Source organism: Leptospira ilyithenensis (assembly GCF_004771005.1).
Lineage (GTDB): Bacteria > Spirochaetota > Leptospiria > Leptospirales > Leptospiraceae > Leptospira_A > Leptospira_A ilyithenensis.
In genome coordinates this window covers 1-57,671 of record NZ_RQHV01000049.1, presented here as the reverse complement: position 1 = coordinate 57,671, position 57,671 = coordinate 1, and the positions used below count along the sequence as shown (strand labels likewise).

Here is a 57,671-nt window from a genome sequence, read left to right as displayed (position 1 = left end):
GTAGCATCCATTGCCGGTCTCGGCGCATCTCCTTCTCTCGGTCCTTATTGCGTTGCAAAAGCGGGCGTGGTAGAGCTTTCGACAACCGGGGCTTTGGAAGTAGCAAGGTTTGGAGTAAGGATCAATGCGGTCTGTCCCGGTTGGACGGAAACTGCAATCTTACACGTAGCAGGTGAAAGGGGAATCCTGGCCATGCAGAAAAACATTCCGATGGGAAGACTTGGAAAACCTGCGGAAGTTGCAAATTTAATTGCCTTTCTTGCTTCCGAGGAGTCTAGTTTTATCACTGGCTCCGTTTACCGTGTGGATGGCGGAACCAGAAGTTAAGTTTCTATTTTTTAGAAAAAGGTCTTGGATTTATTTTTTGTCCAGGATCTCGTTCCATTCGTCTAACTTTACTTTCGCGATTTCGAAGACGGATGTAGTATCTCCGTCTATGATAAGAGTTTCTATACGATCTCCCATTTGGATACTATTCACAATCTTTTGATCTTCTTCTCCAACGACTGCACCGAATACAGTATGTTTTCCATCCAACCAATTTGTCGGTACATGTGTGATGAAAAATTGGCTTCCATTTGAATTCGGGCCTGCATTTGCCATGGATAAAATTCCAGGTTTATTGTGTTTTAGTTCGGCAACAAATTCATCTCTGAATTTATAACCTGGTCCGCCAGTTCCTGTTCCCAGAGGGCAGCCGCCTTGAATCATAAAATCCTCTATGACTCTGTGAAATTTGAGCCCGTTATAAAATCCTCTTTTGGCGAGGTTTACAAAATTTGCTACTGTGTTCGGTGTTTTATCTGCGAATAGATTGATTTTGATATCGCCTTTGTTTGTTTTGAAAGTTGCGGTCAATTGTCCCATGTCTTTTAGGAAATTGGAACGGTGTGGAGGGGGCAAGCTTAAAAAAACTATTTATAACCTGCCGCCTGTAAGGAAAACAAATGGGCGTACCTTCCTTTTTTTTCCAATAGCTCTTCATGACTTCCTTGTTCCAGGATTTCCCCTTCTTCGATGACTATGATTTTGTCCGCCATCCGAACTGTGGAAAAACGATGGGAGATCAGAACTACCATTTTGTTTTCCGTTAGGGAGCGGAAATGATTGAATATATTCATCTCCGCCTCGGCATCCATAGCCGCCGTTGGTTCATCTAACACAAGTATGTCTGCTTTCTTCCGCATAAAAGCGCGGGAAAGTGCGATTTTTTGCCATTGGCCTCCGGAAAGTTCCTGTCCGGTCTTAAACCATTTGCCAAGCCTTGTCCCGAACCGATCGGGCAGGTTTTGGATAAACGGTTTTGCCATTCCTTTTTCAGATGCAATTTCCCATTCCGATTGGTCTTCAATCGACTCTATATCTCCTACTCCTATGTTTTCACCGACAGTAAATTGATATTGAACGAAATTTTGAAAGATGACACCGATTCTTTTTCTGAGAACATCCACTTCCCAATCGTTCAGGTCCACACCGTCTAACAGAATCCTTCCGGAAGTGGGAGTGTAAAGTCTTGTAAGGAGTTTGATGAGTGTGGTTTTGCCCGATCCGTTTTTTCCGACGATCGCTAGTTTTTCTCCGTGTTTCAAATGGAGTGAGATATTTTTTAAAACAGGTTCCGTGCTACCGGGATATACAAAGGTGACATTTTCAAAAAGAATTCCTTCCTGATGAATTCCTTTTTGAAAAGAGCCGTTTGGTTTGGGAATAGGTTGTTCTAAAAATTCATAGAGATTGGCAAGATAAAGATTGTCTTCATACATTCCTCCGATGGATGTAAGCGCGGCTGAAAAAGTGGACTGTCCTTGTCGGAAGACAACCAAATACATTGTCATCTCGCCCAAGGTAATCTTTCCCGAAATGGTTTCTATTACGATCCAGGCATAGGCAATATAAAAAGCTGCTGTGCTGAAGAGCCCGAGGATATAGCCCCAAAAACCTTTCTGCAAACTTAAGTTTCTATCTTCTTTATACAATCTAACAAAAATTTCACGATACCTGGAAAGTAACATATCTCCCAATTGGTATAATTGTACTTCTTTCGCATAATCTTCTCGTGCAAGAAGTGTTTCCAGATAGTTCTGTTCCCGGGTTTCGGGAGATCTCCAGCGAAACAATCGGAACGCGTGTGCTGAAAATTTTGTTTCCGCAATGAAGGAAGGGATCGCTGCGATGATCAGAATAAATACAGCCCAACCGGAAAGTTGAAGCAATAGTCCTATGAATGAAAACAATATTAGTCCTGATTGCATGAGTCCGAATGTCCGACTAATTAAAGATAGGGGGCGGCTGGATGCTTCCGAGCGGGCTTGACTCATCTTGTCATAAAATTCGGAATCTTCGAAATGAGTCAGATCCAAGGTAAGCGCTTTTTCCAGGATCATTTCATTCACCCTTTGTCCGAGTTTCACCCGTAAAAGGGATTGGCTGACGACTTGGCCCTTTTGGCATGCTGCAAAGATGATAATGGCACATGCTTCCAAGGCTACGTAACGTAAGGAGAAATAACTTTGTTCCCAGCTATTTCCGATCACAAGTCCGCTCGTGGAAGAAAGAACTACATTATCAACGATGAGTTTGCCCAGATAAGCGATGACAGCAGGAAGAATCCCGCCTAATATAGTAAAGATGGCAATTGAGAAAGTCAGTTTTTTACTTGTGGTCCAAACCAGGTTCAAAGCTTTTCCGCTATAACGGAATACAGACAGAGAAGGCAGTAGAGTATTTTGAGATATGAAGTCTTTGACGGGATTGGTTTTTTTGTGTGGCATGTTTGATTTTATCTAAATCCTATCCTCATAAATCATTTTTTTCTTTGCTTGGGAAGTCCACTGTTTCTTAGATAAGGATTTTTCGGTTTGTTCTTACATTTATTTTTGAAATTTCTTGATTTTTGATTTTAATAAGTCTAATCTAGACCAAAGAAAGATAGTTTATTCTGTTTTTTGGGGGTAGTATGAAATTTTTGATTTTACTCTTTTCTCTACTTTTGGTCATGGATTCCGCATTTGCCGTCGCAAAGAAAAAGCCTGTAAAAAAACAATCCGACACAATTCCCAATCGGCTTATTGATTACAACGGATTTCAAAAAATCGTCGTAGAGTCTTCGGAAGAACGGGAAAACAAACGATTAACAGAGGATAAATTTTTGGAGATGATGGCAGGCGATCAAACCGTACTACTTGATGCCCGCAGCGAAAATCGATACCAACTCCGTCATATCAAAGGTGCTTTCAATTTACCCTTTACCGAGTTTACCGAAGACAGTCTTGCCAAATTGATTCCAAACAAAGACACAAAGATTTTGATTTATTGTAATAATAATTTCGAAGGAAGTCCGGAATCATTTGCAGCCAAAGCTCCTGCGGCCTCGCTGAATTTATCCACTTACACTTCCTTAAAGGCGTACGGTTATAAAAACGTATATGAGCTTGGTCCTCTTTTGGACATTCAAAAAACCAAGATTCCTTTTGAAGGAAAGGAATTGGAGAAATAAGAAAAAACGCTATACGTTTCGTTTCTTTTTTCTTAACTTTTGTTTTCTATGAATATTGTACTTTATCAAAATTTGTTTAAGGTCACAGCAGTGATCAATATCATCGGCGGATTCTCTGCGGTATTCGGTATGCCTCTTTATCTGAAACTTTTTTACGGAGTCAGCGAGGCAAGTCGTTCACTCCAATTCTATCATATCAATTTTTGGATCATTGTCTTTGCTATGGGTATAGGTTATTGGTTTCTAAGCTTGGATCCGATTCGATTCAGACCGATTGCTCTTTTGGGGGCGATTGGAAAACTAAGCGCGAGCGTATCTTGGATCATAATGATATATTTGGGAGAGGGAAGTCTGCTGCTTATCCCGGCGGTGATCTTTGACGGATTTTTCGGAATACTGATGGCTTTATTTTATTTGCGATCGAGAGAGAGAATGGTTTAGGTTTATATCTATTCCTAAGCTTAGAAACTTTTATGTGGCAAAAAATTTTAAAATATTTCGCTTACTTTATTTTAGTATTGAGTTTCCTTATCTTTGCGGCATTTCTCGGACTCAAGCAGATTTTAGATACAAAAGCGGTCAAAGATTCTGTTTCAAATAACGTTCGTAAGTTTGTCAGTTTGGATATAAACTATTCCCAAATCGGATCCTTTGTCTTCCCATTTCCGGGGATACAGATTCAAAATCTTGAGATATCGGATCAGGGTGAGCCACTGGCTTCCGTTGAATCCATTCGTCTCCAATTGGATTTTTTCGCTTTGATACAACAAGAATTCAAAATCGGTGCTGTTTCCGTTGACAAAGGCAAAATCCAACTAACAAGAGATAAGAATGGCAAATTTCCTATTCTAGGAAAACTACAAAACAAGAATAAAGAAAAAAAAGAACCTGCAAAGGACGACCCGGAATCGATTCTGTCTTTGACCCCTTCCCGCATCCAAATCACTGATTTGGAATTTATTTTGAATGATGTTCCTACAGGTAGCAAACAAACAATTCTTATACGGGATCTTTCCGTTGATACGGACGATGGAGACCGTACGGTCGATTTAAGTTTGAAATCGGAAATCAATCAGACCGATTTTGTTTTAGAGTCCAAAACCTATTTGACTGAAAACGAATGGACTTACGAATCATTGCGGACCGATACGGAAATTCATTGGAACGATGCAGAACTTTCCCAGTTCCCGGAGCTGTTATCCGTATTTCCCGACGCCGATTTTTCCGAATCGAAATTGAATCTTGGATTGGAACTGAAAAAAGAAAACTCGGATCAGATTCGTCTGAATCTATCCCGCCTCTCTTTGGAAGGTATCAAAAGAAAAACAACCTTCGTCGGAGATTTGTTTTTAAGCATGGAATCGGATTTTTCGAAAGAAAATAGGAAGATCCGGGTGAGTTCGTTTTTTATGGATTTGGGAAAATTCGCTCATTTAGGAATGGAAGGAAACATTCTTTTGCATGAAAAAGAAAGGAAATTGGATCTTTCCGTAAATTCGGATTTTTTCGATCTAAAGAAGGTTTTATTTTTTAAAGATAGTTTTTCAGGATTCCAACCTAACAAATTCGATGTGATGGGTGAGAAGGAACCTCTGACGGTTTTAAAGAAGGAAGATCCGATTCCTCTTTTTGCTAATGTGAAATTTGATCTTAAAAATTTAAACGTTTCCGGACATTTGATAACAAACCTGATCGGAAACTTGGAGTATAACCCGAGTCAGATGATCTTGCATCCTACGGAAGTTTCCCTTTACGGAGGACAAATCCGAACGGAAGGAAACGTGTCGTTCACTTCTTCCAAGCCCACCCTTCAACTAAAAGGGAAAGTCTCAAGAGTCAGCTTGGAGCCTGCCATCAGCAGAATGACCGATGATAAATATATAAAAGGGAGACTGAATTCGGATTTTACCGTTAAGTGCAAGTTAGGTGATTCTGGGACAATCCGAAATTCCCTGGATGTAAAAACAAAATTTTATATCACTCAAGGCAAGTTACTGGGTTACGCCAATTTTATCAAACCTGTCGCGACGATTGGACAAGTTCTGAATTTTAATCTAACCTCGAAAGAAAGTACTTCTTTCGAATCCATCACGGGAGGATTGGATTTGCACAAACAAAAAGCGACCTTAACGGATTTTTCCATGAAAGGGGAAGGTCTTTCCGCAACAGGAGGAGGAGTTTATCAAACCAACGGAAAGATCGACATGAAGTTTACAGTATCTCTTCCGGGAGCTGTAGGCAAAGCGGTGAAGCTCCCCATTCTTTATCGTGGTATTATGGGAAGAAATGTTGCCTACATTGATCCGGTTTGGATGGCCTCCGTTTATGCGGGCACAGTCCTTCTTGCGGGTCCTGTAGGTACTTTGGTAGGCGGAATGGTCGGATCGGCAGCATCGGATAACGTAGAGAAGGTGGTCGGCAGTGTGAAAGACTCGGTAAATTCCTTTCGTGCTTTTTTTACAGGGAAAGACGAAAAATCCAAAAAATAGAATTCTCTGTTTTTCCCTGGCTTCCTGTTGAATTCTCGGGAAAATTTATCCTATATATCGGAGGCTAATTCTGTTATTTGGGAAAATAATGCAAAATAACCTGATTTTTTGTTTTCCAATCTTACCGATTGAGCATAGCCTTAGTCTAAAAGAAAACATTATAGGTAGGGTATATATGTCAGGTTTAAAATCTATTTTTGCCACGGGGCTCGTTCTTGCTTCGCTTTCAGGCGTTTCTGCGCAAAATTTCAAAGTGGACAACACTCATAGTTCCGTCGGTTTTAAAATCAAACACTTAGGAATAGCAACTGTTACAGGAACGTTCAAGGATTTTGATGCCAAGTTCAATTTTGATGAAAAAACAAGTTCGTTAAGCATCGTTGAAGCTACGATCAAAGTAGAATCAATTAACACAAATGATGCGAAGAGAGATGATCATTTGAAAAGTAAGGATTTTTTCGATGAAGATAAATTCCCTTCCATTACATTCAAAGTTTCCAAACCTGTTTCCGTAAAAAAAGGTGAAGTGACGAAAGTTCCTGGCGAACTAACGATCAAAGGAGTTACTAAACCGGCTATTTTGAATGTGAAGTATGCCGGGATTGCAAAAGACCCATGGGGAAATACGAAACTCGGCTTTGAAGCGGACACAAAAATCAAACGCGCTGACTTTGGAATCACTTGGAACAAAACTTTGGAAACAGGCGGATTACTTGTTGGCGAAGAAGTTGATATCAAGATCGAAGGTGAGGCCGCTGCAAGCGCTCAGTAATTCGTAAGAACTCATTGTCTTTTCTTCTGCGGAGTGAAATTTCTTCACTCTGCAGATTTATATTTCCAATTCGGAAATATAAATTTAAAACAGAAAATCAAAATAAAAATTCTAGCCAGTGAGGGCAGAATTAAAATTCTTTAGCCAATGGCGAAAGTTCTGCTTCTATTTGTTCATCCCAGTTTGGAAAAGTCAAAAGTAAACCGCACGTTAATCGATTTTATACCTACTCATGATGATTTGACTTTTCATGATCTGTATGAAGAATATCCGAATTTTCATATCAATATAAAAAAAGAACAGGATCTGTTGACAGATCATGATATCTTGCTCGTCCAACACCCGCTCTATTGGTACAGTGTGCCTGCTTTATTCAAACAATGGATTGATTCCGTTCTGGAAAAAGGTTGGGCCTACGGAGAAGGAGGAGACAAATTAAAAGGCAAAATCTGGAAACACATCATTTCTACGGGAGGTGGCGAAGATGCATATCAGCTTGGAGGATTTCACAATCATCCCATTGAAAATTTTTTACTTCCTTTTCAGCGGACTGCAGAGCTTTGCAGAATGAATTTCGAATTTCCATTTTTAACCCAAGGCAGCTTTCGCCTTTCGGAAGCGGCAACTTACGAAGCAGGTCTTCGTTATAAAAATCTTTTGATCGAGCTATTGGAAAAATAATATGAATGATGCTGATTTTTTTATACAAGCGTTAGTTTATTTAAGCGCGGCCATCGTCATCGTCCCTATCGCCCAAAGATTAGGATTGGGATCCGTTTTAGGTTATCTTCTTGCAGGCATTGTCATCGGTCCCGCAGTACTCGGTTTTGTCGGTTCCGAAGGCCAGGATATGTTGCATTTCGCAGAATTCGGCGTAGTGATGATGCTTTTCGTTATCGGTTTGGAACTGGAGCTAACTTTGCTTTGGCGGCTGAAGTATTGGCTTTTGGGTTTGGGTGGATTGCAGCTGCTATTAACAACTGTCATCATGACTTCCTTAAGTTGTTTTTTCGATTTGGAATTCAAACAATCATTGGCACTCGGTTTGATTTTATCCTTATCTTCCACCGCCATCGTATTACAGACATTAAAAGAAAAAGGATTGATGAAAACCTTATCTGGGCAGGCTTCTTTTTCCGTTCTATTATTTCAGGATATGGCGGTGATTCCCATATTGGCCATTTTTCCTCTGCTTGCCGATCCAGGACAGGAAGGTGGGGCAGAGCACGGATCAAGTCTGATCCATCACTATCCTGGTTGGATGCAGGCATTGATTGTTATTTCCGTCGTTGTATCTATCATATTGGCAGGAAAGTATCTCCTCAGTCCTCTGTTTCGCATTTTGGCATCCACCGGTCTTCGTGAAGTTTTCACAGGAGCAAGTTTACTGTTGGTGATAGGAATTGCGCTTCTTATGAGTGCAATCGGTTTGTCTCCGGCTCTCGGAACTTTTCTTGCGGGAGTGGTTCTTGCCACAAGCGAGTTTCGACATGAATTGGAGAGTGATTTGGATCCGTTCAAAGGATTGTTACTCGGGCTTTTTTTTCTAAGCGTCGGAGCTTCCATGAATATCGCCGTCGTAGTTCAAAATCCCATCTTTGTTTTTGGTATCGTATTTGCAGTGTTATTTGTAAAAGCACTTGTACTTTTTTCTTTGGGACTTTCTTTTCGTTTGCCATTGGATCAGAACCTTTATTTTTCCATCGCCTTATCTCAAGTAGGTGAGTTTTCCTTCGTATTGTTCGGTTATTCGGAAGAAAACGGAATTCTACCTAAAGAGAAAGTTTCTCTTATGGTTGCTGCGGTTGCTATCAGTATGGCATCCACACCTATTTTTTTACTGATCTATGAAAAATTGTTCAAATCGAAGTTAGAAGACAGGACCTCTCCCAAAAGAGAAGCGGACAAGATTCATGGAGAGGAAAATGCAATCATCGTTGCCGGATATGGCAAATTCGGAAACATGCTTGGTCGGTTCCTTCGAGCCAATAAAGTAGGGATTACGGTTCTTGATGACGACGCTTCACGAGTGGATATGTTGAAGAGTTTCGATTTTAAAGTGTACTTCGGAGATGCGACAAGACACGATCTTTTGTATTCCGCAGGTGCGGAAAGAGCAAAGATTCTGATCGCAAGTATGGACAGCTTGGAAAAACAAGAGGATCTGATCCGAACTGCCCAAAAACATTTTCCTCATTTGGAGATTTTAGCAAGGGCGGGGGATAGGGAAGAGGCATATATCTTAAAAGAGTTGGGCGCCCATCGCATTTACCGGGAGACAAGGGAAACAGCGATACGTTTGGGTGTGGATGCGCTTCGTCTATTGGGTTATCGGGCTTACCAAGCGGAAGTTTCCGCACAAACTTTTATGAAACACGACGAGGATACATTTCACGAATTGTTTGAGCATAGGGCAGATCGCAAAACATATATTAGTTTGGCGAAACAGAGAAATGCCGAATTGGAAAGACTCATGAAAGTTGACGAGGAAGAAGATGAAGTTTTCGAAGAAGATTGGGGCGAGATAGAGAGGTCTTAGGACGATAGCGGTAACAAAATCCTAAATACGGTTCTGCCAGGTTTTGTTTCCAATTCCAAAATTCCTTCGTGTTTTCCTGTAATTTTTTGAACAATGTCGAGTCCAAGCCCCGTTCCTTCGCCTAAGGGTTTGGTTGTAAAAAATGGTTCGAAGATTTTATCCCGAATCGAATCGGGGATTCCCGGGCCTGTATCTTCTATTTCAACACCTAAATATTGTTTTGTGCTCCTTGATTCCTCTTTTAGAGCCAATATCAGTTTACCCCGATAATTCATCGCTTGCAAGGCATTCTGAATCAGGTTTGTCCAAAGTTGGAGCAGATCATCGTAGTATCCGTCGATCTCAGGATCATAGGAAAAATTACGGACAATTTCAATTCCTCTTTTCCAAAGATTTTGATAAAGAGTGATCACCGTTTCCAACGAGTCGGAAACTTTGATAGGTGTCTTTGCCGCATTCGGATTGCTATGAATAAAGTTGCGGAGAGAATAGATGATTTTTGAAGTACGAACTACGGCAAACTCGATTAGTTTTGCCCCGCTGTATACGGAAAGACATCTAAGTGTAAAGTCGACTGCAGGTTTGAATTTTGGCTCTTGTAATAAATAATAACATTGTTCCGGGATCTCATAAATCCCAACAGCAATCATATCTTCTGCAATATCGAAAGGATTTTTGATCCCAAGTTTTTGTAATTCGTTGCTTAAGTGTTGTCTTCGGATTCTAAAATCATTTCCTACCAGATTTTGAAGATCTGTTGGAATCTGACTGATTAGGATATGTAGATTTTGAATGTCCTCCGGAGTGAGTTGTCTGAAAGAATCAATCGCATTTAGTATGACGTTCGGAAACGATTTCAAACTTTCGGAATTGATATGATTGGTCGCTTGAATGGCAGCAATCGGATTATTGATTTCATGAGCGATCCCGGATACCAAATTTCCCAGACTTGCCATTTTCTCCGACAAGATCAATTGGTTTTGCGCTTTTTTCAAATTGTTTATCGCTTCTTCCAGTTCGTCCTTCTGCTTTCGTATAATCTCTGTTCGTTGAAATGCCAGTTTGCTTTCTGTAATGTCTTTTAGGATAATGGTATGATAGATGCTTTTTTGTTTGAACACATCTTGGGTGGAAACGATAAAGGTTCTATTTTCACCTTTAAAATCCTTTGTCCATTCTCCTTCCTTCCAATTATTGATTTTCATTGTATATAACAAATTATGCAAATCGGGAGAGATCGAAGAAACGGAGCTTGCTATGATACTTCCAAAACCGTTTTCAAATAAGGAAAAAGCGGACCGATTTGCATCCAGGACGTTCCACTTATCATCTGTTACAAGCAATGTATCTTTTAGATTTTCAAATATGGCATCCCTTGCAAGAGGAATCAAATCAAAGAAACGGATATGATAAAATCCCAAAGCCCAAATGATATTTGCTATGGAAAAAGAAAGAGGGGACAGATCCAGTTGCGGATTGATATAAGGTACGAGCCCGAAAGAAGTCATTACTCCCGTGGAAAAAGGCAACCACAGTCCTATCATTACGATCAAAATCTGTCTTTTGAAAAAACCTCTCGTGGAAAATCCGAAATAAAGGAGGATGACGGAAGACAGAAGCAATACGAATAATGCAAATCCCGCATTGATATTCATCCATATTTCCCATTTGTATTGGAAAAATATTCCTAATTCGTTATGGATTAATTTAAAATTGCTCCGGACCAAGTCCGGGAAAAACCAAACAATATATTGGTTTATTAGAATAAATGCAATTAATGGTATTAATATCGGCTTTGTGTAATTGTTCCATTTTCCTACCAAAGCTAGGATAAGAAGAGGCGGAAATAAGATTAAGAGATCGGTGCCTATGAATTGGATATTGTCCCAGAAGAGCGCCTGTTCGACGGTTTCGCAGTTGAGCTCTATCAGATATCCGAAAGAATAAATGATAATTCCAGTGATGATTCCCAAAAACGGAAGTGATCCGGGAATGTTTCTGTTTCTCCAGGCGACCATTCCATTGAAGCCTCCGATTAAGAAGGCAAAAAACGGAATGATACTGATCCAGGACATTCTTTGTTGTTGATTAAAGTCTAAAAAAGAAACTTAACGATTTTGAAAAACCGCTTCTACCACTCCGCGTTTGGAACCTATGATATTCAAGGTTTTGGTCGCAAGGAATTTGAAGCTGGAGTCTTTTTTATACATCAACTCTTCCGCAAACATGGTTTCTTTTCCCGGATAGGTGAGTTCCCATTCAGAGCCACTTGCATCTGTTTTGCGGTCATTGATCTGTTTTACGGAAGTGTATTCCATCAGATCGTTTTTGAAACCAATGGCAGTTTCCAAATCCAATCCTTTAAACTTGAGGATGATTGTATTTTGTTCGGTAAGTTTGAACCACTCGTCTTTGATTTGTTTTGCGGATTTGTCGGAAACCACTTTTGACCAATCTTTGACTGCTTGTTCCCTGGAAACTTCCTGAGTAATGTCCGCACCTCTTCCTTCATGAGATCCTGAACCGAAAATTTTCCCATCTCCCCAAAGTTGAATGATCCGGTAAGGTCCGGTTGCCGCCGAACTTAAAAAATCTGTTTTTTTCCCGCCGGGCAGTACGATTGGTTTTTGGTCCGTGGTATTTACCTGTCCGATGATAAGCACTTCCGCACCTGCATCTTGCGCTAAAGAAAGAAGAGGACTGCCTTCTTCCACGGAAGTCAGATCCAGTTTTGCCAGAGCGGGGTTCTTTCGAAGTAGTGCTGTTAGTTGAGAGCTGTCTACGACTTTGTTTCCTTTGTTTCTCAGTTTTTCGATTAACTCCGCTTCGGCGATATTGGTAGCGGAACCGATAGGAAAAGATTTTCCATTGATAGTAGTTTGGATGAGTACTGCGATTCTGGGATTGCCCACATCATCCAATAATTGGTCCACAGCAGTGGAAAGTTTGGTGGCTTCCACTTCGCAACGAACGTTCAACCGGATCATGTCTTGGGTATCCAATTTCCAGTTTTCTTCGCTGATGATATCGTATTTTTTTACGAACGCGTCCGTTTTCCCGTAGAGTTTGGTTCCTAGGGACTGACCGTCGGCAACTCCCGATTTTTCCGTGATCTGCTCTCCGATGAGTTTGCGGATTGCATTGAGTTTTGCATCTTTCAAAGCCTTGTTACGGGCAAGGGCCAGATCCCCCTGGTAAATGGGAGCCTCTCCCATTGCAGTTACCACGTTTTCGGGTAATTTTTCTGATTTTTGAGCAGAGGCACCGCTCGTACAACCGAGCAAAAGAACCAAAAAGACAGATATCGGGAAATTCAGTTTAGGTCGTTTCGACATAAGGAAGCAATTCTCCTTGAAGATTTGCCATATAGTATAATCTTCTACTTACATGACCAAATACTTTTTTAGGTTTTCCGCTCTCTTTATTTTGGCCGCTTGTCAAGGAAACACTGTTCCTCAGTTCCGGGTTCACCCCCAGGATTCGAAGTTAATTCCGTCTAGTGAAATTTTTTACTCATCGATCCTTCCCACTCTCTCGGGAAAGAAGGTGATGCTTGTGACGAACCCCTCTGGTATTGGAAACAACCCCGGGAAAATCATCCGCGAATTTGAAAAGAACCAAGTTATTTTGGAACATCTGATCGGTTTGGAACACGGATTTCTAGGATTAGAAGAAGAATTTAGCCAAACTCCTGTTACTATGGACTCTACCTTCAACAGGCCATTGTATCATATCTATCGTATCAAAGATTCCGATCTTCGTGTACTTTTGAACGAAGTGGACGTGGTTCTGTTCGATGTGCAGGATGTGGGAATGAGATGTTATACGTACGTAAGTGTTCTCAAACGTCTTCTTGACGGTATTGGAAAATCCAAAACGAAATTTATTGTTTTGGATCATATCCATACTGCCATGCATCTTCCTCCAAAAGGAGAAAAGATGAGTCCGAAACATTTGAACTTTGCGGGTGAATTTCCATCTCTTTTGATTTCAGGAATGACATTGGGCGAATCCGCCTTGTTTTATAATAAGGAATTTCTTTCCGATTCCGTGAATTTGCAGGTAGTTCCCGTATCCGGTTATCAAAGAAATCAGTACTTTGAAGACACAGGTCTTCCTTGGGTGACACCTTCACCTAATCTACCTATGGTGGAATCCGCCAGAAATTATATGGCACTAGTAATGCTGGAAGGTGTGAATGTTTCCGTCGGGCGGGGAACTCAAGCTCCTTTTGTCTATTTCGGTGCCCCCTGGATGATTGATCCCGAGATTCTTTCCAAAAAATTGGGAGAAATATCCAAGTCCTATTATTTTACTCCGGTGTTTTTCAAGCCCACCTTCGGGCCTCATAAGGGAAAGATCACTAGCGGCTTACGTATGAATTTAGTGAGAGCGGATTATGATCCGATCGAGCTTGCATACGAGTTGATACGGCTTATGAAAGAAACTTATCCGAAAGATTTCAAATGGAATAAGGGAAGTGCGAATTACTGGGTGGACCAGCTTTGGGGCAATGAACATTTTCGAACGGCAATAGGCGAAGGTAAAACTTATTCCGAGTTTCACTCTTCATTTATAAAATCGGAAGCCGATGAGAAAAAAAGAATCGAACCTTATCTTCTTTATTAACCGGGAAGGAACTTATGATTTTTAAAAAAAAGATTTTATTTTCACTCATTCTGGGGATTTGGATCAGTCCGAATTTCGCAACACCGAACGAAGTTGCCAAATTCAACCCGATTCCTAAAAAACAGTTTTCATCCAAATTGAAAAAAATTGCTTTTGCAACCATTCGCTCCACGATCACCAGGGATTACCCGTTCACCGAATCAAGAGAAGTGAAATATGTTCCTTGCAACGGTGAGTTTCCCGAATTGCCCGGAGATTTTCCTTGCAGTTTGCTCAGTTGGGACGAGGATTTGATCGTCATCGACGATAAGAAAAAAATTGAAGATGCAGAATCCGTAGATCCTGAAGTTATCGAAGAGCATGAATTAGGTGGAAGGGTGATGGTATTGCTTTCCAAAACAAAATCCCCCAATCAAAACGGCAAGGTGGTTTTGTTCGGAGAAGGGGAGGAAACTCTCAAACTTTTCTATCAACCGAGCGGATTTATATCCCATTATCATTTTAAAGAGGAAGTGATCGTATTCAAATGGGAAACGAATTCAGGTAAACTCACTCTCATGGGGATTGTCATACTGAAATTGGATTCAGACTCCTTTCCCATCGGTGGAAAAGAACTCAGTTTTTTAAAAAAATGAAACAAATGATCGGTTATCTGAGAATGATGGAACACGAAGGACTTGCGCCAGTCCAGTATAAGTGGTGTTATGCTACCTATGCCGACGAAGCTGAATCCAGAAGACCTGAAAAATCGGAAGCCATAGAAAACTTATCCGATTTTACAATCAATTCCTGGATCGGAAAAAAACTCCATCTTTCCACCAATGGGAAAATCCGTTGTGTGGACTGCGGCAAACTCACTAGCAAATCATTCAACCAAGGCAGTTGTTTTAACTGTTTTTCCACAAAGGCTTGCAATGATCTTTGTATTATGCGTCCCGAAACCTGTCATCATCATAAAGGAACCTGTCGGGAACCGGAATGGGGCGATACTAATTGTTTTAAAAAACACACTGTTTACTTTGCAAACTCAAGCGGATTGAAAGTAGGAATCACAAAAGAAAATCCGGTTAGCAACCGTTGGGTGGACCAAGGGGCTCGGTTTGCAGTTCCACTTATGGAAGTGGAATCCCGTAGAGAAGCTGGGATCATCGAAAACTATCTATCCGGTTTTTTGCCGGACAAAACCACTTGGCAAAAGATGGTGGCAGGCGATCCGCCCGATATGGATTTAAAAAAAGAAAAGGAAAAGTTTTTGCGCCATTTGGAGAAACAAAGTTTTGAAATGGATATGAAGGTCGGCAAAAATAAAGAGATCGTTTGGAAATCCGATCTTTCCCTGGAGATTGTCGAAATCCAATATCCGATTCTTTCTTATCCTAAAAAAATCAAATCCTACAAACTGGAAGAATCCAAACCGATAGAAGATGTTTTAGTGGGAATCAAAGGACAATACCTTTTGTTTGAAAACGGTGTCATTAATATTCGCAGTTACGGCGGATACCGGACTGACTTCCATGCGTTATAACGTAGAACTCGGGTTTGGTTTTCAAACGGAAGTTCTTTGGGAAGACGATCAACTTCTCGTCGCAGACAAACCTTCCGGAATTCCGGTGCATGAAACCAAAGATACAAATCGTCCGGATTTTACCAGATTGTTGCAAAAGGCCTTGGGCTTAAAACAATTGAGAACGGTCAATCGTTTGGACTTCGGAACAAGCGGGATCGTAATTCTCGGAAAAGAAAATTCGGATAATGTATACTTGGATGAACTGTTAAAAACTTCAGATAAGGAATATATTTTTATATCTCACGGGATTCCCGATTGGAAGGAAAAAAGGACGGAATCTTTTTTAAAGGAAGGAAAGATGCGGATGATGACCGTGAGAAGTGGCGGGAAAAAAGCGATCACTGAATTTAAAGTTCTAGGTATTTTGCAAAAAGAAAAACTATTTCTGGGATCAGCCAAACTAATTACTGGTAGGCGGCATCAGATTCGGATTCATATTTCCGAGGAAGGGTTTCCCATTTTGGGAGACGAAGTTTACGGAGATGCAAAGAAGGGAAACCCGAAACGAATGTTTTTGCATTCCTGGAAATTCCAATTTGAAGATGCGCCGGATCATAAAATCCAAGTTCGATCTTCGGTTCCGAAAGAATTTTTGCATTATTTTTCAGAATCATACTTAGAGGAAAGAGCAGATTGAATAGTAAGATGGCAACTTCAACTGATGATTTGACATTTGAAAGTTATTTGAAAGAAAGAAGATTTGAGAAAAAAATTTCAAAGATAAGACAGTACATCTACTTCGGGTATCTTGGCCTTTTCCTATATTTGTTGTTTTCTTCGAAATACACTGCAAGTCCCTTGATTGTACTTATCAATTATCTTGCGATGTACACTTCCTTTTCAGGGATCATTCATTTCAAATTTTTTGAAATCCCTAAAATTTTGACGGAACTGATTCGTCCGGAAAAAACCGAAGTGTTTGATTCTCTTTCCCCGGACAAACGTGCAATCATTTTGGAAAATACATTTCATGATATGGGAATCTATCCCATCCCTGAAAATCTATCGGAGATGAATGTTCCCGAAATCATCACCAGGATGAAATTGGAAGATAGGTATCCTTGGAAACGGATCGGTTGGATTTATCTCTTCAAATACATTGCTATATTGGGTTTGGGTTCTATTTACTTGGTTTATACCTATTTTCAAACCGGTTTTTTACTCAATTAACCGGGAAACATTTTTCCTTGTCCGCTTGCTCTCTCTGAAAAATCTATCCGTATGGGATTGAATTGTGGAATCGTTGGTTTGCCCAACGTTGGAAAATCGACTATTTTTAATGCATTGACCAAAGCCGGCGCGCAAATGGCCAATTATCCGTTTTGCACCATTGAACCAAACACAGGTATTGTGGAAGTTCCCGACAGGCGTTTGGAACGACTTGCTTTGATTTATAAACCGAAACGTACAATAGCCACCACGATCGAATTTGTCGACATTGCCGGTCTTGTAAAAGGGGCAAGCCAGGGAGAGGGGCTCGGCAATCAGTTTTTATCGCATATCCGGGAAGTGGAAGCCATCTGCCATGTGGTTCGCGCTTTCGAAGATGAGAACATAACACATGTTCACGGGAAAGTGGATCCTATCGAGGATATCACCGTTATCAATTACGAATTGATTTTGGCAGATTTGGACAGTTTGGAAAAACAATTCCAAAAAATAGCGAAATCCGCGAAAGCGGGAAACAAAGAAGCGATAGAGATCGGATCCGTAATGGAAAAGATTTTGGAAGGCTTGAAAAAAGGGCTGCGTGCAGCGGCGGTTTCATTGACGGATGATGAACTCAAAATCGCTAAAAAATTCAATCTTATCACAATTAAACCCGTATTATACGTTGCAAACATTCTAGATTCGGATGTAAAAAATACGGACAATCTTCATGTAAAAACCATCAAAGACTATGCAGCCAGAGAAGGTGCCGAAGTAGTCGTGTTATGTGGTCGCTTTGAGGAAGAAATTTCGGGCTTGGAAAAAGACGACCAACTCGCATTTTTGGAAGAGATAGGAGAAACCGAATCGGGCCTTTCCCGTATGATCCAGGCTTCCTATAAACTTCTAGGTTTGATTACATTTTTTACCGCAGGAGTGGAAGAGGTGAGAGCCTGGACCACTGCAAAAGCCAGCACCGGACCGATTGCAGCTTCCGTGATTCACTCCGATTTTGAAAAAGGATACATCCGGGCGGAAGTTATGCGTTATGAAGATTTGGACCGAACCGGAGATGCGACGAAAGTCAAAGAAGAAGGAAAACTTCGCATCGAAGGGAAAGAATACATTGTCCAAGATGGAGATGTAATTTACTTTCGAGTGAATAGTTAATTCCTATCGAGGGGGTGGCAAAAACCCCTTTTTGGTAAATAATCTCGGTTGACGGAAGTTTCGTTTGTTTTAAAATTGTGATTGATCAATCAATAAAAGATGATGCAAACGAAACCGAACAGTCATCTCTATGAAGAAAGAAGGGCAGCCATTTTGGAAGCAGCCATCGAAGTATTTGCCAAACTAGGCTACCATAAGGTTACAACAGCGGATATTTCTGCGAAAGCGGGCATTTCTCAGCCTTATGTTTACCGTTTCTTTGAGAGCAAGGAAGCTTTGTTTTTGGAAGTGGTAGAATTGATCTATGACAGGATCGCAGTCGAATTTTCGAAAGCGGAATACAAAAATGACACTCTGCTCACCGATCTGATCACCTCTTATGAGGAATTGATGAGGCGCTATCCGAATGAAATTCTATTGCAGATCCAGACTTGGGGGATTGCGGAAGAAAACGTGCAGCAGCTCGTAAAAAAGTCTTTGGAAAACCTAAAGGAATTGGTTCAGCAAAAATTTGATGCAGCTGGACTTGGCGACACGGAAAACCTGGCGAAAGATTTTTTGGCACGGGGTATTCTTTGCAATCTTGCTTTTGCACTTGGTTCTTCGGAACTGAGTTTGAGTAACGGTGGCAGGGTTTGAGATTTTTTTTGATTCTATTTGTGATTGATCAATCAATAAAAGGAAGGACGATATGAAGAAAGCATTGGTACTCGGAGGAACAGGGGGGAGTGGAAAGGCGATCGCAGAGGAATTGCTAGGAAGGAAAATTCCGACGGTGATTCTGGGAAGGGATCTGACAAGTCTTGAAAAATTGGCAAAGGAATGGGGAAATCCGAAAGAATTGGAATTCGTGGTCGGGGATGTATTCTCGCCTGAGTCCTTGATTCCTTATTTTGAAGACGCGGACGTTGTATTTCAGGCGGCAAATGTTTCCTACCAGGAAATGGAAAGCAAACTATTGTTACTTGGCAAGAGCGTAATGAAGGCAGCGGAGGAAACCGGCAAAAAAATAGTTTTTGTCGATGGAGTTTATGTGTATGGGAAAAATCCCGGTTATCCGGTAGAAGAGGATTATCCCTATCTTGCTCATACGAAAAAGGGAAAAATCAAAGTGGAATTTGCAAAGATGATACTGTCCGATCTTTGGAAGAAAGCGAAACCGTTGATCGTTCGTCTTCCCGATTACTACGGACCCACGAGTAAACTCGCCTATCTCAATCCTACTTTGGACGGACTTGCTACGAGAAAATTTGGTATTTTTTTCGGAAGCTTGCAGCCCAAAAGGGAGTATGTTTATCTTCCTGACGCAGCGAAGATGATAGTAGCGATCGCCTTACAAGAAAATTCGTTCGGCAGTAATTGGAATATCCCCGGTGGAATGATTTCAGGAAATGAAATCGTTCGAATCGCAGAAACTCATTTGGGTAGAAAGTCCAAAGTGATTTCACTCGGAAGATTTACTGTGAAGCTCTCGGGAATCTTCGATTCTTTTTTAAGGGAAGTCGTGGAGATCATGTATCTTATGGAAGATCCTTTGCAATTGAGTGGCCGCAAATATTTGGAAAAAATCGGACCGATTCCCAGAACTTCATTTGAAGACGGAATTGCGGAAACTTTGGATTACATTCGAAAGAGGAGTTCTGCAAAATAAAAAAGAATCATAAATTAAGGAACCTATTCTATCCGAATGATCTGATAAGTAACATTTATAAAATATGTTCTTTCGTTCTTTGCCTTCATTTCGAATGTTTCTTTGAAAAAAATACGATTGTGTTCGGGTAATGTGTAAGTCCAAAGATCGGAATTGATGTGGGAAGGGTCTGTGTCATTATAAGATTCTTTAGTTTCTAAAATCAAAACTAAAAATTTGTATAATTTGTCGGGATCTTTTATCAGATTTTCCCAAACATCTTTCATGAAAAACAAATCGGGATAAAAAGAAGTTATATGTGCAATTTCTATAAAGGTTTGTTTTTGAGGGATCAAAGAGTCGGAAAGTTTATGATCCTCGTAATCGGATGAAATCAGAAAAGATATTTGCTCAAACTTTACATTTTTATTTTTTCCGCGTTCGGTTTGGAATAGTTTCAGTAAAACGGCCGCGTTTTCATTTTCAGAAATCAGCAAATCCGGTAAGTCGAATTTTTCGTTAAGATGATTCAGCAATAAACAATACCATCTGGCAAAAGATTTTAATTCGCGGATATTTTTGTTTCTCCGTTCGATCGTTTGCATCTGGTTGATTTGAGATTGGATATTCTCTTTTTCCCATTTGTCTTTGTGTACGGAACCGATGTTTCTTCCTCTGGGGGAGTAGTTCGGATTTGATGTTTTTAATTCAAAATAAACTAAAAATGTGTTAATGGTAACAAGAATCAGTGCGATTACGATTGAATTAGCAAGTAGGATTACTAGCTTGTCGGGGGTAACATATTTTAAAATTTTTTTTTTCAGAAAGCCCATCTCGTTTTTTTGTTTAGTAATTGGTCCGCCATACAACCAAATCCCCGCCCTGAATTGGGTGGGGTGTTAACCACAAAGCCACCCAATGATTTTTCTCTAACATATCTTTGATGATACTTCAAACCAATCTATTCCAAATGGAAATTTTTTGCAAATAAGTTCACCCTTTTGCCATAAAAGGAAACAACTAAGATTTCTTTTTAAATTCGACTCATATTAAAACGGAAGCGACAGAAGTCGGGTATATTTAGACTAAGAATGAATTAAGTCTATGTCGACGGATCTATCTGCTTTCCATTTATATACATTCCGAAACTGGAGGCTCAAATACATTGAGCTGCTAGGTAGAGGGATTAAGGAAGTGAAGAGCATTCATAATGTGGATGTTGTTCTTATTTTCGATTTTGAAGGATGATCTTAATGTTTAAGCTCTTTTTTCCCAATTTAATGAGTACCTTGATTTCTTTTTTTATAAAGAACCGCGTGGTCGTACTTTCGGATGACTTGCCGATGGTTTACATAGTGTGGGAATCGTCTTTCGTTCCTATCGAATGGAACCGGGAAGCAGAGAGGATTTTCGGTTGGACTAGGCAAGAAGTTATCGGAAAGTCGATGCTTGAAAAAATGTTATCGGAGGATATAAGACAACTGTTAGTTGAGCAGGATGAACTTTTATTTCATTCGGACAAGTCGAGAATTATCACAATACCTGCATTGACGAAAGACGGAAGAAGAATCATCTTCGAGTGGAATATTACCCTCATTTCCGCCAAGTTTTGGCGCAAAAAACGTTTTATCACCGTAGGCCGGGATATAGGTGAAAGTCTCGAATTGCAGGAGCAGCTTTTATTATGCCGTAACTTGGTGGAATACACGAAGGATCCGATCATATTTGCGACTTTGCCGGCAGAAGGTCACAGGTTTTGCTTCATTAGCGACGAAGGTTGCAGTCATTTCGGAAAAAACCGTGAAGCGATACTGAACTCAAAAATTTCTGACTTCGACAATAGCCTGAATCCCGATACCCTCTCCGAAATCTGGGAAGAATGTAAGAGAAATAAATCAGTCAGTTTTGAGAGCGAATATCTGTCTGTGAGCGGTGAACCAATCAGTGTCGAAAATACTTTCAATTATTTTAAAATTGGAACCATTGAATACTGTGCCGGGTACATTAGGGATATGCGGGACAGAAAAAAACAAGCGGATCAATTACGGGAGTTCGAGGTCCAAAAAGCAAAGCAGAAAAACGAGTTACAATACCAGGAGATCTTCGAAAAGATTTCCGATTTGTTTTTTCTGTTTGAAGTAACGGAGAATCATCGCTTTCGTCTTTTAAAATTCAATCCGGCAGCGGCAAAGATCACAGGGTTCCAAGAGGAACAAATCGGCAAATACCTGGAGGAAATTTCGCCTCAGGAAAGTAATATACACTCCTGGTTTCAGAGTTGTTTGAAGTCCGGCAATACTGTTTTTTACGACGATAATATCGGTTTAACGACAGGGAGTCGTCATTTCCAAACTTCCGTTACTCCCATTCGGGATGAATCCGGAAAAATCTATAGGATCATTGCAGTCGCCAGGGATCTGACCGAAAATCGGAATCTTGAAAATTCTTTACGCAAGAGCGAAGAGGAATTCCGGACTCTCGCCGAAAACACTCCTGATGTGATCGTGAGGTATGATCGCAACTGCAGGCGTGTTTACTCGAATCCTGCGCATAAGAAAGTCATGGGGTTTACGACAGACGGAGCTCTTGGAACGACACCTTCCGAACTTTGGACGCTCACAAATTCTATGCGTCCTGAAGAATACCAAGCAACTTTGATGAAAGTTATGGAAACTGCCACACCGACTGTCATTCATTGGGACTGGAATAAGGGAAACGGTGAGAGCATTCACTTTGCGGTACACTGTGTTCCGGAATTCCACGAAAACGAATTGATTGGCGCCTTAGCCATCGGTCGGGATATTTCCGATATCAGAAGAGCGGAATCCAGTCTTAGGAAGAAGGAAGAGGAGTTTCGTTCGCTTGTAGAAAATATGCCGGACAATGTTTCCCGTCATGACAGCGAGGGTTATTTGATCTATGTCAATCCTCAGTTATCAAAAAATATAGGTATGGATCTTGAACCGTTGTTAGGAATGGCAATCTCCGCATCCGTGCCCGGCGATAGCGGCGATGTGTTCCAAAAGTATAAGAAAAAAGTAATGAAAGTTTTGGAAACGGGGCAACCGGACGAGATGGAGATGGAATTGGCATTATCCAAGGTCGTTCATCATATCAGATTCGTAGCGGAAAGAGATTCGGAAAACCGAATAGTTGGTGTTTTGGCGATCGGTCGGGACATAACAGAACGAAAGTCAATGGAAGCCATAATCGGAAACAGAGAGCAGCAATTTCGGAGTCTTACGGAAAATATTCCCCTTGGGATTTCCAGGTACGACTCTGATTTCCGTTGCATTTACATCAACCCCGCAGAAGAAAAGCTCTGCCGAAAAAAATCCGAAGAAGTTCTAGGTCAACACATAACAGATGTATTCGATATATCAAGGGAGAATGCATTTCGATACGCTTGCCAGGTAAAGGAAGTTTTCAAGAACGGACTTCCGTCAAAAATAGAATTGGAGTGGGCTAACTCGGATGGTAGTCCGGGCAGCTACATGAGTGAAATCATTCCGGAATTCGATTCACATGGTGTGAGCAGTGTTTTATCCATTACTCATGATATAACTTTGCATAGGTTGCAGAGTCGGGAAATGGAACTTCGTTCTCTCATTTTCGAAGCTATCGCAAAGGACAAGGCGCTTTCTGAAGTGCTTACTATGATTGCTACCTATCTCGGAGAAATCAATGCAGCCTCCTACTGTGGAATTTTTCTAGTAGATAAATCCGGTCTGAATCTGATTCCTGTTTCGATCTCCAATCTTCCGCATACTTTTCAACCAGCAGTGGCCCATTTGAAAGTCGCGGAAGGAATGGGGGCTTCAGGTACCGCCGCATATCGTTCTGAATCTTTTTTTGTAGAGGATATTCAAACGCATCCATATTGGTCGAACGGTAGATTTATCGCAGAACAAAATCGGATCCGCGCTGCTTGGTCAAAGCCAATACTGAATTCTTCGGGTAAAATTCTAGGAGTCGTTTCGCTCTATAGGACAAAAACAGGACTTCCCGGTGTCCAAGAAAAAAACATAATGAAACAAATGGCGAATTTTGCCGCCATTGCTATCGAATACAAAAGGAAAAATAAACTTTTGAAATTACGGGCAAACTTTGATTCTCTTACGAGTTTGGCGAATCGCTACCAGTTCGGAGAAAAAATCAAATCCTCTATGGCTCGATCCCAAAAAAAGGGACTTCTTCTTGGAATCGTTCTGATTGATATAGACAATTTCAAAGATATCAACGATTCGTTAGGGCATTCTTTCGGAGATGATGTCCTTAAATTTGTTTCCGGCAAATTAAAAAATCTAGTGGGTGAAAACGATACTGTCGCCCGTATGGGAGGGGACGAATTCGCTTTGCTCATTAACGACGTTCTTTCCATTGAAGCCATACAACCCTTGATGGAAAAAATCGTTCGTTCCGTCTCGGAACCTATCCCGATTCAAAATAGGGAATTCAATATTACTTGCAGTGCCGGTGTATCCTTTTTCCCTTCCGATGCGGAAGAAGAACATACTCTTTTGCGGTTTGCAGATAGCGCGATGTACAAAGCAAAGGAAACAGGTAAAAACCAATATCGATTCTTCACATCGGACTTGAATTCTAGCATCCAAAGACGTATGAATATAGGAGACAGATTGCGTCGTTCTCTTTGGAAATCGGAGTTCGAAGTTTATTACCAACCTCGTGTGAGTATGGACGGGGCAATTCATACAGCCGAAGCTTTATTACGGTGGGACACTCATTCGGGCGATCCGATATCTCCTTCGGAATTCATACCGGTCGCGGAAGAAAACGGAACTATTTTAGAGATAGGGGAGTGGGTGATTCGAAATGTATGTGAGCAGATTAAAAAATGGGAATATTCTTATGGTAGCAAAATCGTTGTTTCTATTAACGTATCCGGTCGGCAATTTCAAAGAAAAGATATTGTTCAGAATATAGAAAGAATTTTAAACGAAACAGGTGTTTCTCCGAAGCAAATAGAAATAGAGTTAACCGAGAGCACGCTTATGCACGATGTGGAATCCATCGTGAAAAAACTTGAGTCGCTTAAAAATCTAGGAATCGGAATTGCTGTGGATGATTTTGGAACCGGATATTCTTCGCTTAACTATCTCAAAAATTTTCCAATTGATTATCTAAAGATCGACAAGTCTTTTATTTCCGAAATACCGCAGGAGACCCGTGCGAAAGCGGTAGTGGAAACAATTCTGAACTTGGCCAGTAATTTGGGTTTGAAAACGATCGCAGAAGGTGTGGAAACAATCGAACAAGTGCGATTTTTAAGGGAGAGAAATTGTCATGAAATACAAGGATATTACTTTAGTAAACCGTTACCATCGAAGGAACTGGAAACGTTATTGAGTATGAAAAAAATTTATACGCAGTAACAACCTGATAAAGGTCAAAAAACGGTAAAGAAGATTTAGTTGATATTAGGTGGATGATGTTAAGGCCAGGAACGGTATTGGATGGTGCCGCTTCCTCCTGTTCCTATGATTCGGTTTTTGGAAGGCAGATAGGAAATTCCTAGAAACCCTGAATCACTCCATCGCAATTCTTCCGTCCAGGTTAAGCCTCCGTTTTCGGTTTTCCAAGTTCCGGAAGAACCGGAAATCAAACCTCGGTTCTGGTCGGAAAAACCTATTGCAACATTTTGAGTGGTTGGGCCGGTTTTTTGAAATATCGTAGTCCAAGTCAAACCTCCGTCTTGCGATTTATAACCGGTTTCCTGATTCGTGGCGATCGCTCCGCTGGATGCATAAATCAAACTTTCGTTTACGATACTCAGATCATAAAGACTGAGCCCTGCCGTAGAAGGAATTTGGGTCCAGTTGATTCCTGAGTCACTGGAAAGATAAACTCCGAAAGAAGAAGCTGTTCCGCCCACCCCTGAAGTTGCGATCGCCAAAGATTCGTTAATGAATCGGACATTTGTCACCCAAGCAGTTGTATTCAAAACAATAGTCCACGTGCTTCCGTTATCCGTACTTCTGGCAATCATTCCTGAGGTCCCTGTTGGTCGACCAGCGAGGAGACCAATCCCTTGTTTATTGAAGGAAACACCGCGGAATTCCGTAGTAGTTGTAATGGCACCGAAGCTGGAAGGCAGGCTCCATGTCTCTCCTCCGTCATTACTGTATACGATGTCTCTGTTGGCTCCTACTGAGCACACAAAACCGTTGTTATTTGCAAATATGTCTCTGAATAATCCGTTCGCTCCGGTATATATCTTGGACCAAGTGGTTCCACCGTCCTTTGTACGAAAAACCGATCTCGGAAAAGATGAGAATCCGCCGGATGTATAGCCTAACGTGTCAGATACTATCGCAACTCTACCGAATTGAATGTTGTCTCCGGTGCTTCTCACTTTCCAATTGGATCCTCCGTCCTCTGAATATAGAAAACTCGCCTCGACTGCCGAACTGAAGAAGACAAAATATTCATTTTGATTCTTGCGAGTCATATTTCCTAAAACACCGATGATTCCGTTGGATTGCTGAGGATCGCTGTAGGCAAGATTCCAGGTATTCCCCCCGTCTTGGGTTTTATATACGGATGAGAAATTAATACTTGCTATCTTATTATAACCTAATAAGAATCCATTGTTCGAATCCCATAAATAAACACTTACGGTTGAACCCTCGGATAAGCCGGATACTGTTTGGCTTGAATAGGTGTTTCCTCCGTCGGTAGTTTTGCGGATTTCCGGTACGCCACTTACGACAATCGAAACGATTCCAAAATTTGGATTTGTAAAAGAAGCCGATATATCGCTTGCCGTTGAACCGGTATTAATTGATAGATCCTGCCAGGTTTGACCGAAATTTGTTGTCTTCCGAATCAAAGACATGGTGACAGCGGTGTCGGTTCCCCAATGATAGCCAACTCCGTTATCAAACATTTTAAAACCGGAAATATATCCTGAAACATCCGATTGGAGTGACCAATTGGCCCCTCTGTCTCTTGTGATATAGAACTTACTTGCGGTTTGAGTTTTTAAAACAAGAAAGCCCAAATTTTCATTCGTAAAATGGAGAGAAGTAATAATGCCTGTTCCGTCGATAAGTATGTTTTTCCAGGTCCTTCCTGAATTTGAGGAAGATTGAAAGTATACGGAAGTATAATCGGACTTTCCTCCAGCGATAAAGATTTCCTTTGAGGAAGGATTTATATCAATGGCCAGGATGTTTTTTTGTCTGTCTCCGGCAACTAACCGGTTCCATGTGGAACCGCTGTCGGAAGATCGCATTACAAGACCGCCCGACCCGATCATAAATCCGATCTGGTCGGAGACGAATGCGCCGCCTTCTATTAAATTGGCTGTAGGCAAACGATAAACCTCTCTCCATCTCAGGGAGGCAAAAGGATCATCACACAAGCCAAGCAGACATCTCAAAAGCTGGGTCTTTCTGTAAGCATCGGAATGAGGATCTCCTGTATTGTTCAGAAAAAGTTTACAATGGAAGAGGGAAGCTAATATAAGAAGATAAATAATTCTTGGTTTCATATTAGGTGCCGATTGGCTTAAAGTATTGGGATTTATAAGTAGAAAATCAATTAAAAAATTGTTTACTTCGTATGCGATGAGATTTCATTTCTGCCGACTCATTTTGAAATGACAGAGAAATAAAAATAAGACTCTCCCGAAAAAATCATCTTTTTCTTTTAGATGACCGGTAAACCAGCGTTAATGACTATAATAGTTGTTAATTGGGAAAAAACAAAGTTTCCAATTTATCGAATTGTTGTTCCCAACCCAGCTTTGCCATTAGTTTCATAAGGAACGGGATACCGACTTCTTCCACTGTGACTTCCGTTTTCCCATTTGATTCTTTGAATTCTACTGTTACCGAAATTTCATCCGGCCATACACCCGGAACTTTTACTTCGGAGCCTGGAACCGGTTTTCCGTTCTCATCTGAAAAAGCCATCATTGATACGATCTTCTTGCCCGGAATGATTTCCTTGTATGTCCCGCTATTCCAAAACATCTCTCCACCAGGGGATTTCATGGAAAGTAGGAAGGTTCCTCCTGCCCGAAAATCATTCTTTATTACCGGCGCTGTGTAATCCTTCGGACCCCACCATTTTTTCATGGACTCAACATCGTTCCAGACTTTCCATACTTTATCAGCGGGTGCGTTGAATGTACGACTAACGTTTACCGTTGAGCTTGTTTTTCGTGCCACAAAGACAAATAAAAACAATGCGATTAAAACACCGATTATAATTTTAACAGTCATTTTCATGGGAACATCCTAAAAAACAGGCTTTGCGCATATTCAAGGACTTTAATTGATGTTTGTAAACACAAAAAGCATTTATTATTTTTATAAATCCAATCTTGAATTTTCTTAATTTTAAAGGGACCTGGGTTAACTTTATAAGCGAGGTTAGGAAGATGTTTCCATTTGTTTTCTTCTCTATTCGCATGAGGGAAACTACGATCCTTGTATCGCACCTGCAAAAAGCCGAAAAATTGAATTAAGTGTCCAAAAGTAACTGAAATCTTCCAATTTCGCTTTGGATTCGTCGGAAAATCGGGATTGGAGAAAGGTTTTTCGCTTCTATTTCGATAAAAGAAAAACTCTCTCGATTCTCATCGGGCAGTGAAGATTGATTCAATTGATTCGGGTTTCCGTCTTTACTTGGTTTTGTGAGAATTCGGATTTTTATGAAAACTAAAAGCTTTTGAATTTTAAGATCAATTCTTCCGAAGCTTCCGATAAAAAGTCGATTTCATCCTGGGTCGTATGAATTCCGGTAGAGATACGAATGCAACGAAGGGCTTCTTCTTTTGAATATCCCATAGCGATGAGTGAAGAGGACGCTTCTCTCGCTCTGGATTTGCATGAGCTGCCGGTAGAGATGATTGTATTTTTCTCTTCCATTCCCAGTAGGAAAAAATCTATGTCTTCCAAAGGAAGCATCACAAAACTGGTGTTTGGAAGCCTGGGAGAATCTTTGGCGATGATTTTGCAACCGAGCGTTTCCAATCTTGTCTCTATCTGAATTTGAAATTTTTTAAGCCTTTCTTCTTTTTCGGAAAGATGTTTCATTTGGAATTCGGTAGATTTTTGAAAAGAGAGAAGTGCTTGTATGTTTTCCGTTCCTGCTCTATGCCCATTCTCCTGATTTCCTCCGCCAAATACATGATAGTCGATTTTTGTATTGGGAACAAAACTCAGTGCCGAACCGAGTCCTCCTCCGATTTTATGAGAGGAAAAACTAAAACCGTCGAAAAGGGAAAAGTCCACATGGATTTTTCCGAATGCCTGCATAAGATCACTGAAAAAAGACACTCCGAATTCTTTGGCGAGGCTTGCGATTCTTTCCACCGGCTGAAGAACTCCTGTTTCATTTCCTGCATACAAACAAAGTATGGGAACCGGATTTTCCAAGAGTAGGGAACGTAATGATTTCAGATCTATGACCCCGGAAAAATCCGTTTGGATGAGTCTGGGTGAAAATCCAAGATCTCTGATGGCAGAATACATACTTGAATGTTCAAACGGACTTACAATCAGTTCTTTCAAATCGGGATTGCTTTCTCTCAAGTATCTGAGTAACAGATAATTGGCTTCGGTGCCAGTTGATGAAAATACGAATCCTCTTTCGTTTTTTCCAGTTAGCCCTGCAAAATATTTTCGAACGGACTCGATCTTTCCTTGGTTGCGCAGGGAAAATCTGGTCGCTCCGGAAGGATTGTAATACTCTCCGGCGTATTCGTTTAAAGACTCGGTTAGAAAATTTAAGAAAGGGGGATGAGTCGCATTATAATCAAAGTAAAAAAACTTACTCTGTGAGGGGGATTTCATCTGCTTCCTCGAATCGACTCAGTTTGCGAAGAACTGTCCTTTTTATTTCTCTGTAACTTTGTACGATTTCCCTTTTGATTCCGCCTACGCTTCGTTCATCGACATTTCTCAACTTGGGAGCGAGTGAATCCAGTATCTGGAGAGATTTTTTGTTCTCACCCAGCTTTTGGTAACACTCCGCTTGTTTTAGAACCGCTTCGAATTGATGGACAAGTAGTAACGGAAGATTAGCTTCTTCATCTTCCAAAGCCAATTTGATGTTGGATGATTCGTTGAATTCAATAATTGCCTTTTTATAATATTCGGGATCTTCCAATCCCAATTGATAGAACAGTTCTGCCCGTCGGAATCGAAATTTCAAATATTCCCTTTCGCTATTTCCCACGAAATAAAGAATCCTTTCAAATACGGAGTCCATTTCACGGGGTGAGAACGATTTCATTCCCGTAAGTAAAATCTGCCTGAGTAAAGATTCCAGATAATCATTCGGATTTACTTCCGGAAAAATCCCCTTTTTGATAATTGATAATGCGATACTTCTTTTTTGAACGTCCGTTAGGTTGGAAGGAAGTTTGTCTTCCTTGGCGAGACTTGTAATCACATAATTTTCCGTTTCCATCATATGTGTTTTATAGGCCAAAAGAATTTCCGCAGGACGACAAACCGCCCAAGCGACGGATTCTATTTTTTTCGGAACGATAAAGTCCGGACCTGAAAATCGGAGAGCACGTTTGTAATAATCCAAAGCCTCCAAAACATTTTCAATATGGGAATTCCAATACTCTTTGGGATTCGGGCCGAGTACGATTTCCCCGGGAGTAGTGACCTTTGTGAATAAAGGAGAGCCCCATTCCATCGCCTTTTCCCGCCAAGTGAGTTCCAGAAAGGTTTCTTCCACATGGTTTTTTGACTGATAATACAAACAGGATTTTTCCATGAGATGCAAGTCTAAAGGAAGAGCTGAAGATTTTTGGTTTTCTTCGGATTGGAAAAAAGAGGTGAGTTTTAAAAAGAAGTTGGAACTACCTTCCTTTCTTCCTTCCAGGATGGCATCTCCCTTTGCCACTAACTCGCGGGTAATGCCAGGGTTCGGATAACCGAAGAGCGCGTTGTAACGGAGGGTGAGATCGGCAAGTATGGTGTCCTTGTTTTGTAAAACGAACGGGAAAGTGATTGCCCACACAAGTAGAACAGCCAGAATGTATTTTAAATTTTCTCGGAAGATCTGGTTCAAGGAAGTCCCTGTTCCCGAACTTTGCCGGAATACACGGATGTTTCAAGCAATTAACGATATACGACCTTATTTCATTCGATTTTTATCCATTCTTTTGCTGGTTTCCGGAACTTTGTACGGAGCTCCTCCGACAGAGGAAGCAAAAGAGACGAAAACTTGCAGTCTTTTGGAAAAAGGTGTTCCGGAAGATTATCTCTTGTCCCGCGGCTTTCAGGAACAAGTAGATGCCTTTCAATCCGCTGCAAGAAGGAAACCGGAAGAGGCTAAAAAGCAACATGAGGCTGCTGTCGGCTTTTTTGAAAAATTTCACAATTGCAGAAAAGAAGAAAATCTGGAACCGACTTACTTGAGTGCGTATTCCATAGCCGCCAGTTATTTGGAGTTAGGTGATCTAAGCCTTGCGATGAATTGGAGCGAGACGGCTTACAAAAAATTTCAAACGCCGAACCCTCCTTCCCGGGAAAGTATACTTCTCAAAACAAGGGTGGAGATTCGAAAAGGGGAATTGGAAATCGCATCGGATACTTTGGAAAAAGATCTGAAGGATTATCCTTATGATTCCGATTTTTTATATCTTTTGGGAAATCTGAATTTCGAACTGAAAAGATGGACCAAATCCGCACTCTATTACACTTCTCTTTGGGATCTCATTCAAAAAAGAGATACGAATTCAAAATACAAATCTACGGTGCTCAAATCTTTGGGAGAGCTGAATTATAAATTAGACAATCCTAAAAGGGCCCTCTTTTATTATCTGGCATATTTGGATTTGGCGCGTAACGACACTGAGGTGATCTTTCGGGTTGCCCAGATCAATTATCTATTGGGTGATTTTTCCAATACCAAAAAATATTTGAACTGGATCCGGGAATCAAACCCCAGAGAAATAGACGCCTCACATATGCTTGGTGAGATTTATCTTTTGGATTCGCGTGTCATGGCACCCGGATATTTCGTGGCTCTTGCCAAAGAGAAAAAAATTCCTAAAGAAGGATTGATTTCCCTTTTGGACCGTTTCCTAAAAGGAGAAAAACAAGGACTTGCAACCGAGCTTTCTTCCTTTATCGAAAAAAATCCGGGAAGGCTTGCCGCAAGGGTCGCTTATCAGGAATCCGTTCCTTCGTCGGAAAAAGAAAGACTGTATAAAGCAATGTTGTCTACTGCGGCTTTGGCGTTTCAGTACAGACAATACGTGGTTTCCGAAAATGCATTTAATTCTGCCATCCGTTTTGCGGAAAAAGAAGAGGGTCTGGAAGGAGATCTCCCTGGGTTGTTCGAAAGAGTGTCTCATTGCGAAGAAGCGATGGGATACCCCAATAGTGCGATTCTTTCCGTTAAAAAAGCGATCCTAATCACCAAGAGCGAAGAAGAAAAAAACAATTTGAAATACCGTCTCGCCTATCTTTTGTTAAATCCTGGAATAAAAAAATACGATGCCTCTCTTGCGATCGGCAAATCCCTACTCGAAAAAGAACCGAAAAATCCCGCTTATCATTACTTGCAAGGGCTTGTCTATTTTCAGAAAGAGGATTACAAACAAAGCCTTGCGAATTTCTCCAAAGCGGTAGAACTTGAACCGCAAAACAACAATTATCTTTTTTACAGAGCTACCGTTTTCGACAAATTGAAAAACTTTCCCAAAACCGAAGCGGATTTGCTCGCATCAATTCAAACGAATCCGGAAAATCCGAATGCATATAATTATTTGGGATATCTCTATGCGGAACGAGGAATCAAAAAAGAAGAAGCTCTTTCCTATCTGAAAAAGGCAGTGGATCTGGAGCCGGACAATGCGGCATACCAGGACAGTTTGGGATGGATTTATTTTAAAACAAACCAGTGGAAAGAAGCGTTATTGCATCTGCATTTTGCCGAACAGATCTCGGTGGATCGCGACGCGGAAGATCCCGTGATCTTTGATCATTTGGGAGATGTGTATCTTGCCAAAAAAGATTTAGTCAAGGCAGGGTTTTATTGGCAAAGGGCACTTCCTCTTACAAAAGACGATACGGAGTCTTCTAAAATCAAAACCAAACTAACAACCGTTCAAAAGGAACTTGCCGAATGACCTCTCTGTCCAAAATTTTAAATCTTTTTTTATCTTTATCCGTCGCAGTCTTTTTTTCTTTTTGTTCCGCAGGAGAAGTGGAAGACGTGGATTTTATCGGAAAGAACAAGGATCGTTATGTATCGACTAGCGATGCGAATGCGAAAATATTGCTCGCCGAAATCAAATCCAAAGAAACAAATTATTCCTCTTTTAAGGGCGAGTTCTCCATGAACATCCAGGTATTCGTCCCCAAAAAAGACAATTTTGCAGTGGATGGAAAGATCTTTTATTCCAAAGAATCGGGACTTGTAAAGATCCAATTGATGGATACATTTTTCGGGCTTGTTTTTTCCGAACTGATCGCTAGTCCGACGGAAATTCAAATCAAACCAACTAGCACAAACAAGGTGACGACCCAGCCGATGGGTGATCTTTTATTGCAGGATCCGAATACCAAAAAATCCATCCAACTTCCTTTCCCTGTGATTTATCAATACCTCACCGGATCCTTTCAGCCTGAGATTACTTCTTCAAAAGCCAGGTTTCTGACAAAAGAAAACCGAATTCTATTGGAAAAGTCGGACGGGGCCTATGAGTATTTTTTTGAAGAAGGGGAGCTGGGCCGGATCGAACTAGTCAGTCCTCTTCGCAAGCTCAAGGCAGTGTCTCTTGTCAAAGAAAAAGATCTTAAATTAAAACACCCGCCCAAATCAATCTTAACCAAAGTGATTCCTTTGGGAGAGGAAAAAGAAAACGTTCTGATTCTTATCAAAATGAAAAAGGTTTCTAAAACGGAAGTCCCCGAGTCTGTATTCCGTTTTTAGTTTTTTAAGGTTTTGTTTGCGAAAGTGAAATTCGGATTAAAATGAAAATTTATTTCCTTTTGTTTTTGTATCTATTCTGTATTTTCACTTCCGCTCTGTCTTCGGAGGAAGGACCGGAACAAACGGAATCGGCAGAGCCTGGGGTCACCGCACCAATCCAAGACTATTACCGTTTCAAAACGGAAACCGGGCAAGGATTCCGTTTTACGGACTCCACGAAACTTTGGTTTGGTGGAGATGTGATGTTCAATTGGGGTGTGAGAGATTCCATCCGCACGGCAGATCCGACTTTTGCATTCCGAAGTTTTGTCGGTTTACTCGCGTCCATGGATTACCGCGTTTTGAATTTGGAAACACCCATACTCAGGAAACAACCCGGCGCGGATAAATTGAAGTCCTACGTATTTTACGGAACGGGAGAAGATCTTTCCATTCTAAAGGAATTGCAAATCGACGGAGTGACTCTTGGCAACAATCATACTATGGATTTCGGAGAGCCGGGTCTAAAAGATACTTTGTCCCTACTTGCGGAAAATAAAATCGCTTCCGCCGGTGCCGGGAATGACGAGTCTTTGGCGATGGTTCCTTTGCTTTATAAATCCATAGACAGTGAGTTTCGTATTTTTTCTTTTTCAGATACGGGAGAGACCAGATTATTTGCGAATGCTAGAAATCCCGGCGCCGCCTATTTCCGAGTAGGTGTTGCGGAAAGACTCGCTCGTAAAACCAAACCGAACCAAGTCAATATTTTAGCAGTTCACTGGGGAGTGGAATACAACCCGGAACCTACGGAAACCCAACGCAAAGCCGCAAAGTATCTGATCGGTGCGGGTTATCAGGCAATCATCGGTCATCATCCTCATATACCGCAAGGGATCGAAGTGTTTCCCAAAGGTGCTGTGATTTATTCACTCGGAAATTTTTTCTTCGGATCCAAAAATCAATACTTAAAACACAATATATCGGCAGTTTTGCATTTCCAAAAAGGAATTCTCACCGTAGTGGAAGTGATCCCTATTTTCGGTCGCCACCAATCCATGTCAGGCGATCATTTTTTCAGTCCCCTCGGCCCGAGGGAAGCGGAAGAGTTTTTGAAAGAATATGCTTTTTTATGTAAAAATTTAGGAACCGAACTTGTGATAAGCGGGGGACGCGGTTATGTTTTTTTGGACAAGGAGCTGAAAGCCAAACTGAATCCGTAGTGAAACCAAGTGAGTGCCATTCCCAAAGCGAAGAAAGGAAAACATAACTCAAGTAAGCTTGTTTTGAAAATGGAAAACAGGCCCAGAAAAAAAGCTGTTACAAAAAGAACGGAAGTGATTCTGAGCAGCACCCCTTTTTCGTATAACCAGAAATAAATGCCGATAGTTGCCGAGTAGGCAAACAAACAAAACCATTTCAATTGGGCCGTAGGTTTCAAATATTCCAAAGAGGAGACCATCTCTTCCGCATTTTTTGCATCCAATAGATTTAAGATCAGAATGTTTTCCACAATGTCCGCAAATCCGCCAAGTACAAGAACCGCAATCATCCCCAAAAATATTTTTAGAAAAACATGTCTTACCCTTCTTCCTGCATAATGTCCTGTGTAAGCCAAAAACGCCATATAACAGAAGATAAATCCAAAATCGAAATAATGTAAAATCCTGTATTGGGAGGTGAGGGCGGGAAATTCTTCGTTTTCGTAGACTCCGATCAGATCCTGAACCTGTTTGGGGGTTTCTGCAACTTCCAACGCAAGGACAGGGGAATGGAAACCGGAATGGGTTTCGGAAAACGGTTCACTCGGGGAAACGTGGTTTAAAAAACCTGCGTAGAGTGATAAAAACAGACCGAGACCTAGGCCCCAAATCTCCGGAAAATTGATTTTTTCGCTCATAGCCCTGGGTATTTGCCATGGAAATTCGGTAAATGGATAGAACCAAGAAGAAATTCCATTGACCCCCATCTGGTAACGAAAATCCTAACCAGGAATACTAAAATTATTCTTCTACCCCCGCCCGTTTCGGTCATGGGGGTATACCCATAGGAGAAACATGAGAAACTACGAGATCACGAACATCATTCGTGAAGGGGCAGTCGAGGAAACAAAGTCCGCAGTAAAGGACATCCTTGCGAAACACTCCATCACGATCCAAAACGAAGAAGACTGGGGTTCCAAAAGACTTTGGCATCCGGTCGGACAAGACGAACAAGGTCATTTTACATTGATTAAATGCCAAAGTGCAGCGTCCGAAATCGTTAAAATCGAACACGAATTCAAACTGAATACGAACATTTTAAAAACACTAGTCGTCCGTTCCAATGGCTAACGATCTAAACAAGATCCTTCTAATAGGCCGCCTGACACGCGACCCCGAATTTAAATCGATTAACGGCAGTTCTGTGGTCAATTTCTCAGTCGCCAATAACCGCATTTATGTTTCGGGTGGGGAGAAGAAAGAGGAAACTCATTACTTCGATTGTGTTGCATGGGGTAAGTTAGCTGACATACTGAAACAGTATGCCGGAAAAGGAAAACAAGTTGCGATTGAAGGAAGACTTCAACAGCAATCCTGGGAAACTCCCGAAGGAAAAAAAGCATCCAAAATCCGTATCTTTGTTGAGTCTGCTCAACTGTTAGGCGGACAAGGCGGCGGTTCTTCTTCCGGCGGTGACCGAGGCAGTGAATTCCCACCATCCCAAGATTCCGGTATGGGCGGTGGTGATTATGAATATGCCGGAGACGATGACATTCCATTTTAATAGGTAATTTATGAGTGATTTAAAAGAAGATTCAAGAGATTCGCGCGACAATATGGACGCGATGGATGACGACGAAAAAGGCGGTTTTCGCGGTAAAGACGGCGAAGGCAAATTCGGACGTAAAAACGCAAAATACAAAAAGAAAGTTTGTAAATTCTGTGCTGACAAAGCGTTGCTCGCAGGTCTTGATTACAAGAGAGTTGATATTTTAGAAAGATTTGTAACCAACAGAGGGAAAATCATTCCTCGCCGTATTACAGGTTCTTGCGCGAAACACCAAAGAGTTCTTGCACGCGAAATTCGCAAGTCAAGATCAATCGGTTTACTACCATTTAAGGTTCTTTAGGAGATAAACATGAAAGTGATTCTACAAAAAGACGTTTTAAACTTAGGTGATGCGGGAGATATCAAAGAGGTAGCGGACGGTTATGCACGTAACTTTCTTCTCCCTCGCAGACTTGCTGTGCGTGCTAACGACGGTAATACGAAAGTGATCGTTCACCAGAAAAGATTGGCTGATTTGAAGCGCGATAAAAGAACAAAGGTGATGAAAGACCTGGGTGCTTCTATTGACGGTAAGGTTTTTGAGATCAAAGTAAAGGTCGGTGAAAACGATCGTTTGTTCGGTTCCGTAACTGCCGGAGATATCGCTCTTGCTATCAAAAAAACCGGTATTGAAATCGATAAAAGAAAACTGGATTTAGGCGAACCTTTGAAAGCTCTGGGCGAATACAAACTGAAAGTTCGTTTGGCAGAAGGTGTAACTCCTAACATCCAAGTAAAAGTGATCGGAGAAGCTTAATTCTTCTCCAGACCTTCTATGAATTCTAACCCCCTCCAGGAGATAGAATCCGAGAAGAACCTAATTGGCTACCTGCTCATGCGTGGTGTCGCGGGGCAGGAAGACATGGGGCTTGCCCCCGACGACTTCTACTTCGAATCCCACAGACGAATTTTCGATGCCATCGTGGATCTGATCCAGGAAGGCGTATCTTTAGATATAGTTACCGTAACAAATCATATGCGGGAAAAACATCTCTTCAAAGACGAGATGCGCGATTTGGAATACATCACTTCCTTGTACAAAGATACCGTACCTTCTCAGACCCTCGACTATTACATCAAACGCGTAAAAAGGGTCTCCGATCGCCGCAAATACGTTGAATCTCTAACAACTGCTATTGATAAGGTAAAGTCCGAACCGGGAGAAAATGATACTGTTTTCAGCTTTATCGAACAATCCCTTATGGATATCTCAAGACAAGAGAGATCCAAAGGACTCAGACGGGTTCGGGACGATGCCAACACACTGATCGACTATATCAAAACCGTTGTTGCCAACAGTCAAAGCGGCGGAGGTATTAGCGGTCTTAAAACCCATTACGAAGGTTTTGATCAAAAGACAACCGGACTCAAAACCCACGAACTTATGATTCTTGCCGCAAGACCGGGAAACGGCAAAACCACATTTGCATTGAATATTGCGGCAAACGTAGCTTTGAAAGAACGCAAAACTGTTGCTATATTCTCTCTGGAGATGAGCCGATTGGAGCTACTTTTGAAACTACTCAGTGCGGAAGCAAGGATCGATTCCTATTCGATCAAGTCGGGAACTTTGACGCAGGCACAGATGAGCCAATTGAAAGATGCTGTGGCGACGATTACCACTTCCAGTATCTATATCGATGATTCGGGTTATTTGACCATTCAGGAATTTTCGGCAAGGGTTCGTCAACTTCGGACTACGGAAGACATCGGACTTATCATTGTGGATTATTTGCAGCTGATGAGTGATCCTAGAGCTGCGCAAGGTGGCAGGCAACAAGAGGTTGCGAATATCTCTCGGGGACTGAAACAGATGGCAAGAGAAGTGGGTTGCCCGGTAATTGCACTTTCCCAGATGAACCGTTCCATTGAATCCAGATCCAAAGACCAAAGACCGCAGCTTTCCGACTTACGGGAGTCAGGTGCTATCGAGCAGGATGCGGATATTGTTTGTTTTATTTACAGGGAGGAAATGGTGAAACCTCCCGAAGAACTAGAGCCTAGTAAAAAAGGTATGGCGGAAATCATCATCGCCAAAAACAGAGCAGGGGCAACCGGCGATTTCCCTCTGATGTTCAACCCAAAAATCAGCCGTTTCGATAACGTCCCAATTTAAAAGGAAAAGAACTTTGAAAACCTGGATACAAGAAGAGTATAAAAATAGAATTTCTGCGGAATCGGTAAATGATTCTCAAGTCGGCAAACAGTTGTTTTTCGCCGGTTGGGCGTTCCGTTTCAGAGACCAAGGTGGAGTCATATTTATTGATTTGAGAGATAGATCAGGTATCATTCAAATTGTTGCCCGCAAGGAACTTCTGGGTGAGGCATTTTCCGCCGCAGAAAAGGTGCGTTCCGAATATGTGATCGCAGTTTCAGGTAAACTCTCTCTTCGGGATGCGGACTCGGTCAATCCTAAGATGAAAACCGGAAAGTATGAAGTCATCGTAGAAAAATTGGAAATTTTAAATGCATCCAAAACTCCTCCGTTTGCCCTCGATGAATTCGATCCGAGCGGGGAAGAAGTCCGATTGAAATACCGTTATCTGGATATGAGAAGAGAGGAACTGAAAGATCGCCTCATTCTTCGTCACAAACTAACTTTTGCTTTGCGAGAATATCTGGACAGCAAATCCTTTTTGGAAATCGAAACTCCCATTTTGAACAAATCCACTCCGGAAGGTGCGAGAGATTTTTTGGTTCCTTCCCGACTCAACCAAGGACAATTTTATGCTCTTCCTCAATCCCCTCAGTTATTCAAACAAATCCTTATGGTTGGAGGAATGGAAAGATACTTCCAGATCGTAAAATGTTTCAGAGATGAAGACTTACGTGCGGATAGACAACCCGAATTCACCCAACTGGATATGGAATTTGCATTTGTTTCCGAGGATGACATTCGCCGCGAGATAGAAGAGATGTGGAAGTTCTCTTTGAAAAAAGTGTTCGGACTCGAAATTCCGACTCCATTCGCAACCATGCCTTATCATGTAGCGATGGAAGAATACGGAAGCGACAAACCGGACATTCGTTTCGGAATGAAACTTGTCAATGTATCTGAAATTGTAAAAACTTGCGACTTTCAGGTGTTTAGCGGTGCCATTGCCACAGGTGGAGTTGTGAAAGCGATTTGTGTTCCAGGAGGATCTGTTATTTCCCGGAAAGAAATCGAAGATTTGACTGCCTGGCTTTCCAGAGACTTTCGTGCCAAGGGCCTTGCATATATGAAACATGGTTCGGCAGGTTTGGAATCCACGATTACCAAACGGTTTACACCGGAGGCGTTGGAAGCAATTTCCAAAGCGGTAGGTTCCAAAGAAGGAGATATGGTTTTCTTTGGTGCGGATTCTACAAAAATAGTAAATGCATCTCTAGGTGCTCTCCGATTGAAACTTTCGGACAAGTACGATCCTCCCAAGTCGGAATACAGTTTTCATTGGGTGGTTGACTTTCCTATGTTCGAAGTGGATGAAACTACCAAGTCCTGGACTTTTTTGCATCACCCTTTTACTTCACCGAAAGAGGAAGATTGGGATCTTTTGCGAGACTGGAAAGCCGGGAAAAGCGTTGACCTTTCTAAAATTTCCGCCAAAGCTTATGACTTAGTACTGAATGGAGCCGAAATCGGTGGGGGAAGTATCCGTATTCACAACGCTGAAATTCAATCATTGGTCCTGGAAGCCATCGGAATCGACAAAGAATCCGCAAATGAAAAATTCGGATTCCTTCTCGAAGCACTTTCTTTCGGCGCGCCTCCTCATGGTGGAATTGCATTCGGAGTAGATCGTATTATGATGATTCTCACCAAAAGCCAGTCTATCCGTGACGTGATTGCTTTTCCGAAAACGCAAAAAGGAACATGTATGATGAGTGAAGCTCCGGGTTTTGTAGAAGCAAAACAATTGGAAGAGTTGAAACTCAGAGTGGTCACTATTTAATATTCATATGGATACAAGTTTCACATTCGGGGAGGAATCTCTTTACCAGGTCATCTGCGGTATCGGTGACTCGCAGCTTCCCCTTTGGGAATCCAGACTCAAAGTCAAACTCATTCCTCGCGGCAAATCCCTGATCATTCAGGGAGAGTCCGACTTTGTTCAGTTAGCTGTTGAGACATTTCAAAGGGTGGAAGAAAATTTTAAAAAGCGCCCTGACAAAAATGATTTTTCCCTTTTTGACATCGATTATCTTATGGGGCAGGCAAAGGATGCTAACAAAGGTTGGCCGACTCCCGGCAGTCCCGAATTTGTAAAAAACGAATCGGACGGAGATTGGACTCCTAAGGACAAAGTGTTAGTTACCTTTAAGGGTAAACCCATTTTTCCCAGAACCAAAAACCAGGAATCCTTTGTAGAAAGTTTAAAGAAAAATTATATAACAATTGCTATGGGACCTGCAGGAACAGGCAAAACATTCCTGTCCATTGCCACCGCCTGCAGAATGATGCAGTCGGGTGAAGTGGATAGGCTAGTTCTCACCCGCCCGGCAGTGGAAGCGGGCGAAAACCTCGGCTTTCTTCCGGGGGATTTGACTCAAAAAATAAACCCTTATCTCCGTCCCATCTATGACGCGTTACACGAATGTATCGGTTTTGAAAAAACCACGGAATACATCCAAGTGAATAAAATTGAAATTGCACCCATTGCTTTTATGAGAGGACGCACCCTTTCCAATTCCTTTATCATTTTGGATGAAGCGCAAAACTGTACTTTGCCTCAGTTAAAGATGTTTCTTACCAGGTTCGGTAAAAATTCCAAAATGGCGATTTCTGGCGACGCCACTCAAATTGATTTGGCGCATGGCAGATCAGGGCTCGAAAAAACAGTCTATACTTTACGCGGACTAAACGGTGTGGAAGCGATCACATTCGGAAGAGAAGATATCACGCGCCATCATATTGTGGAAGCGATCGTTCGCAGATTTGAAGAGAATGAGGGGCTTTTTACCAAAAGATCATGAACCAGCTGTTTGAAAATACTATGGCGAAGTTGACTGATATTCTAACGAAAGTTAGACCTGTATCCTTTGTGCGGAACATTCAGATCATTCTTGTTTTTGTAACTCTTATATTCGTTACATACAACCTTGCCATTCCTTTTTTCGGACAACAGAGAATCAATATTGAACAGGACGGACCCTTTTCCGAGGGGAAAATTGCGCCAGAAACGATTCAGTCAGTAAAAGAGTTTTTCTATGACGATCCTGAAAAAACAAATCAGGAGAAGGGAAAAGCTTCTGGAAATATTCCTATTTCCTTTGATAAGGATTTTAATGTTCTAACCAACGGGATTGATGTAAATCTTTCGGAAGACATGGAGATGTTAAAGCAGATTGTCTCCGAAGGAAGGGGAACTCCCCCCGTAGTAAAAGAAAAAATTCCCAGATGGCGGAATCGAACTAACGAAGAGATACAGGCCATTTTGGATTACGGAAGAAAGGACAAAGTAAAATCCTTTATTCAACAGTACATCAATTTGATTTTTTCCAGATATTGTATCGTAAAAGAAGAATTGGATTTTCAAAAGGACTTGGACAAATCCGGGGCAAAGGTTCGTAATCTAGGAACTCAGGAACCTGCTGCGGTGATTGACGGGAATTTGGTGATTCCCAGATCTCAAATTTACAAAGAAGGTCCGATCCTTTCCACATTGCAAAAGTTAGCTGAAGATAAATTGCAAAACGTATCTCCCGATTTATTAAAAGCAATTTCCCGGATTGGGCTTTATTATGTTTATTCCTATCCTGCCTGCACTTACAATTTCGAAGAAACGGAAGCGGCAAGGCAAAAAGCGGCAGACTCCATCGCAATACAGAAAAGCCGCATTCAGGTAAACGAAATCATAGTCCGTGCGGGAGAAGTGGTAACTCCTACGGTTCGTTTGAAATTGGAGATGATGAACCGTTATGCGACGCGTGCCAATCTTGCCTCCATTACATCCATTTTTATTTCTCAATGCGTTCTGATTGCGATCATCGGTTTTTATCTGATCCGTTACCGTCCGAACCGACTGAACGACTTGTCCAGCAATCTTATCATCTTTATCACTCTTTGGATTGTGGTAGTGGCGATCTATTTCGTATCCAAAACATTTTATATCAATGATGTGGATTGGGAAGGTTCTTATTATTTCGCACTCTTTGTTCCTATCGGAATGATTTGTCTCTTGCTCGGATTTGTCTATGACGAGCAATTGGCGATTGCACTCGGCTTTTTCCTGTCTTTTACAGTGTTCTTCGCTTCAAGATACAATCCCACTTCGTTTATGTTGGCGTTTACCGTTGCGGTAGTGAGCGCGGTTTACGGCAGAAAACTAAAGAAACGGATCGATTTTTTGAAAGCGGGATTTCTCATCAGTTTTGTTCAGATTCTGATTTCGACTGCGGGTTACTTGTTTGACGGAAGAGAATTTTGGGTGACTAGCAGCAGCGGAAGTTTTTATTTTGACCTGACTCATTCGAATATCTTTCGTTTGGTGATGTTATGTTTCATCAATGGATTTGCAAGTACGACTACGGTTCAGTTTTTGCTTCCCATCTATGAATATATCTTCAATATTCCTACCCGTTTCAAATTGATCGAGCTTGCGGATACGGGCCATCCTCTCTTGCAGGAACTACTTACCAAAGCTCCATCCACTTATACCCATACCTTTATGGTTGCAGCCATGTCCGAACGTGCCGCGCAGAATTTGAATTTGGATTGGCTCCTCGTTCGGGTCGGTGTTTATTTTCATGATATAGGTAAAATTCCGAATGCGGGATTTTTTATTGAAAACCAGCATTTGATTCCCAAACCGGAACATATTGATAAGAACAATCCTGCCCTCGCCGCAAAGACTGTCATTGATCATGTGTTAGATGGGATTGAAATGGCAAAAAAAGCGAGACTCCCTCGTGAGATCATCGACTTCATACCGGAACATCACGGAACCTCTACGATGGCTTTTTTCTATCACAAGGCTTTGCAGACACTTTCTTTGCAGGCAAGAAAGAAAATTCGCAAATCCGATTTCCAATACCCCGGTCCTAAGCCCCGATCAAAGGAAACGGGGATCGTTATGATTGCTGATTCTCTGGAAGCTGCATCCCGATCTTTGGATGAAGTATCTCCTGAAAGTCTGGATGATCTGATTCGTAAGATCATCAACTCTAAGTTAGCTGAAAATCAATTGGATGAGAGCGGTTTGACACTTGGAGATTTGGAAGTTATCAAATCCAGTTTTAAAGAAGTCCTTCTTTCCAGCCTTCACCAAAGACCGAAGTACCCTAAACCGGAAGATACAAAAGCTTTGGAAGAAACTACCAAAACCAAAAAAGTTTCGAAATAATGAATCCTCCCTTTCTTTCGATCCGTTGGAATGAGAATGTAGAGGGATCCTTTTTGGATGAAGATCTTGTTAAAAAAAATCTGGAACTCATCCTTCTTGAAATCAAACCGAAGTTTTTAAAATCAATAGAGTTGGATATTCTGATTGTTACCGATTCCGAAATGACGAATATCAATCGGGAACGAAGAAATATCAATCGGACTACCGACGTACTTTCCTTTCCTTTGTTTCAGGAATTTCCTCCTCTTCCCCATCAGATGATAGGAGAAATCGTAATTTCTTTCGATACTTGCAAACGACAGGCGATCGAAATAGGCCATACGGATGTGGATGAATTTTACCGACTGCTTGTTCATGGAGTATTGCATCTGTTTGGTTATGATCACGAGACTTCTCTTGAAGACGAGGTCGTGATGAAAAATAAGGAAGATGAGTGTTTGGCATTGATCTTTGGTGAAGACGATGGCACTTAAAAAAGAAAAAGGCATCGTAATAGAGAGCAGAGATATAGGAGACAGTGATCGTTTGATCAGTCTTGCCGGTGAAAATCTGGTTCGAATGAAATTTTTATCGAAAGGAATCCGCAAGTCCAAAAGAAGAGCGATCGCCGGAACGGAGTTGGGTTCCCTTGTAGAAATTGATTTTTATGATCAGGCTGAAAAGGAATGGAAGTCCACGAAAGAGATCAATTTGATCAACCGGTATGATGCGTTGAAATCGGATTATTTAGGTACACTCTTTCTTATGTATTTATGCGAGCTGTCTATGCATTTATTTCCGGAAGGAGAAGAACATCCGTTCATTTATCAGCTGTTATCAGGATGTTTTGAGTATTGTTCAGAACACGGATTTAAGTATGAGATTTTACCTTTCTTTAAGTTAAGAGCCCTTGTCAATTTGGGGCATTTTCCCAGGGACTTTTATTGCGTTTCTTGCGGAGAGGATATACTTTCCAAATCCAAAGCTTTCTTTTCCTGGGAGAATCGGGAGTTTCATTGCGGTGATTGTCATAGTATCCCCAAAGACCATATGAGTATATTACGGTTGTTTGATATGATTCTCAGGTTGAAGTTCGGAAATTTGATTTTGCAAAAACCAAATCAGGACCAAATTCGGGAGGCAGATTTTGTTTTGAATCAATATTTGCGTTCCATTACCGGCAAAGAAATGAAATCTTACTTTGAATTTTATAAAACCCTGGGAAACTGAGTAATCGTGAGCCAGTTCCCAAAAACGATCTTATTTATCATGGTGTTTACTCTTTTTACGGCACTTTTTCAGTTACTTCTAAGAGCCGAGACAAAACTGACAAACCGAGCAAATCCGAAAAAGACAGAAAACTATAAACCAATACTTAGAAGTGAAGGGGAACCGATCCACGAATTTGTAAAACGTTACAGGAAAAATGCATTTGAAACCTGGGGGAAAGGATTTCCCAATCATTGAGACTATGAAAAAAGAAAATTTATTAAAATATAAAGTACTAAACGTCCTAACCAATTCCATTAAAAAATATTTAGAGTCGGAAAACCAAATCGAATTATTTCCCGATTTAAAAATTCGAATCGAATATTCCAGAGATGAAAAGTTCGGAGATTATTCTTCTTCTTTTGCTTTGGAAAATAAAAACGCTCTCGGCAAACCACCTCAAGTCATTGCGGAAAAGATTATCACTCTGATAACAAAAGATTCCTCCATCGAGTCAGTGACTTTTTCCCAGCCGGGATTTATCAATTTTAGAATTTCTCCTCTTTCCTTGGCGCGGTATGCAATGGACTTTCGTTCGAGCGGTGATCCGTTTGCCAAAGAGGAAAAAACAAAAAAAATATTACTGGAATTCGTTTCCGCCAATCCTACGGGACCTATGAATATCGTATCGGCAAGATCGGCGGCTTATGGAGACGCACTTGCAAATTTGATTTCCACACTCGGACATACCGTCAAACGGGAGTTTTACGTAAATGATTACGGAAATCAAGTGTATCTTTTGGGTGTGGCGGTACTACTTCGTTACAAGGAATTGAACGGAGAAACCATCAGTTTCCAGGAAGAAGAAAGCGATACTCCTGTTTTTGAATTGATAGAGTCCAATATGCTGCCGAAAGAAAGTTATCGCGGCGAATATATCAAAGATATTGCGGGACAATATTCACAAGATAGTTCTAAAAAATCGTCTCTTGATTTGAGAATCAAAAATAAAGATTGGGATTCCATTATCCGGGAATTATCCCTATTCGCTATCAATTACAATCTGGAAGGTCAAAAGAAAGATCTTGATCTCTTCGGAGTTAAGTTTGATGAGTTTTTCAGCGAACGTTCATTACATGATGCGGGAGAAGTTGAAAAAGTTCCCGAGAGATTGAAAGAAAGTGATAAAAAAACGGAAGAAGGGAAATTATTCTTTTTGTCCACAAATTACGGAGATGATAAGGATAGGGTGATACTCAGAGAGGACGGTCGGCCGACTTATCTGATGGCGGACATTGCTTATCATAAAAACAAATACGATCGCGGATTTGAAGAAATCATTGATATCTGGGGACCCGATCACTACGGATACATTGCCAGGCTGAAGGGAGCCATCCAGTCCTTGGGCTTTGGTGCAGATAGTTTTCGTGTTCTGATAGCCCAGCAAGTCAACCTGATCGAAAACAAAGAGAAGGTAAAGATGAGCAAACGTTTGGGAGTATTTCAAACGATGACAGACCTTCTTTCTTATCTGGGAAAAAGTGCGCGTGATGTAGGGCGTTATTTTTTCCTAATGCGTACTTCGGATGCACCTCTTGATTTTGATTTGGATTTGGCCAAAGACGAATCGGAAAAAAATCCGGTGTTTTACATTCAATACGCTTATGCAAGAATCTGTTCCATTTTCAGAGAGTTAGGTGAAGCTTCCGGAGATTTATCTTTTTCCGATACTGATTTCGAATTTTTGAAATCGGATGAAAGGGCGAGATTGTTGTTTTGGACTGCAAGATTTCCGGAAGAAGTAAATGATGCGGCACTTTCCTTTGAACCTCACAGGCTTACCAATTACTTGCAATCGTTAAGCCGCTCGTTTACGAAATTTTATTCCGGCAAAGACAATCGAATCAAAGAAAAATCGGGGAGAGAAAGGGAAATTCTTTTGCAAATTTGTAAATCGGTTCAGTTCGATTTGAGAGAAGGGTTGCGACTGTTAGGAATTTCCGCACCGGAAAAAATGAGCAAGGAAGAATCAAATTAGATTTATGAGCCAGGCAAATAATAAATAAACTAAAATGAAACAACCTCAAATCACAATCATTGCCACAGGTTCCGAAATCACGGCCGGAAGAAGTATCGATACCAATTCAGGTTGGATCGCCAATCGTTTGTTTGAGGAAGGCTGGAAAGTAAGAAACTTTATCGCTCTCCCTGACAATCCGAAAACCATTTTGGAAGAATTGTTGTTATTGAAAAGAAAGGCGGAAAATGATCCTGACAACCCTATCCTTGCCATCATGACCGGCGGACTAGGTTCAACGGAAGACGATTATACTTTGCAGACTGTTTTGGATTTGCAAAACAAAGAAAGGGAAGTTGTTGAAAAAGCAAGGATCAAATTACAGAAACTTATCGAATCCAGAGGGAGATCCTATACGGAAATTCTTCCTGCGATGCTCAGGCAGGTGTACGTTCCGTCCGGATCCTATACCTTGGACAATTCTGCGGGAATTGCAGTCGGATTTGCAGAAGAGATAGCACCTTCTTCTTTTCTTGTATGTATGCCTGGGGTTCCGGCAGAGATGAAGGAGATGTTCAATCGCAGATTGTTGCCCTTCCTTAAAAGAAATTACGGTATTGAAAATTTAAAACAAACCACCCGTTGGATCTGGTCGATCGGAGAGTCTCTGTTCCAGGAAGAGTTTATGAAAAACCAGAAAGATTTGCTCTCTTCGGGAATGGATTGGGGTGTGACCGCACAAAAAGGGTTTATCAAAACGATTTTTAATGCGAAAGACGAATCTTTGTTAAACGAAGTTGTTTCAAGGATTCAAAATTTTTATAAAGAACTTTGCACGGAAGACGTATTTACGGAAGTGCATGAGTCTTTGAGCCTATCGCGGAAAAGTCTCGCTGTCGCTGAAAGTTGTACAGGCGGACTCCTTGGTGCCAAGATTACGGATATAAAAGGTTCCAGTGCTTATTTTTTGGGGGGAGTCATTACCTATTCCAATGACCAAAAGGTCGGCTTACTTGGTGTAGGTGGAGATACGATTGCAAAATTCGGAGCAGTCAGTAGAGAGACTTGTTCGGAAATGGCGGATGGTCTTTCCGATAAAACAAATGCGGACTATTCGTTGTCTATTACCGGAATTGCCGGTCCTGACGGCGGAACGGAAGAAAAACCGGTCGGACTCGTTTGGATAGGAAGAAAGAAAAAAGGGAAACCTACGGAAACATTCCGTTATTTATTTCCGGGAAATAGAGAAACTATCCGGGAAAATGCGGCTAACACCGCTTTGTATTTATTACATCAAATTCTACCTGAGAGAGAAATAAAATAATGTTTCAATTTTTTCTATCCGTTCTAGTGTTCTTTACACTTTTCTTTTTTCTTTGGGATACTCATTTGCCTATGTTGTCATCTGTCAAAGAGAGTTGGGTTTGGAACAAAGAAGGAGGTTTCGGAACTTCCGCCCCAAAAGACGGAGAGAACCCGTTAAAAACCTTAAACGGATATAGGATAGAAAATAGGTATTTTTCTTTTGTAACAAACAAATTCACCGGTTATGAAGAACCCAATCGGGTAGATTTCGCATTACTTGCACCGGGACATATCGAATATCAAAAGATAGGCGATGAAGTTAATTTTTTCGATGATTCAGGAGAACTATTTTGGAAAAAATCGATCAATTCCTATCCCCGATCGGGTTATTTTTCTTCCCCCGTATTGTACTTATCAGGTGACAATAACACCGTTTTTCTTTTGGACAGTAGCGGCAATCGGGTAGGGCTTGGGGAGTTGAACGGAAGGTTTTTGACCGATTTTGATTTTGACCATACTGGCAAAGGTGCCGTTGTATTATTTTCCGGCGGTGAAATTTATAGAATAGATGAAAAAGGAAATTCCCTGTATTCATTGGATTTGTCTATTGATAGAAAAGAGTCCTTTTTCAAGTCTGTGTCCATTTCGCCAAATGGAAGTTTTGTGGCAGTCCATTTCTCCACAGGCAAGAAAGATTCGTTTCTAATCTTGGATGAGAAAGGCGAAGTAACCGATGAGTGGGAGACGGAACATTATTTTCCTCATAAGGTTTATCTATCCATTGCGGATAATGGAAACACTTTGCTGAATTTGCCAAATAGCCTGGAATTTTACGAAGACGGAAAGATTGTTTGGGCCGTAAAAAAAGACAAAACAGGATCAGTTTACCAAGCCGTGTTTGCAACTGGAAACGGATTTGTATACGGACTGGACAAAGAGATTGTATTTCTCAATGCGGATGGAAAAAAAATCAGAACCAAAACTTTACCATCTACGGAATCTCCGATTCGATTTTTTCCGGGAAAAGACAAAAATACATTTTATCTGGAAACGAAAAGAGATCTTTATCAACTGCGGATTTTTTAAACTTCGTAAATGGAAAGGGATTTGAATCCCGTTCTTCCTTCCCGATTGATCATTGCGATTGTTTCCGTACATTTGCCCGGTGTGATATTGAATATCAACTGGTCTGAAATTTCGCGGCAAATATAAAGCCCTCGCCCATGGGAATCTTCCAAACCTTTTGGAAATCCGGTATTTTCGTCCAGGCTGATATGGCGATCCAACCTGTGCAGGATTTCTTCTTTTTTTAGAGAACCAAACTGATCTTTGACGACAATAAATAAAGTAGTGTTTGTCGATCCGTATCCGATTTGAAAATAATCTTCCGGGGAAAGTTCTATATTGTCCACGGGAACCACCATATCATGAGAAGGAATTTCAAACTGATATTTATAATCTCCTGTGTTTGTTCTGGGGGCACGAATCATTGCGTTTGAGGTAAGCTCTTCCAATACCTGCTGAATTGCTTTCGGCGCTCCCAATTGAATCAGATATTTTGAGATTTTTCCGCATAGAATGGAGCGGTCCTGGTCGGAACGGATTTGTTTATAGATAACTCCGTTTTTCGGGGCTTCTTCAAATCCGCCTAGCAATGATTTATCGTGAATGGCAAAATCCTTTCCGAAATATTTTTCGACTCCGAATATATCATTGGAAAGAAGTTTTTCTACCATAACCTCGATTAAATGAATATCGAGAAAAGAATATTTTGGAATGATATTCCAGATATGGTATTCTTTCGCATAACGGATATAATCATTGATATTGTACGCAGTCATTAGTGCATACAATACGTCGGGGTATTCCTTTTGGATGAACTTGACTACATCAATTCCTGACTTGCCAGGAAGGCGAATGTCAGTGATTGTCAAATCAATCTGTTGGTTTTGAAGATGCCAAGCCGCCTCTTCGAAATGTTCGGCTCCAAATACTTCGTATTTTATGGACAAGAGGTCCAAGATTGCTTCTCGAATGGAATGGATGTCTTCTACAATCAGAATGGATTTTTTTTTCATAACGGGTCTTCCGTATTTTCTCCCGAAGCGGGAAAAGAAATAGTAAATCTGGTTTTTCCTTCCGTGGATTTGACAGAGATGGTTCCATCATGTTCTTGAACTATGGAGTAACAAATGGAAAGACCGAGTCCTGTTCCTGTTCCGGATTTGTTGTTTGTAAAGAAAGGATCGAATATTTTTTGAATGATCGCTTCGGGAATTCCGCCTGCATTATCTTCTACAATGATGTGAATCCAGTTTTTGGTTTTTCTTACGTCGATTGTGATCTCTCCCGGTCTATAATCAAATGCCTGGAGTGAGTTTCTGAATATATTCATAAACAACCGTTCCATCTTCTGAGGATGAAAAGGGAATTGGTATTCGTGATCGAATAGGATTTTCCAATTTATGTTTTTGCTTAAATGAGGGTAGAGTCTGACAACCGTATCTTTGGCGCGATTGATCGTATCTATGATATCTCCCAGAGTTACCTTGACCCGGTCCGATTTGGCAAATGAAATGATGTCGGATACGATGATCGCTGCGCGGGAGATATCGTTTTTGATCATCTCAAGTCTTTTTTCTATTTGTTCGGGACTTGCATTCTGCCAATTTGCCTTTAGGTTTTGTAATGTTAGGCTGATACCTGTTAATGGGTTGTTTAGCTCGTGAGCAATGCCCGAAACGAGAATCCCCAATGAAGCAAGGTTACGCATTCGAAAGGATTCTTCTTCTTTTTCCTTTTGTTTGGTGACATCGGATATTTTTTCAACAATCCAATGTTCGCCTTCGTTTTTAGGATAAGGATAAAATTCCAACTGAAGAGTTTGTTTCTTTTCACCCACTTTGAAAAATATCTCTCTGGACTTCGGAGTTAAAAAATGCTGAAACCCATTGTCTTTTTTGTCAGTGGTTTGCGCAGCAGGACAGTAAGGACATATGTCCGTTCTTTGATACAATACTTCGTAACAAGGTTTGTTCAAAACGCTTTCGAAATCATGGTTTTTCGCAAATTGAATCGTTGCCAGATTGGCTCTTTGTACCTTAAAATCCGCATCAATAAGCACTAAGGGGTCCTGAACCACATCGTATATGGCTTCCAATTCCCTTGCTTTTTCCGTGATCTTTTCAATGGATTCGGGGATATCCGGACGTTTGCGAATTACTGGCTCGATCATAAAATCAATACTTCAAAGATCCGTTCAGTTGTTTTAACATATTTTTCTGGCCTTTGAGTCCCTGGTTTTTTTGAGATGCGATGATGGAAGAAATCTGAGAATGAAAGTCCAATAAGAACTTGATATAAAAATCTTTTTTAAAATTATTCCGTTCCGGTTTTACGTCATCATTCTGAAAATCGGCAAGTGTGAATTTTGAAAGACCATCTAACCCAGAAAAACGAATCTCCATATCATTCAAATTATCATCCAAGGGGGAAGTATCTACTATCAGTGTTTTTGATTTTTGTTCTATCTGTACGTCTTCCGAAATGACTGATACTTCCACACGGGAAAGAGTTGAACCGTTGAATTCTAGTAAGATTGATTTTTCTTCGGAGGATTTAACCCTACCTTTGGGCCCTGAATCAGCATCGATATTGAACTTTCTTATCTTTACACCGGTTCGATTGGGGTAAGTCCCGACAAAACTCACAGTGGTATTGCCCGGAACTGTTTGGATTTTATCGTAGGAGAGAAGCTCTCTTGCGCGGGAAAGATCTTTGTAGAGAGAGAGGATTTCTTGGTCTAATTGTTTTTCCCGAACTTTATGCGCGGTCTCAGCAGTTAGAGAGACAACGCATAAAGGGATAAGGCTACTTAGCTGGGCTAGAAGGAGTAACCGGTGTAGCTTCATTTGTATTTGTTGCATCCACTGGGGCTTCGAGTGTTGGCTCTACTTCAGGAAGCAATACATCGTCTTTCTTTGCAAAAAGAAAAGACAGTGTCAACGAGAGTAGAATGAAGAGGATTGCAGACACTCTTGTTGTTTTGGTCATAACATCTGCGGTAGATGCACCGAAGACGGATTGACTTGCTGTAGATCCGCCAAGCATCCCGGCAGATCCCCCTTTACCTGTTTGAATCATCACAAGAAGAATCAAAAACAGTGAAAGAAGTACGAATAGAGTAACGATTGTTCCGATTAAAAATCCCATAGTTTTTCCTTTAAATAATCAGTGATAAAAATGAATCCAGCTTTTGGCTTGCGCCGCCCACAAGACCACCGTCTATATTCGGTTTGGTGAGTAGGGAAGCGATATTGTCCGCTTTTACGGAACCGCCGTAAAGTATTTGGATGGCTTCTGCTAGCGTTGAAGCACCCACAAATAATCCGGCTATTTCTTTACGAATGAAAGAGTGAGCTTCTTCGGCTTGTTCCGGTGTCGCCACCTTTCCCGTTCCGATCGCCCAAACAGGTTCATACGCAATGATGAGTCTTTCGAATAGGGAACTTTCGATCCCTTTCAGTCCTTGTTTGATTTGGGTATTTAAAACATTGAAAGTATTTCCTGTTTCTCTTTCCGCAAGGGTTTCTCCGATGCAATAAATGACTCGGAACCCTTGGCCGAGTAAAAACTTTACTTTTTCGTTTAGGATCTCGTTCGTTTCTCCCAGAAATTGTCTTCTTTCCGAATGACCTACAAGAGATGTGTTGATTCCCAATTCTTTCAATTGAACGGGGGAAATCTCTCCCGTCATAGCAGTGAGTCCCGACTGATAAGCGTTTTGCGAACCTACAACAACATTTGTGTTTTGCAGGATTTCACTTACGCTAGGTAAGTGGATAGAGCTGGGAAAGACCATCACTTCCGGCCTGGTTTGTCCGAGTTTTCCGGCAAGACCGGTGGCAATTGATTTTGCTTCGGCTAGTGTAAGGTTCATTTTCCAGTTTCCAGCGATGATCTTTCTTCTCATATCAGTCTTCCTTTTTCACCAAACAGGCAACACCTGGTAGTGTTTTTCCTTCTAAAAATTCAAGTGAGGCACCGCCCCCGGTGGAGATGTGAGTGATCTTGTCGGCAACACCGGCTTTGTTCACCGCTGCAATCGAATCTCCTCCGCCCACAATCGTTTTTGCCTTGGATTTACTGACTGCTTTCGCAATTTCAATGGTTCCTTTGGCAAATTTATCCATTTCAAAAACACCCATAGGGCCGTTCCAAAGAATTGTTTTTGCGTCTTTGATAACTTTTATATAATTGTCGATGGTCTTTGAACCGATGTCCATCGCCATCCAACCGTCCAAAATCCCCATCTTATCCACATTTTTTGTTTTGGCATTGGCATCGAATTTGTCCGCGATCACATGATCGACTGGGATCTGTAAGTCGATCCCGTTGACTCCTGCACGGTCAATCAATTGGAAGGCTTGGGATTCGAATTCTTTTTCAAAAAGAGAATTTCCGATCGGGACCGCTCTCGACTTTAAAAAAGTATAGGACATTCCTCCTCCGATGAGAAGGTGATCCACTTTGTCGCTTAGGTTTTTGAGAATTGCGAATTTGGAAGAAACTTTGGAGCCACCTACGATGGCAACAAACGGGCGTTCGGGGCGAGCAAGGAGTCCACTCAACATCTCGATTTCTTTGCGCATAAGAAGCCCTGCAAATGCAGGAAGTAAATGTGCCACACCTTCCGTAGATGCGTGAGCTCTATGAGCGGCACCGAAGGCGTCGTTAATATAAACGTCAGCCAGTTCGGCTAATTTTTTGCAGAAACCTTTTTCGTTTTCTTCTTCTTCTTTATGATAACGAAGGTTTTCCAAAAGAAGGATTTCTCCGTCTTTCAATTCTTTGGAAAGTGCAACCGCTTTAGGTCCGATTACATTTTCTGAAAATAATACTTTTGCTTTTGTCAGTTTCGAAAACGACTCAAAAACGGGACGCATCGTAAATTCCGGATCAGGTTTGCCTTTGGGACGTCCCAAGTGGCTTCCTATGATCACACGAGCCCCTTTTTGTAAAAGGAGCTCGATTGTAGGAAGAGTTTTTTCGATCCGGGTTGTGTCCGTTGTTTTGCCGTTTTCTACGGGAACATTGAAATCAACTCGTAAAAAGACTCTTTTGCCTTTAAAATTTTCGCTTTCGATCTTGGGAAGATTCATCTTAACCTTTTTTGGCCATGTAACGAATGAGATCAAGAACCCGGTTGGAGTATCCCATCTCGTTGTCATACCAAGACACTAGTTTGAAAAAGTTTGAATTCAGCTCGATACACGCATCCGAATCATAGATGGAAGAAAGTTTTGATCCCAGAAAATCATTGGATACTACCATCTCATCCGTATAACCCAAGATTCCTTTCATGGAACCTTCGGAAGCTTCTTTCATCTTTTTGGAAATTTCAGCAAGGCTTGTTGCTTTTTCCGTACGAACTGTCAAATCCACAACGGATACGTCAGGAGTGGGAACTCGGAAACTCATGCCTGTTAGTTTTCCGTTCACTTCAGGAATACAAAGTCCCACAGCTTTCGCAGCACCTGTGGAAGCAGGAATGATGTTCTGAGGAGCGCCACGACCACCACGGAAATCCTTCTTGGAAGGTCCGTCTACTGTCGGCTGAGTTGCAGTCATTGCGTGGATCGTAGTCATCAGTCCTTCCACGATTCCAAAATTGTCTAACACTACTTTGGTGATAGGAGCAAGACAGTTGGTAGTGCAGGATGCATTGGAAACTACATTGTCTACCGCGGGATTGTATTTTTCATTATTTACACCCATTACGAAAGTAGGGATGTCTTTGTCTTTGGCGGGAGCCGAGATCACTACTTTTTTTGCGCCCGCTTTGATGTGTTTTTCGGCACCCACACGGTCAGTGAAAAGTCCTGTAGATTCGATTACAAAATCCACACCCAATTCTTTCCAAGGGAGTTTTTCAGGATCGCGCTCGGAGACAGTTTTAACTTTTTTTCCATCGATGATGATTTCATTTTCAGTGTGAGAAACTTCTCCGTCATAACGGCCATGAGTGGAATCGTATTTGAATAGATAAGACAAATTGTCCGGTGTTACAAGGTCATTGATTGCCACAAATTCGAGATTTGGGTCTTTGATTCCGGAACGAAGCACGAGACGACCGATACGTCCGAAGCCGTTGATTGCGATTTTTACCATGAAATTCTCCTAGAGATGGTCTATTTTTATTAAATTACAGGGATTTAATTAACAAAATTACGGATTAGGGCACTCTGTCACTCATTTTATGGGCGCCATCTCCGGCTATCGGTCGACGGGGCGCTCCCTCTATCCGGGGCGCGGGGCTTTATTTAGATTTTGCATTAGCTCGCTCGCACCATTTTTCTTTTCCAATTTCTTTCCTTTACGCGGCTCTCCCTATAAGGCGCGGTCGCTCGCTTCGCTTTCGATTTGGTGGTCCGGGGGTTGATTTTTAAACTTTCATATTTCACTATTTTTTAAAGTAATCTTTATTTAAAAAGTTCCGATCTATCATCACAAAGTGACCGCAAAACGACATAAATACGACACCGATTTCAAATACAGAGTCTCTGGGACTCCTTGATAAGGAGGAACTATCCCGATACCCGAAATCAACCGTCTGGTATCATAAAAACTTATATCAGAATCAAACACTGTATTTTAAAAATAAAAGAGATACCCCGAAGACCGAGATTAACACACGAAGTCAGATAAAAATCATAACAACAATCAAAAGAACCAAAGATCATCTCGGACTGAAAAGAGCTTTGAGGATGTTCAGGATTTCTAAATCCACATACCACAGATGGTCTTTACAAATCCGTTCCGTATGTGGTCTATCAAATATAGAACTTTGTTTTCGCAAATTCCCCAAACAAATTGTAAATACAGAAGTTCGTAAAATCAAAGAACTATGCGAAGAAAAACTTCCACTGGGATGGCCACTATCCTCCGTTTGGGGGTATGGTCGGAAAAATCACATTTTACATCTTTCCCTTACTTCCTTTATCAATTATGTAAAAATCCTGAAACTCGATTCTTTACGAAGAAACCAGCTACCTTCATTTGATGACAGACGGAGGATCTGAGAACAAAGGAGAATTGGACGGATGGATCAATCGGAGTGGCGTTGCAATCAACAAGATCATTGCACAGAAAGATGTTACATTCTCCAATAGTCAGATCGAAGCGTTGAACAAAATCATAAAATATCAATTCCTTTATCACTAGGACATAGACAACTTACAAGAGTTAGATATAAAAATCGAATTATGGATTTCTGTTTATAATTCAGAAAGGCCGAACAAAGCCGGAAACTACTTACTAACCCCTGAAGAAATTTATAATGGCCATAACAAAGATTCCGCTTTATCAAAAAAAGAATCCAGGGAAAACAGGCGAGAAAGAACTCTCGAAAATCAGAATTTCGACTGCGGAACCTGCACGATTTAAACTTTTCCAGCAATTTAATATGCTTTAAGACTCGTTAATCTGCAATTTTTGTTCCTATTTCTAAAAGTTCGTATTAACGAACCCGTTTGTCCCATTCGCACTTGGGTTTGTGCTGGTTATGATTCTAAATTAAAATTACAAAAAAAGACTTGATACCGTAACCCATTACGTTACACTAATATCGGGTGATCAAATCATTTCTTCATAAAGGCCTCGAGGATTTTTTCAATATGGGTAGCAAAAAAGGAATAAGACCTGATCACTCTAGTAAACTTGCAAGGATATTAGATAGGTTAGACGCCTCCTTAAAGCCTGAAGACATGGATTTACCGGGATACAAGCTTCATCCCTTAAAAGGTGATAAGAAAAAGCGATGGTCTGTTTGGGTAAATGGAAATTGGAGAGTTACGTTTCTATTTATTGGTGAAGATGCAATTTTAGTAGATTACGAGGATTACCATTAATGAAAAATACTAAAACACGAAAGCCTACGCATCCGGGTGAAATTTTGCTCGAAGATGTCTTAAAGCCTTTAAATTTATCTATTTCTGAAGCTGCAAAAAGTTTGGGTGTTTCAAGAAAAACTCTTTCTGAAATTGTAAATCAAAAAGCTGGAATTACTCCAAATATGGCTCTTCGAATTGCATACGCGACAAATACATCTGCTGAAAGCTGGATTCGAATCCAAGGAAAGTATGATCTTTGGTTAGCTATGCAAGAAAAAATAAATCATATAGAAAAATTCCCTATCGCTGTTTAAAATCAAATCGGCGTATAACTACGCCTTACCGCTACGCTGCGGGACTCACTCCCTTCACCCTTGCTCGGCCTTCGGCACATTGTCCTCCGTCACGTTTCTTGCTTAGCAAGAAAGCGCACCGCCGCTAACGCGCCTCTTTGAGGCTCAGCTACGGACAACCTCTCGGTAAGGCTAGATCGTTATACACATCGCTCTTGTGTTTATGCCCGATACATAATCGTAAATGGTTCTGTCTGCCTCGGCTTCCGGCGCGAAACAAACTCTGGTAATGCGATACCTGGCTCGCCCAGGCTTGCGTGGAATTCAGAAAATACGACTGAGCGTAAACCTGGTTCATCATATTCGAATTGTAGGGATCCATTTGCAACTGAGGGATCGTTGCCTGGGAGAAGACTGTATTGATATAGTATTCACCTGACAGCTTCGAAGAAGCAGTGGTCACACATCCTGTAAACGGAAAAATGATTT

54 protein-coding genes (1 of these 54 running past the window's edge) are annotated in these 57,671 nt (G+C 41.2%); 36 read left to right on the top strand and 18 right to left on the bottom strand.

The window, feature by feature from the left end; translation table 11 throughout:
* Positions 1-327 carry the end of an SDR family NAD(P)-dependent oxidoreductase gene (locus tag EHS11_RS10785; RefSeq protein WP_135764423.1) on the top strand. Its footprint begins 426 nt before the window's first position, so 327 of the gene's 753 nt are visible here — the last part of the coding sequence; its start codon lies off the left edge, out of view; its stop codon occupies positions 325-327.
* A 30-nt stretch (positions 328-357) separates the two neighbouring features.
* Here EHS11_RS10785 and EHS11_RS10780 read toward each other — a convergent pair whose 3' ends face one another.
* Together EHS11_RS10780 and EHS11_RS10775 are read right to left on the bottom strand one after the other, a co-directional pair.
* A complete protein-coding gene (locus EHS11_RS10780) occupies positions 358-867 on the bottom strand; it encodes a peptidylprolyl isomerase (protein ID WP_135764422.1) in 510 nt (169 codons plus the stop codon).
* Between the two features lie 47 nt (positions 868-914).
* Positions 915-2,771, bottom strand: coding sequence for an ABC transporter ATP-binding protein (locus tag EHS11_RS10775; protein ID WP_135764421.1), 1,857 nt, complete (start codon positions 2,769-2,771; stop codon positions 915-917).
* 224 nt (positions 2,772-2,995) lie between these two features.
* Between EHS11_RS10775 and EHS11_RS10770 the strand changes: the two genes are divergently transcribed.
* The 6 genes from EHS11_RS10770 to EHS11_RS10745 all read left to right on the top strand — a co-directional run bounded on the left by EHS11_RS10770 (position 2,996) and on the right by EHS11_RS10745 (position 9,296).
* Positions 2,996-3,496 carry a rhodanese-like domain-containing protein gene (locus EHS11_RS10770; RefSeq protein ID WP_246047803.1) on the top strand — a complete coding sequence of 167 codons (501 nt, stop codon included), beginning with the start codon at positions 2,996-2,998 and terminating at the stop codon, positions 3,494-3,496.
* A 48-nt stretch (positions 3,497-3,544) separates the two neighbouring features.
* Positions 3,545-3,937: a hypothetical protein gene (locus EHS11_RS10765; RefSeq protein ID WP_135764419.1), complete on the top strand. Its 393-nt coding sequence runs from the start codon at positions 3,545-3,547 to the stop codon at positions 3,935-3,937.
* A 32-nt stretch (positions 3,938-3,969) separates the two neighbouring features.
* A complete protein-coding gene (locus tag EHS11_RS10760; RefSeq protein ID WP_135764418.1) occupies positions 3,970-5,985 on the top strand; it encodes an AsmA family protein in 2,016 nt (671 codons plus the stop codon).
* Between the two features lie 175 nt (positions 5,986-6,160).
* Positions 6,161-6,757 (top strand): YceI family protein, encoded by a 597-nt coding sequence (locus EHS11_RS10755; protein ID WP_135764417.1) that lies wholly within the window; start codon positions 6,161-6,163, stop codon positions 6,755-6,757.
* Between the two features lie 147 nt (positions 6,758-6,904).
* On the top strand, positions 6,905-7,438 hold the full coding sequence (locus EHS11_RS10750; RefSeq protein WP_135764416.1) for an NAD(P)H-dependent oxidoreductase: 534 nt from the start codon (positions 6,905-6,907) through the stop codon (positions 7,436-7,438).
* Position 7,439: 1 nt separating this feature from the next.
* A complete protein-coding gene (locus EHS11_RS10745) occupies positions 7,440-9,296 on the top strand; it encodes a monovalent cation:proton antiporter-2 (CPA2) family protein (protein WP_135764415.1) in 1,857 nt (618 codons plus the stop codon).
* Here EHS11_RS10745 and EHS11_RS10740 read toward each other — a convergent pair.
* Entirely contained in the window at positions 9,293-11,371 is a 2,079-nt protein-coding gene (locus EHS11_RS10740) for a histidine kinase N-terminal 7TM domain-containing protein (RefSeq protein ID WP_135764414.1), read from the bottom strand. The genes EHS11_RS10745 and EHS11_RS10740 overlap by 4 nt on opposite strands.
* A 33-nt stretch (positions 11,372-11,404) precedes the next feature.
* A complete protein-coding gene (locus EHS11_RS10735; RefSeq protein WP_135764413.1) occupies positions 11,405-12,631 on the bottom strand; it encodes a lipoprotein LipL46 in 1,227 nt (408 codons plus the stop codon).
* A gap of 52 nt (positions 12,632-12,683) precedes the next feature.
* Here EHS11_RS10735 and EHS11_RS10730 point away from each other — a divergent pair, with 52 nt between their 5' ends.
* The 8 genes from EHS11_RS10730 to EHS11_RS10695 all read left to right on the top strand — a co-directional run bounded on the left by EHS11_RS10730 (position 12,684) and on the right by EHS11_RS10695 (position 19,462).
* Complete coding sequence (locus EHS11_RS10730) at positions 12,684-13,925, top strand: exo-beta-N-acetylmuramidase NamZ family protein (RefSeq protein ID WP_135764412.1); 1,242 nt, start codon at positions 12,684-12,686, stop codon at positions 13,923-13,925.
* Positions 13,926-13,939: 14 nt separating this feature from the next.
* On the top strand, positions 13,940-14,560 hold the full coding sequence (locus EHS11_RS10725; RefSeq protein ID WP_135764411.1) for an LIC_11883 family protein: 621 nt from the start codon (positions 13,940-13,942) through the stop codon (positions 14,558-14,560).
* Entirely contained in the window at positions 14,557-15,450 is an 894-nt protein-coding gene (locus EHS11_RS10720; RefSeq protein ID WP_135764410.1) for a DUF2797 domain-containing protein, read from the top strand. Before EHS11_RS10725 ends, EHS11_RS10720 begins: the two co-directional genes overlap by 4 nt.
* A complete protein-coding gene (locus EHS11_RS10715; RefSeq protein ID WP_135764493.1) occupies positions 15,440-16,129 on the top strand; it encodes an RluA family pseudouridine synthase in 690 nt (229 codons plus the stop codon). The genes EHS11_RS10720 and EHS11_RS10715 overlap by 11 nt, the downstream gene beginning before the upstream one ends.
* An 8-nt stretch (positions 16,130-16,137) precedes the next feature.
* Positions 16,138-16,662: a hypothetical protein gene (locus EHS11_RS10710; protein ID WP_135764409.1), complete on the top strand. Its 525-nt coding sequence runs from the start codon at positions 16,138-16,140 to the stop codon at positions 16,660-16,662.
* Between the two features lie 51 nt (positions 16,663-16,713).
* The gene (ychF, locus tag EHS11_RS10705) at positions 16,714-17,811 is read left to right on the top strand and encodes a redox-regulated ATPase YchF (protein ID WP_135764408.1); all 1,098 of its coding nucleotides are present in this window, start codon (positions 16,714-16,716) and stop codon (positions 17,809-17,811) included.
* A gap of 99 nt (positions 17,812-17,910) precedes the next feature.
* On the top strand, positions 17,911-18,450 hold the full coding sequence (locus EHS11_RS10700; RefSeq protein ID WP_135764407.1) for a TetR/AcrR family transcriptional regulator: 540 nt from the start codon (positions 17,911-17,913) through the stop codon (positions 18,448-18,450).
* Positions 18,451-18,502: 52 nt separating this feature from the next.
* Entirely contained in the window at positions 18,503-19,462 is a 960-nt protein-coding gene (locus EHS11_RS10695; protein WP_135764406.1) for an NAD-dependent epimerase/dehydratase family protein, read from the top strand.
* 23 nt (positions 19,463-19,485) lie between these two features.
* On the opposite strand, the gene EHS11_RS10690 is transcribed toward EHS11_RS10695, so the two are convergent.
* Positions 19,486-20,274, bottom strand: coding sequence for a hypothetical protein (locus tag EHS11_RS10690; protein ID WP_135764405.1), 789 nt, complete (start codon positions 20,272-20,274; stop codon positions 19,486-19,488).
* A 510-nt stretch (positions 20,275-20,784) separates the two neighbouring features.
* Here EHS11_RS10690 and EHS11_RS10685 point away from each other — a divergent pair.
* Complete coding sequence (locus EHS11_RS10685; RefSeq protein ID WP_210413671.1) at positions 20,785-24,834, top strand: EAL domain-containing protein; 4,050 nt, start codon at positions 20,785-20,787, stop codon at positions 24,832-24,834.
* A 59-nt stretch (positions 24,835-24,893) separates the two neighbouring features.
* Here EHS11_RS10685 and EHS11_RS10680 read toward each other — a convergent pair whose 3' ends face one another.
* From EHS11_RS10680 to EHS11_RS10665, 4 genes are all read right to left on the bottom strand, one after another.
* On the bottom strand, positions 24,894-26,954 hold the full coding sequence (locus EHS11_RS10680; RefSeq protein ID WP_135764403.1) for a WD40/YVTN/BNR-like repeat-containing protein: 2,061 nt from the start codon (positions 26,952-26,954) through the stop codon (positions 24,894-24,896).
* 199 nt (positions 26,955-27,153) lie between these two features.
* Positions 27,154-27,696, bottom strand: a complete 543-nt coding sequence (locus EHS11_RS10675) for an SRPBCC family protein (RefSeq protein WP_135764402.1) — start codon at positions 27,694-27,696, stop codon at positions 27,154-27,156.
* Positions 27,697-28,128: 432 nt separating this feature from the next.
* Positions 28,129-29,265: a cysteine desulfurase family protein gene (locus tag EHS11_RS10670; RefSeq protein WP_135764401.1), complete on the bottom strand. Its 1,137-nt coding sequence runs from the start codon at positions 29,263-29,265 to the stop codon at positions 28,129-28,131.
* Positions 29,243-30,499: a hypothetical protein gene (locus EHS11_RS10665; protein ID WP_135764400.1), complete on the bottom strand. Its 1,257-nt coding sequence runs from the start codon at positions 30,497-30,499 to the stop codon at positions 29,243-29,245. Before EHS11_RS10665 ends, EHS11_RS10670 begins: the two co-directional genes overlap by 23 nt.
* Before the next feature lie 37 nt (positions 30,500-30,536).
* On the opposite strand from EHS11_RS10665, the gene EHS11_RS10660 reads away from it, so the two are divergent.
* From EHS11_RS10660 to EHS11_RS10650, 3 genes are read left to right on the top strand one after another with little or no spacing between them, the layout of a single operon-like run.
* A complete protein-coding gene (locus EHS11_RS10660; RefSeq protein ID WP_167884411.1) occupies positions 30,537-32,567 on the top strand; it encodes a tetratricopeptide repeat protein in 2,031 nt (676 codons plus the stop codon).
* Positions 32,564-33,373 carry a hypothetical protein gene (locus tag EHS11_RS10655; protein WP_246047783.1) on the top strand — a complete coding sequence of 270 codons (810 nt, stop codon included), beginning with the start codon at positions 32,564-32,566 and terminating at the stop codon, positions 33,371-33,373. The genes EHS11_RS10660 and EHS11_RS10655 overlap by 4 nt, the downstream gene beginning before the upstream one ends.
* A 41-nt stretch (positions 33,374-33,414) precedes the next feature.
* On the top strand, positions 33,415-34,575 hold the full coding sequence (locus EHS11_RS10650) for a CapA family protein (protein WP_135764398.1): 1,161 nt from the start codon (positions 33,415-33,417) through the stop codon (positions 34,573-34,575).
* Here the strand turns inward: EHS11_RS10650 and EHS11_RS10645 are convergent.
* A complete protein-coding gene (locus tag EHS11_RS10645; protein WP_135764397.1) occupies positions 34,530-35,252 on the bottom strand; it encodes a hypothetical protein in 723 nt (240 codons plus the stop codon). The genes EHS11_RS10650 and EHS11_RS10645 overlap by 46 nt on opposite strands.
* A 157-nt stretch (positions 35,253-35,409) precedes the next feature.
* Between EHS11_RS10645 and rpsF the strand changes: the two genes are divergently transcribed.
* The 14 genes from rpsF to EHS11_RS10575 all read left to right on the top strand — a co-directional run bounded on the left by rpsF (position 35,410) and on the right by EHS11_RS10575 (position 49,084).
* Positions 35,410-35,685: a 30S ribosomal protein S6 gene (gene rpsF, locus EHS11_RS10640; protein ID WP_135764396.1), complete on the top strand. Its 276-nt coding sequence runs from the start codon at positions 35,410-35,412 to the stop codon at positions 35,683-35,685.
* Positions 35,678-36,118 (top strand): single-stranded DNA-binding protein, encoded by a 441-nt coding sequence (locus tag EHS11_RS10635; protein ID WP_135764395.1) that lies wholly within the window; start codon positions 35,678-35,680, stop codon positions 36,116-36,118. The genes rpsF and EHS11_RS10635 overlap by 8 nt, the downstream gene beginning before the upstream one ends.
* 61 nt (positions 36,119-36,179) lie before the next feature.
* Positions 36,180-36,464 carry a 30S ribosomal protein S18 gene (gene rpsR / locus EHS11_RS10630; protein ID WP_109019579.1) on the top strand — a complete coding sequence of 95 codons (285 nt, stop codon included), beginning with the start codon at positions 36,180-36,182 and terminating at the stop codon, positions 36,462-36,464.
* Positions 36,465-36,473: 9 nt separating this feature from the next.
* Complete coding sequence (gene rplI / locus EHS11_RS10625) at positions 36,474-36,920, top strand: 50S ribosomal protein L9 (protein ID WP_135764394.1); 447 nt, start codon at positions 36,474-36,476, stop codon at positions 36,918-36,920.
* An 18-nt stretch (positions 36,921-36,938) separates the two neighbouring features.
* The gene (gene dnaB / locus EHS11_RS10620) at positions 36,939-38,279 is read left to right on the top strand and encodes a replicative DNA helicase (protein WP_135764393.1); all 1,341 of its coding nucleotides are present in this window, start codon (positions 36,939-36,941) and stop codon (positions 38,277-38,279) included.
* 13 nt (positions 38,280-38,292) lie between these two features.
* Positions 38,293-40,098: an aspartate--tRNA ligase gene (gene aspS, locus EHS11_RS10615; RefSeq protein WP_135764392.1), complete on the top strand. Its 1,806-nt coding sequence runs from the start codon at positions 38,293-38,295 to the stop codon at positions 40,096-40,098.
* 7 nt (positions 40,099-40,105) lie between these two features.
* Positions 40,106-41,119: a PhoH family protein gene (locus EHS11_RS10610; protein ID WP_135764391.1), complete on the top strand. Its 1,014-nt coding sequence runs from the start codon at positions 40,106-40,108 to the stop codon at positions 41,117-41,119.
* Entirely contained in the window at positions 41,116-43,488 is a 2,373-nt protein-coding gene (locus EHS11_RS10605; protein ID WP_135764390.1) for an HD family phosphohydrolase, read from the top strand. Before EHS11_RS10610 ends, EHS11_RS10605 begins: the two co-directional genes overlap by 4 nt.
* A complete protein-coding gene (gene ybeY / locus EHS11_RS10600; RefSeq protein ID WP_135764389.1) occupies positions 43,488-43,961 on the top strand; it encodes an rRNA maturation RNase YbeY in 474 nt (157 codons plus the stop codon). Before EHS11_RS10605 ends, ybeY begins: the two co-directional genes overlap by 1 nt.
* The gene (recO, locus tag EHS11_RS10595; protein WP_135764388.1) at positions 43,951-44,697 is read left to right on the top strand and encodes a DNA repair protein RecO; all 747 of its coding nucleotides are present in this window, start codon (positions 43,951-43,953) and stop codon (positions 44,695-44,697) included. The genes ybeY and recO overlap by 11 nt, the downstream gene beginning before the upstream one ends.
* A 6-nt stretch (positions 44,698-44,703) precedes the next feature.
* Complete coding sequence (locus EHS11_RS10590) at positions 44,704-44,934, top strand: hypothetical protein (RefSeq protein WP_135764387.1); 231 nt, start codon at positions 44,704-44,706, stop codon at positions 44,932-44,934.
* A 4-nt stretch (positions 44,935-44,938) separates the two neighbouring features.
* Positions 44,939-46,714, top strand: a complete 1,776-nt coding sequence (argS, locus tag EHS11_RS10585; protein ID WP_135764386.1) for an arginine--tRNA ligase — start codon at positions 44,939-44,941, stop codon at positions 46,712-46,714.
* 34 nt (positions 46,715-46,748) lie between these two features.
* Entirely contained in the window at positions 46,749-48,017 is a 1,269-nt protein-coding gene (locus EHS11_RS10580) for a nicotinamide-nucleotide amidohydrolase family protein (RefSeq protein WP_135764385.1), read from the top strand.
* A complete protein-coding gene (locus EHS11_RS10575; protein ID WP_135764384.1) occupies positions 48,017-49,084 on the top strand; it encodes a hypothetical protein in 1,068 nt (355 codons plus the stop codon). The genes EHS11_RS10580 and EHS11_RS10575 overlap by 1 nt, the downstream gene beginning before the upstream one ends.
* Here the strand turns inward: EHS11_RS10575 and EHS11_RS10570 are convergent.
* Genes EHS11_RS10570 through gap form a run of 7 tightly spaced genes read right to left on the bottom strand, consistent with a single transcriptional unit; the run spans position 49,081 to position 55,168 of the window.
* On the bottom strand, positions 49,081-50,076 hold the full coding sequence (locus tag EHS11_RS10570; protein WP_135764383.1) for a response regulator: 996 nt from the start codon (positions 50,074-50,076) through the stop codon (positions 49,081-49,083). The genes EHS11_RS10575 and EHS11_RS10570 overlap by 4 nt on opposite strands.
* Entirely contained in the window at positions 50,073-51,233 is a 1,161-nt protein-coding gene (locus EHS11_RS10565; RefSeq protein WP_135764382.1) for an LIC_12097 family sensor histidine kinase, read from the bottom strand. The genes EHS11_RS10570 and EHS11_RS10565 overlap by 4 nt, the downstream gene beginning before the upstream one ends.
* A 4-nt stretch (positions 51,234-51,237) precedes the next feature.
* A complete protein-coding gene (locus tag EHS11_RS10560) occupies positions 51,238-51,909 on the bottom strand; it encodes an LIC_12096 family protein (RefSeq protein WP_135764381.1) in 672 nt (223 codons plus the stop codon).
* Complete coding sequence (gene secG, locus EHS11_RS10555) at positions 51,869-52,210, bottom strand: preprotein translocase subunit SecG (protein WP_135764380.1); 342 nt, start codon at positions 52,208-52,210, stop codon at positions 51,869-51,871. Before secG ends, EHS11_RS10560 begins: the two co-directional genes overlap by 41 nt.
* Positions 52,211-52,220: 10 nt before the next feature.
* Positions 52,221-52,970 carry a triose-phosphate isomerase gene (gene tpiA, locus EHS11_RS10550; protein WP_135764379.1) on the bottom strand — a complete coding sequence of 250 codons (750 nt, stop codon included), beginning with the start codon at positions 52,968-52,970 and terminating at the stop codon, positions 52,221-52,223.
* A gap of 1 nt (position 52,971) precedes the next feature.
* Complete coding sequence (locus EHS11_RS10545; RefSeq protein WP_135764378.1) at positions 52,972-54,159, bottom strand: phosphoglycerate kinase; 1,188 nt, start codon at positions 54,157-54,159, stop codon at positions 52,972-52,974.
* Position 54,160: 1 nt separating this feature from the next.
* Entirely contained in the window at positions 54,161-55,168 is a 1,008-nt protein-coding gene (gene gap / locus EHS11_RS10540; RefSeq protein ID WP_135764377.1) for a type I glyceraldehyde-3-phosphate dehydrogenase, read from the bottom strand.
* 891 nt (positions 55,169-56,059) lie between these two features.
* Between gap and EHS11_RS20175 the strand changes: the two genes are divergently transcribed.
* The 3 genes from EHS11_RS20175 (at position 56,060) to EHS11_RS10525 (ending at position 57,203) form a co-directional block, all read left to right on the top strand.
* Positions 56,060-56,221 (top strand): hypothetical protein, encoded by a 162-nt coding sequence (locus EHS11_RS20175; protein WP_246047781.1) that lies wholly within the window; start codon positions 56,060-56,062, stop codon positions 56,219-56,221.
* Between the two features lie 407 nt (positions 56,222-56,628).
* Complete coding sequence (locus EHS11_RS10530; protein WP_135764376.1) at positions 56,629-56,907, top strand: type II toxin-antitoxin system RelE/ParE family toxin; 279 nt, start codon at positions 56,629-56,631, stop codon at positions 56,905-56,907.
* The gene (locus EHS11_RS10525; RefSeq protein ID WP_135764375.1) at positions 56,907-57,203 is read left to right on the top strand and encodes a HigA family addiction module antitoxin; all 297 of its coding nucleotides are present in this window, start codon (positions 56,907-56,909) and stop codon (positions 57,201-57,203) included. The genes EHS11_RS10530 and EHS11_RS10525 overlap by 1 nt, the downstream gene beginning before the upstream one ends.
* A 148-nt stretch (positions 57,204-57,351) precedes the next feature.
* Here EHS11_RS10525 and EHS11_RS19820 read toward each other — a convergent pair.
* A partial coding sequence (locus EHS11_RS19820) for a hypothetical protein (RefSeq protein WP_167884410.1) occupies positions 57,352-57,671 on the bottom strand: 320 nt, incomplete at its 5' end.

Bases quoted from the DNA above. Each gene is read 5' to 3' on its own strand.
- recO (WP_135764388.1), top strand. From the start codon at position 43,951: ATGGCACTTAAAAAAGAAAAAGGCATCGTAATAGAGAGCAGAGATATA.
- EHS11_RS10745 (WP_135764415.1), top strand. From the start codon at position 7,440: ATGAATGATGCTGATTTTTTTATACAAGCGTTAGTTTATTTAAGCGCG.
- EHS11_RS10725 (WP_135764411.1), top strand. From the start codon at position 13,940: ATGATTTTTAAAAAAAAGATTTTATTTTCACTCATTCTGGGGATTTGG.
- gap (WP_135764377.1), bottom strand. From the start codon at position 55,168: ATGGTAAAAATCGCAATCAACGGCTTCGGACGTATCGGTCGTCTCGTG.
- EHS11_RS10575 (WP_135764384.1), top strand. From the start codon at position 48,017: ATGTTTCAATTTTTTCTATCCGTTCTAGTGTTCTTTACACTTTTCTTT.
- dnaB (WP_135764393.1), top strand. From the start codon at position 36,939: ATGAATTCTAACCCCCTCCAGGAGATAGAATCCGAGAAGAACCTAATT.
- rplI (WP_135764394.1), top strand. From the start codon at position 36,474: ATGAAAGTGATTCTACAAAAAGACGTTTTAAACTTAGGTGATGCGGGA.
- EHS11_RS10680 (WP_135764403.1), bottom strand. From the start codon at position 26,954: ATGAAACCAAGAATTATTTATCTTCTTATATTAGCTTCCCTCTTCCAT.
- EHS11_RS10650 (WP_135764398.1), top strand. From the start codon at position 33,415: ATGAAAATTTATTTCCTTTTGTTTTTGTATCTATTCTGTATTTTCACT.
- EHS11_RS10710 (WP_135764409.1), top strand. From the start codon at position 16,138: ATGGCAACTTCAACTGATGATTTGACATTTGAAAGTTATTTGAAAGAA.
- EHS11_RS10775 (WP_135764421.1), bottom strand. From the start codon at position 2,771: ATGCCACACAAAAAAACCAATCCCGTCAAAGACTTCATATCTCAAAAT.
- EHS11_RS10605 (WP_135764390.1), top strand. From the start codon at position 41,116: ATGAACCAGCTGTTTGAAAATACTATGGCGAAGTTGACTGATATTCTA.
- EHS11_RS10730 (WP_135764412.1), top strand. From the start codon at position 12,684: ATGACCAAATACTTTTTTAGGTTTTCCGCTCTCTTTATTTTGGCCGCT.
- tpiA (WP_135764379.1), bottom strand. From the start codon at position 52,970: ATGAGAAGAAAGATCATCGCTGGAAACTGGAAAATGAACCTTACACTA.
- secG (WP_135764380.1), bottom strand. From the start codon at position 52,210: ATGGGATTTTTAATCGGAACAATCGTTACTCTATTCGTACTTCTTTCA.
- EHS11_RS10570 (WP_135764383.1), bottom strand. From the start codon at position 50,076: ATGAAAAAAAAATCCATTCTGATTGTAGAAGACATCCATTCCATTCGA.
- EHS11_RS10580 (WP_135764385.1), top strand. From the start codon at position 46,749: ATGAAACAACCTCAAATCACAATCATTGCCACAGGTTCCGAAATCACG.
- EHS11_RS10690 (WP_135764405.1), bottom strand. From the start codon at position 20,274: ATGGGCTTTCTGAAAAAAAAAATTTTAAAATATGTTACCCCCGACAAG.
- EHS11_RS10780 (WP_135764422.1), bottom strand. From the start codon at position 867: ATGGGACAATTGACCGCAACTTTCAAAACAAACAAAGGCGATATCAAA.
- EHS11_RS20175 (WP_246047781.1), top strand. From the start codon at position 56,060: ATGACAGACGGAGGATCTGAGAACAAAGGAGAATTGGACGGATGGATC.
- EHS11_RS10740 (WP_135764414.1), bottom strand. From the start codon at position 11,371: ATGTCCTGGATCAGTATCATTCCGTTTTTTGCCTTCTTAATCGGAGGC.
- EHS11_RS10715 (WP_135764493.1), top strand. From the start codon at position 15,440: ATGCGTTATAACGTAGAACTCGGGTTTGGTTTTCAAACGGAAGTTCTT.
- EHS11_RS10720 (WP_135764410.1), top strand. From the start codon at position 14,557: ATGAAACAAATGATCGGTTATCTGAGAATGATGGAACACGAAGGACTT.
- EHS11_RS10675 (WP_135764402.1), bottom strand. From the start codon at position 27,696: ATGAAAATGACTGTTAAAATTATAATCGGTGTTTTAATCGCATTGTTT.
- EHS11_RS10765 (WP_135764419.1), top strand. From the start codon at position 3,545: ATGAATATTGTACTTTATCAAAATTTGTTTAAGGTCACAGCAGTGATC.
- EHS11_RS10700 (WP_135764407.1), top strand. From the start codon at position 17,911: ATGATGCAAACGAAACCGAACAGTCATCTCTATGAAGAAAGAAGGGCA.
- EHS11_RS10770 (WP_246047803.1), top strand. From the start codon at position 2,996: ATGGATTCCGCATTTGCCGTCGCAAAGAAAAAGCCTGTAAAAAAACAA.
- EHS11_RS10685 (WP_210413671.1), top strand. From the start codon at position 20,785: ATGGTTTACATAGTGTGGGAATCGTCTTTCGTTCCTATCGAATGGAAC.
- EHS11_RS10735 (WP_135764413.1), bottom strand. From the start codon at position 12,631: ATGTCGAAACGACCTAAACTGAATTTCCCGATATCTGTCTTTTTGGTT.
- EHS11_RS10660 (WP_167884411.1), top strand. From the start codon at position 30,537: ATGTTTCAAGCAATTAACGATATACGACCTTATTTCATTCGATTTTTA.
- ybeY (WP_135764389.1), top strand. From the start codon at position 43,488: ATGAATCCTCCCTTTCTTTCGATCCGTTGGAATGAGAATGTAGAGGGA.
- EHS11_RS10545 (WP_135764378.1), bottom strand. From the start codon at position 54,159: ATGAATCTTCCCAAGATCGAAAGCGAAAATTTTAAAGGCAAAAGAGTC.
- EHS11_RS10760 (WP_135764418.1), top strand. From the start codon at position 3,970: ATGTGGCAAAAAATTTTAAAATATTTCGCTTACTTTATTTTAGTATTG.
- rpsR (WP_109019579.1), top strand. From the start codon at position 36,180: ATGGATGACGACGAAAAAGGCGGTTTTCGCGGTAAAGACGGCGAAGGC.
- ychF (WP_135764408.1), top strand. From the start codon at position 16,714: ATGGGATTGAATTGTGGAATCGTTGGTTTGCCCAACGTTGGAAAATCG.
- EHS11_RS10670 (WP_135764401.1), bottom strand. From the start codon at position 29,265: ATGAAATCCCCCTCACAGAGTAAGTTTTTTTACTTTGATTATAATGCG.
- EHS11_RS10635 (WP_135764395.1), top strand. From the start codon at position 35,678: ATGGCTAACGATCTAAACAAGATCCTTCTAATAGGCCGCCTGACACGC.
- EHS11_RS10655 (WP_246047783.1), top strand. From the start codon at position 32,564: ATGACCTCTCTGTCCAAAATTTTAAATCTTTTTTTATCTTTATCCGTC.
- EHS11_RS10560 (WP_135764381.1), bottom strand. From the start codon at position 51,909: ATGAAGCTACACCGGTTACTCCTTCTAGCCCAGCTAAGTAGCCTTATC.
- rpsF (WP_135764396.1), top strand. From the start codon at position 35,410: ATGAGAAACTACGAGATCACGAACATCATTCGTGAAGGGGCAGTCGAG.
- EHS11_RS10695 (WP_135764406.1), top strand. From the start codon at position 18,503: ATGAAGAAAGCATTGGTACTCGGAGGAACAGGGGGGAGTGGAAAGGCG.
- EHS11_RS10610 (WP_135764391.1), top strand. From the start codon at position 40,106: ATGGATACAAGTTTCACATTCGGGGAGGAATCTCTTTACCAGGTCATC.
- EHS11_RS10565 (WP_135764382.1), bottom strand. From the start codon at position 51,233: ATGATCGAGCCAGTAATTCGCAAACGTCCGGATATCCCCGAATCCATT.
- EHS11_RS10645 (WP_135764397.1), bottom strand. From the start codon at position 35,252: ATGAGCGAAAAAATCAATTTTCCGGAGATTTGGGGCCTAGGTCTCGGT.
- EHS11_RS10525 (WP_135764375.1), top strand. From the start codon at position 56,907: ATGAAAAATACTAAAACACGAAAGCCTACGCATCCGGGTGAAATTTTG.
- argS (WP_135764386.1), top strand. From the start codon at position 44,939: ATGAAAAAAGAAAATTTATTAAAATATAAAGTACTAAACGTCCTAACC.
- EHS11_RS10755 (WP_135764417.1), top strand. From the start codon at position 6,161: ATGTCAGGTTTAAAATCTATTTTTGCCACGGGGCTCGTTCTTGCTTCG.
- EHS11_RS10750 (WP_135764416.1), top strand. From the start codon at position 6,905: ATGGCGAAAGTTCTGCTTCTATTTGTTCATCCCAGTTTGGAAAAGTCA.